Consider the following 41,562-nt stretch of genomic DNA (forward strand, 5'->3'; position numbering starts at 1 on the left):
GAAATATAAATATAAAAAGAATGAAAAATAAAAAAAGAATAAAAAATAAAAAAAAAAGGAAAAATCAAAAAAGAATAAAAAGAATAAAAAGAAAGATAAGTCTGAAAAGAAAGATAAGTCTGATAAGAAAGATAAGTCTGATAAGAAAGATAAGTCTGATAAGAAAGATAAGTCTGATAAGAAAGATAAGTCTGATAAGAAAGATAAGTCTGATAAGAAAGATAAGTCTGATAAGAAAGATAAGTCTGATAAGAAAGATAAGTCTGATAAGAAAAAACAAGCTAAAAAGAAGAATGAAAAATGAGTCTGAAGTCTGTGGAAAAGCTATTATTGTAATGTTTATTAGGTTCTTGGATGATAAAACCCTAAAGAGCTGGAAGCTAATGTAAAAGAAAACGGCAATAATACCGCTGACAATAAAGAAGAGTTACCAACGCATGATAGACCAATCAGAAATCTGATTATTAGCTTAACAAGTAAATATCATTGGGTTATCTATCCAATTCTAGACGTTAAAATTAAGCGTTTAGAGTTGGATTTTTTATTATCATTTTTTGGATATACCCTAAAAAACTTTGATTATTCCTATCATTTAGAATTATGACAATAAAAAAGTAGTGGGGGCATTTTATCTTAAAAAACCAACCTGATGAATACGTTAGGCTTTTATATGAATGAAATTGACCAAGCAGGTTAATGGACACGGCTTTTTAAACAAGGTAAGCACACCGATATTAGGTGTGCTTACCTCATCGGCAGCTGAGCTTGTTTTAGGCTTCTTTCTTTACGCTTTTCTTTAAACTCTTTTTCAAAAAATGGTCAAATATAAACGGGCCAAACGGTAAGAATGAGCCAAGGACGCCCGCTGGTATGGCCCAGAGAGGCATTTTTATTCTGATAGTAGCGCCCATAAGTACCACGATGTAGGCGATGAATAATATACCGTGTGCCATACCGATGTATTTCACCCCTTCTGGGATGCCCATCATGTATTTTAGGGGCATAGCGATGCCGATCAATAATAAAAAAGAAGTGCCTTCTAGATAACCCATGATCGTGAGGTTTTTTAACGTGGTGTTTTGTTCTTTTCTAAGATTGAGCACTTGCTTGATATGTGGCTGAGCTTGAGACACTGTATTTTCCTTTTATGGTATCAATAAATAATTTAATGTCGCTATGATACTGGCTCTGCTCAGTGCTTTGAAGCGTTAGTTTGTGTCAGCTGCTATTCTTAAAAAAGCCAGTCTATCGTATTCAAATTCTTGAAGACGATGAAAAACCGCCTCAATCCTCGTATATTTTTTTATTTAGCAGTAATCGTAGATAGCTACTTACCAACAATTCAAATACCTAGTTGACACAGTCAATCATCTTTTGTATAGTTGCTAGTGTCAACTAAATAAAGAGATTTCTATGCCGGATAATTTATTAAGTGAAACATTACACCAATTGATGCACCTCTATACCAATCTACTGCGTGAAGGTATCAGGCGCCAAGAACTTGAATTATCAGTCACCCACATTAGAACCTTAAAATGCGTCTGTCATGATTTACAAAGTACCGCACAGTCTATAGCTAAACGAATAGAGCGTGATAAAGCCCAAATTACCCGTGCGCTGAATGATCTTTTGGCAGCTGATTTAATCTTTAAGACAGATAATCCATTAGATGGTCGTAGCCAGTTGCTACAGCCGACCGCTAAAGGTAAGGGTGTGATGGTAAAGCTTGATGCAGCAGAAGATTGGGCTAGAAAGCAACTTACTCAGAATTTAACGACCGCCGAGCTGACATTGTTCTTTCGTGTCAGCCGTAACATGATCGACAATGTTAAGAATAGTCAAACCAGTGGAAAAAACATATGAATAACACCTCAATTAATATAATAAATCAAAAATCAGTACGAGAAGTAATGACGGTTACAGATAAGCAAACGCTTACCCCGCATTACATTCGCGTCTATCTCACAGGGCAGCCAGATACTATTACCAACATTGCCACTATGACCGTTGGCGCAAATAACAAACTACTCATACCTTTAGATAAAACCCAAACACTTGATCTAGATGACCAAGCTAATTTTACTAAACGTACTTATACGCACCGTGGTGTGGATATCGAAAAACAACACATCTGGATTGACTTTGTTGCCCATGGTGATGAGGCGCCTGCCTCCGGATGGGTAACACATGCTCAAGTTGGCGATGAGCTCGGTGTGCTTATGAACCCGAAAAAGAAACCACTTTATCCGGCAGCAGATCACTTTCTACTCGTTGGTGATGCTACCGCTATACCGGTACTTGGGTCAATACTGGAAAGTCTGCCTGACACTGCGACAGGGCAATGCGTCATCGAGGTTCACAGTAAAGAAGATGAACAGGATTTGCCAACCTCGGCCAATATTGAGATGACATGGCTACACAATTCACATCCTATGCAAGGCAGTCAATTAGCTGATACGCTCAAGTCTCTCACCCTACCAAGTGCTGAGCTAAGCCGATTTGCTTATGTCGCTGGCGAATTTTCGTCAGTTAAAGCCATCCGCCACTATCTGAAAGGCGAGAAAAAGTGGTCGAAAGATGAGTTATATGCTTTTTCCTATTGGAAAGCGGGTGTTGCTGAAGACAAATCTGCGAGTGATAGACTCGCAGAAAAAGAGGCAGAATAAAGAGTACGGCTTTACTGTTCTGTAAATAATAGAATAATCTTTTAAGATGATTGAATGTCCAATATCAGCTTATTTATAGGGATGCGCTATCTAGTATAGTCAGTTCAAAATAAAATATGTACGATTGTCATAACACTCTGCTGGTATAAATTTTTCTCGCTTGCTGTGCACTGCGCCAGACAAAGGCTTCAAAAAACTCATACCAGCAATACTGTATTCTTTTTAAAGTGAATCGACTATACACTGATTGCGAAACAATGAAATTGTTATAATTACTGTAATTGTCATGAGTCTCCAAGCGCCTAAATCTTGATAACCAGTCTCACTGAGGCGTTCTTTTTAATTAGAGTTTTCTAAAGAAGGATATAGTGAGTTAAGTAAAAGAAAGCTTGCTACTTTTATATTAATTCAGCCAAATCTGTAAGTTTAGCCAACACAATATCAGGTGCATATTTCTCAAGCTGGCCTTTAGTTTGCGCGCCGGTTAACACCCCGATACATAGACCACAGTTAGCATTCTTTCCTTCTTCAATATCAATACCGCTATCACCCGCTTTCAAAACTTGCTGTGGATTTGCAATGCCACACTTGTCCATTGCAAGGGTAATCATATCTGGCGCAGGACGGCCATTCTCCACATCATCTGCTGTAATCAACGCATCAATCTCGTGGCCTACTGACCACCCTAAGATAGTCAAAATCTTATTGGCAGTTTTAGAATCATAGCCGGTATTAAGGACGACTTTTCTGCCTGAATTTTTTAAATTGTCAAACAAATCCAGCATACCATCGAAGGTCTTCACCGTCTCTTGAGTATAGGCTGATGCTAAGGCTGCTTTAAATGTATAAAAAGCAGTATCTGTCCATTTTTCTATATCAACAGCAAGCGTATTATCATTTTTTAACCGCTCGTTAAGTATATCGCTAATCGCTTGCCGTTTTTCTTTGCCCGCCCCAAACTCTAGACACATAGCCAAATTGACTTGCTTATCAGTCTGCCCAGCCTCTTGTAATGTGTGATTAATGGCATCACGTACGGTTTTATAAACTAAATTATCTTCATTAACGGTAGTGCCTGCCATATCAAAGACACATAGCTTGATAGTGTCGAATTGCGCTTTAATATTATTGATATTTGTACCCATTATTTTGACTCCAATACTAAGTTGATTAACTCTTCACCAAAGGCGAATCCTGTCGATGCACCTGTGCCGCTAGTGATGCTACCGACGACGACGCCTTTTTCCGGAGAGGCTTTAAACACCACGTTTTCTGCACTAGGGTAAACCCCTGACCAATGTTGAATAATGTCTACCTCACCAACATTCATTATTTGATGAAATTCTTTGAGAATCAAATCGTCCTGATAACTATCTCTAAACGGCAACTCTTTGTCGCTATAGTCATGGCTGTCGCCAATGATGAGTGATCCATCCAGTGATTGGACGACGATTAAGTGCACGCCAGCTTTGCGTTCAGCTGGCTGGATATTATCTAACAAATGAATCAATCCTTTGGCTTCAGGTAATTGTGCAAAGCCATCATAACGAGCAAAACTTAAATCTGACATGACTGCAGCGTTTAATTTAAAGGAGGTTTTAGGCATGACGCGCATCATATTTAGGGTGCAGAGTGTGGCGTTGGCCTGCGCTAAGGTATCCGGATATAAGCTATGTAAATCAGACCCAGGACAGACGACGCAATACCTAGCATGCAGCGTACCGCGACTGGTATGAACCACGGGTAACTCAATAGAATGAACCGCTGTTTTATTATAAAAATCAACCCCCTGCGATTGTTTTAACCAGTTCGCTAATTTACCAATAGCGGTATTTGACTCGACTCTAAGCTCGTGAGGACTATACAGAACACCCAGACCCTCTTTGAGATAAGGAGCTTGTTGATTCATCTCAGCTTGACTCAATAGGTGACACGATTCGCCCATTTCCGTCTTTAAAAATACTTCAGCGACGCTCATGGCTTCAGGGCGCTGGATAAGCATATGCAGACCGCTATGCTCAATCTCGATACCTGCTTGTGGGGCAATCTCTGCCCAGATATTACGTGAGTGCATTGCTCGTTGCCAATGCTCGCCACGGCGCTGGCCACTGACGGTGACAAAGCCGAAGTTGCGAACGGATGCATCTTTATTCTGCGACTCACGCTCTACCAGCGCCACGCTCAGACCTTTTTTAACCGCCGCATAGGCACTGGCAAGACCAACAATACCGCCGCCGACCACGACCACATCATAGTGTTTGTCAGATAGTTCAGTCATTAATTTCATAATAATTATTCTTCTTCTTAAAAGTTATATTCGAAGTGTAAAATTTATTTAGAAAGTGCTTAAAAATGATATATCAATATAAGTAGATAGCTTACTTAAACAGTAGTTTCTACTAGCAGGTTCTAATAGCGGGTTCTACTGCCCAGCTTGCCCATGAAAGAACGCCCGATGCTTATCTAGTAGCTCAGCCGTTAGCGGTTCACTATAAATTTTGCTATTTTTAATTTGATTTTCAGGTGCGACTATTTCGCCCTCATAGACCACGTTTGGATATATTTTTAGCAGATTGGATCGCGCATTTTTAACGATAATTTTGGCCATTTTCATCGCATTTGGATTGGTATTAGCGCCTTTATCAATCACCGCGAGCGACTCAGTCAAAGTGTAGTTACCTTCACTAGGATCGACAAAATCAATGGGTAAGCCTTTATCTTGGTTGGCGATTGCTTGATGACGCAAACCGAAACCAATGGGTACTTCACCCGCCATGACTTTTTTGATTGGCCCTGACCCTGATAGCTCTAAGTTTGGCCCCGCGTTTTCGCGGATACGGTTCATGATTTGCTGCCCTTCAGCACCCATGCCATACGTAGCAGTAATGTCCTGAATAAATAACCAACCAGTTGATGAGCCATTTGGATCAACCATCGCAATTTTATTTTTATAGATAGGCTTTGCCAAATCTTTGGCACTGGTCGGTCTAGGCAGATTTTGCGCTGCCATCTCTTTAGTATTTAAGATGATGGCACCAGTGAAGCCTAATATTGGCGCATAGTAATTTGGGACCGCCACTTGCGGCTTTACTTCAAAGGTTAACTCTTTAAACATCGGCTGCTTAGCCTGAGCGCTTTCTAAATAAAACGAGCTCATAGTGACCATATCTGCTTCTATATTGTCGCCTTCAGCCAATAAACGACCACCCAGCTCGCCGGTACCAAACGATTGAAAGACATACTGACCTTCATATCCTGCTTCATTTAGAACGTCTTGAATGACCGCTACCGCCTCTTGGTCGGCATTACTATAAATGACCACTTCTTCTACATTACTGCTACTATTTCCCTCTATAGACGGCGAGCTACAACCAGCCAACATGATCCCGCAGGCAAGACTCACCATTAACGTCTTAAATAAAAACATCATTTATCCTATATATTTTGTTGAAATTTAAATTATTAGAAAGTTAGTTATTAAAAAACGGCTGATATAAAAGTTATCGCTAGATTAAGCAGCCGTTGCTGTAACAGTCGTTTCGGCGCTTATTTTCTTTATACCGTAGAACCGTTTGCTATGAATGTGACGGATAATGGCAAATAGAATCAGAGCGCAAATATTGGTCATTAATATCATGAGCGATAAGATAAAAATCTCATCGAAGCGTGCAAAATGCTGCAACTCGACAATCTTGGTGGTTAACACCATGGTTTTGGCACCAGAGATAAAGATGACGGCGCTAATAGTCACCATAGCGCTGATAAAGTAAAACGAAGCCACTTCAATCAAGGTAAAAAATGAATTGGGAATGACAATGCGGCGTAGTGACGTAAACCATGAATCACCCAATAAACCAGCGGTCGTCTCCCAGCCTAAGTTCATTTTTGACAGCGCGTTTTTACTCATAAGGTAAGGAGTAGAGAAATAGTGAATGATGTTACTTATCACGATAATAAAGATAGTGTTGGCGACCGCTGAGCCTGAAAATACCATGAGGTAGGCGATACCGACGACCATGCCAGGCACTGTATTGGTCACCAATGCTGAGCTCTCAATACTGAATTTGCCAAGTTTGAATAAGTTTGAGCGCTCGTATAATAAAGCCGAAAAGTAAGTAATTAAGGTACCAAAAACCGCTGTCAATACTGCCACAAGTAATGAGTTCTTATAGACTCGCATCAGATTGGCAGACTCTAAAACCTGGCTGACTATCTCAGTGCTAAACTCCATCTGATAAGGCCATGACTTAATCCATGGGATGATAAATATCACGGCAAATACCAATAATAGTGAAGCTAAAATAACACTGGATAACACCGCTAAAACTCGGTCTTTTATTTTTGAGCTAGGAAAATCAATATGTTCAACTGAATCGTAGCGGATATTAAAGCGCGCGACATACCACAATATGGCGATACTCAATACTGATGGAATAAGCATAAATAGCGCAATTACAGCCCCTTTTTCAAAGGAAGGAGACGCCCCGAGTATCTGGGTATAGAGCTCAGTAGCAATAACGTTATATTGACCGCCTATTGATGCCGGAATACCAAAGTCAGTAAAGGCTAAAAAGAAGCATTGAATCATCGCGGCCGCAAAGGTACCAATTAAAGGACGCAACACCGTCATATCAAATTGGCGAAGATGAGAATCCCCCATTAACTCTGAGACGATGACGAATTTTTTATCCAAATACTGAAAGGTATTATTGAGTAATAAAAAGGCAATGGGCAAGGTGTAGATGGTATAACCAAGCCACATCCCATAAAAACCGTATATTTCTTCAAACAGCTGAAAGCCAATAATCTGAGTGAGCAACCCTTGTTTACCAAAGGTGTAGATAATGGCAAAGCCGTAAGTCACCGTTGGCAGTAGCATAGGGAATAAAGCGGCAAGCTTAATGAACTGTTTAAAACCTTTGGGCAGGTTGGTCCAATGCACGGTATACGCCAAAATAAAAGCAAGTAGTGTGGCACTGAGCGCGCTAATCGTCGCGACAGAGAAGCTATTGAGCATGACCTGCTTAAAGCTATCCGTATTAACAATGCTGGTATAGTTCTCTAGTCCAAGCCCATCGCCGACATTAAAGGACAGTGCCAACATTTTGACTAATGGCACAAACATAAAGGCGATAAATAAAATACTAACAAATAGCCAAATTGCTTTTACGAGTGGTGGATTGCTAAGTTTCATAATTATCCAAGACGATCAAATGGTCAAAGGCTTTCATTCACGATGTTTTTAATTAGCATTAACTGATAGCGGCATCTTTTACTTTTTTCTTATTGCTGTCGCTGATAGCACTGGCATTAGCATTAGCATTGGCATAGCGATGACCCACAACGGCATCATCCTGACCGTAGTGCTGGCTTTGAGTGTATTTACTTAAAGGATCGACTTGCGTGGTATCGTCTGCAAATAAACTTAAGATATTTCGACGCTTAATATTGAGCTGATTAAGAATGAAATTTTTGACGAAGTCATTGGCAGGATTACGAATAATCTCAGTAGGTTTGGCGAATTGCGCCACTTTGCCATCCGATAGCAGTAGGATGCGATCAGACAGCGTCATAGCCTCTTCGGGATCGTGTGTGACGATTAATGTGGTCAGCTGATAGCGTATTGAAATCTCACGAATACGTTCTTTGATGGTTTCTTTAATGACGCCATCTAGGGCAGATAATGGTTCATCTAATAGTAGGATTTTAGGCTTCATAACCAAGGTGCGCGCGAGTGCTACTCGCTGTTTTTGACCGCCGGATAGCTGACTGATACGCTTATTGAGATGGGCTTTGATATCAAGTAAGTCGACCAGTTCATCGACTTCTTGTTGCGTGCTGACATTGGGGTTGTTACGTAAACCGTATTCGATGTTTTGTTTGACATTGAGATTTGGAAATAAAGCATAATCCTGAAAGACGATATTGAAGCCTCTTTGCCTCATCGGTACACGAGTAATATCCTCGCCGTTATAGGCCAGCCGACCGTCATTAATATCAGTTAAACCTAAGATAATATGTAATAAAGTCGTCTTACCGCATCCAGAAGGCCCTAGTATCGAGACGATCTCGCCCTTATTAATTTTGAGTGAAATATTTTCAAAGATAACTTTGCCATCATATTTTTTAGTCACACCTCTGAGCTCTAACATATCAACCAATCCAATCACTTATAATTAAAAATTTAATTACTTGTCTTGCATAGGTCAGTAGTGTAGCTAGCAATTATGACATTTTGATTAAGACAAGATGACAATACGATGACATGTCAGTCTGCTGTCGATACCAATATTGTCACGGAAGAGGGGACGCAAAGGACAGCTATGTACAAAGATTAAACCGAACTATTATCTCATCATGTATGACGTTAAAATGATTGGTTTTTATAAAAGCGTACTTCACGAGCTGTCACTGCGGGCACTACTGATGTTGGACTAGAAACCGAATACAAAGCGATTGAAGATTGGCACAAAATTTAATCACTGAGCTTTTATTAGCTGTCCGAATTTATTATGCCACTATAGTGCTATAAATCGCCAAGACAGATATGGTTTGTTTATTATCGTCAAGCTGCTTGAGTAAAACCTCCCAAGTTTGTTTGTACGGATTTGACGGTAGAAGTCAGTTGTCATGACTGGTTACTATTCTCTAAAAATTAGTTCAGTGCATGGCTAAAAAAAGGAGTATAAGTATTATCGTTACTCCTTTCATGGAATTAGGCTATGCATCCAGCCCTACCGTACCGGTTATTGAATAAGCTCACTATTTTTATTAGTCTAATCGGAGTCGGGGTTGCCCTAATCGATAGTGGCTTTACATTATCAACTTGGCTACAGCATATTTTTCACCTTTTCTACTTAACCATCATTTTACTAGGGTTTGTCGCCACGGTTTGGCGCTATGTGCGCGCAAAGACGCGGCTGTCTGTCAATAAAGTGGCCGTTTTTGATTTAGTAACCAGTGTGGCGATTTTGATTTTACTAGCAGTACATTTCACTGAATTAGCGCGTTCAGGGCTATCGATGCCGGTTGATGGTTTTATTGCCATTAAGATTGCCGTGTTTGTCACTTTCATTCGTGAAATATCCGACAATAACTTTAGTCTTAATCGTGCCTTTTTAAACCCCGGTCAGTTTTTTATCTTGAGTTTTTTATCAGTGGTATTGGTTGGGGCTTTACTATTGATGATGCCCAACGCGACCACTGAGCCTATATCCTTTGTTGATGCGCTATTTACTGCTACCAGTGCGGTCTGCGTCACCGGGCTAATTGTGGTAGATACGGCAACGCGTTTCACTACTTTTGGGCAAGTGATTATCATAGGGCTGATTCAAATTGGCGGGCTTGGCATTCTGACCTTTGTGACTTATTTTAGCTACTTTTTTAAAGGTGGCGTCAGTTATGAGACCCAGCTCAGTATCAGTGAAATGACTTTCTCACGGCGCTTAGGCGATATGGTCACGACCTTAAAGTCTATTTTATATGTCACCTTTGGCGTTGAGGCGCTGGCAGCCATTTTGATTTATATCAGCATTTATGATTTACCCGGTATGAACTTCTCTGAACGACTATTTTTTTCAGCCTTTCATGCCATCTCCGCCTTTTGTAATGCAGGCTTCTCTACCTTTAGTGCCGGCTTATATGATGATTCGCTACGCTTTAATTATCCGTTACAGCTGATTATCAGTACTACCTTCTTATTTGGTGGCATGGGTTTTATCATTGTCGTCAACCTACTGCGCTATTTACGTCATCGTGCCCAAAGGGCGCTCCATCCTCATGATCCGCGTTATGGCTATCAGCCGTGGCTGCTAAGTATTAATAGCCGTATCACGTTGATTACCTCCGGTGTTTTATTGCTGATCGGGCTGATTGGGGTGTTGATGTTTGAATATAACGGCATACTGGCTGAGCATAGCAGTTTTTATGGCAAGGTCATCACGGGGTTATTTACGGCTGCGACCCCGCGTACGGCAGGATTTAATATTGCGGATATGGACGCGCTGGCATTCCCGACCATTATGCTGACCATTTTTTTGATGTGGATTGGGGCGTCCCCGAACTCAACAGGCGGCGGCATCAAAACCAGCACCTTTGCTATTGCGGTCTTAAATACCTTGAGCTTAGCGCGCGGTCAGACCAAAGTTGAAGTATTCCAACGTGAGATCGCCGACATCTCTATTCGTCGGGCATTCTCGATTATGTGGTTGTCGTTATTGGTCATTGGACTGGGCGTGACGCTCATCAGTTACGATCAGCCCGAGCTTGATTTGATTAAAGTTATTTTTGAATGTTTTTCGGCATACAGCACCGTAGGTCTCAGCTTAAACTTAACCGCTGATTTATCAACCTTTAGCAAGCTTGTGGTCTCAGTGATTATGTTTGTTGGGCGCGTCGGTATGTTGACTATTTTTGTTGCCCTACTTAAAAACAGGCATCAACGTAACTATCGTTATCCAACTGAAGAGATTACTATTAACTAATCATGACGCATTGCCGCAATTGCTGCATTTACGATTGCATAAGTGACAAGGAATATTATGAAATATATCATCGCAGGTTTAGGAAGTTTTGGCTCCTCGCTCGGTATGGCGCTGACCAGCCAAGGTCATGAGGTCATTGCTATCGATAGCAGCATGCAAAAGGTCGAAGCTTATAAAGAGCTTATCACCCATACCATTTGCATGGATGCTACCGATGAGTATACGGTCAATGGTCTACCGATTATGGATACAGATATCGTCGTGGTGGCGATTGGTGAAGACCAAGGGGCAAATGTGATGGCGACGGCACTGTTTAAAACCTTGAAAGCCAAGCGTTTAATCAGTCGTAGTATCAACCCACTCCATGAAAAAGTACTACAAGCGATTGGGGTTGATGATATTTTTCATCCCGAAAAAGAATCAGCGATGCGCTGGGCAAAACGGCTATCGCTACGTTATTTCGTCGACTCGTTTAGTTTAACGGAACACTTTAGTATCGTTGAGATTAGTATCCCAGATATTCTAATCGGTAAAACCATTGCGGCTTTACAAATGGAACATAAATTTAATCTTAAGCTGCTGAGCACCATGCGCTACGAGCATTATGAAGACAGCTTTGGTCGCCCCCAACGCAAGCCCGATATTCAGGGTTTAGCAACGCCCGAGCAAGTGCTGGAAGCAGACGATGTGCTGGTGGTCTACGGCGCTAACAAACATATCAATCAGTTTTTGCGTAGTGTTGGGGTTAAAGTACACTAATCGATAGAGGATAACGTTATGAATAAGTGCCGCATATCCGTGCTATGTATTGCTGGCTTGCTACTGTTTAGCGGCTGTGATGAGTCTAAACAAGACCCAAATGTCATGTTTTCAGAGAAGCATCAAGACCCAATTAAAGAGCTTGAAAAAACCTCAAAAAATATTGATCATAGCCAATTTGGCTATAAACAAACTTTTTATGTGCCGATTTATTCAGATATTTATACCGATAGAGACAATCGAAAGGTCTTACTGTCAGCGACCTTGAGCGTGCGCAACACGACCTTAAAAAAATCGCTATATATTAATAAAATAGATTATTACGGTACTGATGGCGAGCTTGTAAAGTCATACTTAACAGAAACCATTGAGTTACCAGCGATGGCAACTTTAAATTATATTGTCGAAAAAGAAGAGGATAAAGGCGGCTCAGGCGCAAACTTTATCATCGAAGTCGAAGGTATAGATGAAACGGTCAGACCAGTTATTGAGGCCGTTATGATTGGTAATTTTAGTAACAAAGGTTTTGCATTTAGCACGGAAGGTACGCCGGTTGTGCATTAATAGATTTATACCAGTAGAACGCTATTTTTAGCGTACCGCTTTTATTTTGAACTGACTATCATTAACGGACTATTTAATGCATTTTATTGCGTCAGTTTCAATCTGACACAGGGACTCGAAAATAAACACAGAAAAGCCGGTTTAGAGTATTCCCATCGATGCGTATATTAGTATGCATAGTCCAGATTCAGGAGTTTAGCCATGTTAGCTTTTCATAAAAAACCGCCCTTACCAATTAATAAAACGGCAATAATCACCACTTTATTAATTGGTACTGCACAATTATTAACAGGCTGTGACTCACAACCTTCATCTTCAAATAATGACGCCATTGCGCAAACTGATGTTACAGATAAAGGTATGGCTAAGAAGGATGATAGGTCTGTAAATCCAGCGCCTATCAATGCTACCGATGCGGATAAAACAGAGGCTATCGAAGCAGTAAGTCTATTCGATGAGAAAACCGTAAGCCCGTCAGGTTACGAGAAGCTCAGCTTTGGGCAGATCATTACACCTGAGCTGTTAAGTGACCTAGGACTAACCAGAGCAGAGGGCGATAACGAATCATGCTATTACGTCATTAATCCAACACTGAGCTATGTAGATAAAGAATATGGTAAACGTGCCTCTATGCTATATCAGATTATAGATAATAAAGTTGCGCTGATCAGTATTCAGGATCCAAACATAGCGTTTTATAAAGGTATCAATGTCGGTGATTCAGCCACAGACGTTATGAAGGCGCATAATGACGCTCTTACTTACGAGGTCGATAAATATGCGGTCGATGGTGATTATTATAGTCTGCTTGCTAATGTTAATTTCAAGGTAATAAAAGATAGCCAACTCGGAGAGTCATTAACAGCCGAAAACATTGAGCTTGATAATAAAGAGGACAAATTGCCTCTACAAATTGAATATCATATCAAGGGTGGTCAAAAGCTGAGTGATTATAAAATTAAATCAACTGAGTGGACAGCAGAGAATAAGAGTCTGTTGAAAGGGGAGGTTGAAAGTATTGATATCGGTATACCAGCAGCGATTTATCTTGTCGAAGGCTGCTCTTAAGAAGTAACTATCAAGAACCCAGAATCTGACTGAGTTCTTGATAGTTTAGAAAGCTATTTTGCATAAGGTTGCTTTGTGACTCATGTTAACTCAATGAGCCATCGCACTTTCTAAAATAGCATATGCTGCTTTGACTCTATCGGCATTAGGATAGTTTTTATTTGCTAAGATGACAATGCCTGATTTTTTGGCAGGAATATAAGCGATATAGCCACCAAAACCATTGGTAGCACCGGTCTTGTTGACCCACACGTTATTTAAAATAGGGGTTGGTTGCTTGTTTACCTGAATGGTTTGAGGGTTAAGGACCACTTCCGTTGAATTTCCTTTAAGCAAGGTATCTAACTGAGTAGGGAGAGGATACATCTCCCACGCTAATCCTTGGGTAAAAGTGCTCGCTTGATAATAGCCCTTTCTATTATTAACTAACGCTTGTTGAAGGTCTTTATCCAACGGTATTAGACCCATATTTGCAGCCATAAAATGCGTCATATCAGCACTGGTTGATTTAATACCATAGGCTTCAGCGTCCAATATACCGGGATTGACTCTTATCGGCTCTCCAGCAGCGTTATAGCCAAACGCATAATCCGCCATTTTATCGCTAGGAACATTGACAAAGGTATTTGTCATGCTGAGTGATGGCAGTATTTTATTTTCCATTAACAATGTGTAATCAGAGTCCATACTCAGTGCAGATATATAACCAAACAGCCCTATACTGGCGTTGGAATACAGACGTTTTGAGTTTACTGGGAAGGCAGGCTGCCACGATTTATAATAGCGGAGCAACTCTTTATTGTTTTTAACCTCATCAGGCACTTGAAGCGGTAAACCACCAGCCGTATAAGTGGCTAGGTTTATCAGCTTGGTATTGCCGATGGGACTATCTGTGAGGTAAGGGATATATTTATCCACGCTATCATTTAGTGACAGCTGGCCATTGAGTTCCGCATAACTGGCAGCGGTTGCAGTGAAAGTTTTACTGATAGAGCCCAATTCAAAGATAGTGTTTTCTGACACAGGTTTGCGGGATTTTTTGTCAGCCAGACCATAATGATAAAAATACGATTTACCATCAACAATGACGCCAAAGGACATCCCTGGAATATTATGCTCATCCATTAAGAGTTTGGCTTGCTGATCAACTGCACTCTTTAGACGATCATGACTGTCTGCCGCTTGTACCGCTCCAGATGTCAATGACACTACCACTAAAGCGGTAAGTCCCACTCGATTTAACGTAGTTTGAACTGATTTTTTCATGATAGGGTTACTTATCCATTCTGATAGATGTCTTGATAATCGTTTAATGCTTCAATGAGTATTAGAATAGCTCTTTTCCCAATTTTAGGAATGGGGTTTCACTTTTTCATTAGCATATTCTCTCAGAATGTTAAGCCTCCGACAATCCCGGGGCGGTTCAGTATCGAGTTAAAGGCTTATCAGAACAGCACATTGACGTTTCTTATTATCATTATTAGACCACTGATTACCATTAGCATGAGCAGCATTATCCTAAACTGACTAATACTCATTCCCGCCAAAAAGCGTTTGCCAATGATGTTGCCAACAACGGCACCTAGTCCTAATACGAGCCCATAGACCCAAAGCTTGGCAGTGAGTAAGCCAAAAAAAGCGTAGCTAGCGATTTGTATAATACCCACAAAAAAAGAATTGGCGGTTTTGGTAGCAATAAGGTTTTCTTTTTCTAGTCCAGCATTCATGTAAAAAGGGTTCAGTATAGGACCGAGACCACCCACCAATGTGCTCATAAAAGCAATGACAAAGCCCAAAGGTATAAAGCCTACTTTGGGCATATCAAACGTTTTATTTACTTTGCCGAACTTATATTGAAAAATAGTAGACACTAAAAATACGCCAATCAATAACTGAATCCAGCCTGCATCTAAACGACTAAATATCAATGCTGCCAGCCATGCCCCTACGAGAGCACTTGGCACATAATATTTGGTCAATGACCAATCAATATGATTCCAGAATAGATACATCCGCGAGCCATTACTAATAAAAGTGGCCAAATTGATCACAGGGGCGGCAGCCGTTGCCCCGATCATCCAAGAAGTGACAGGTATCAGTAATATGGCACCGCCACCACCCGATATAATAGAGATGATAAAAGCGAGCATGCCAGCGACAAACAAGCCTATTAAGTGCCAATTCGGGATGGCTTGCAATAGGTCTAAAACAAGGGACACTATAAAATCCTATTCCATGAATGACATCAAGTGGTAGTGGTTAACTAATTTCGGACAACTGATAAAAGGTTTTATTAAAGTAGCGTTTTTCTTTATCTAGCAGTGTTAAATAATTGTTGAAAGTATGGGGTGTAACTATCCCCTAAAAAAACGGTGGTCATACATAGAGTACAACCACCGCAGGCAAAATATTTCGACAATAGAATAGCTAGAACCTAAACAGCAGGCTTAAATTTTCTGCGGTAGACACTACGTATCACAGGCATAAACACCATCAAAATAGCCAATAACCATAGCACTATCGTGATAGGGCTGCTCCACAAGATACTTAGCTCACCTTGAGAAATAGACAAGGCGCGTCTTAGGTTAGACTCCATTAGCTCACCCAATACATAGCCCAAAATAAGTGCTGACAATGGGAAGTTTAATTTACGTAGGAAATAACCGAAGACACCAAGCGCCACCATGAATACCAAGTCAAAGGTTGTGCTATGGATAGAATATACCCCGACGAAGCTGACGGCAGCAATACCTGGTATCAAGATATAATTTGGCACATCAAGCAGTTTAGCGAACAAACCAACCAAAGGAATGTTCATGATTAATAAAATAACGTTACAGATAAATAAAGAGGCGATCAAGCCCCAAACGATATCAGGCTGCTCAGTAAATAACTGCGGACCTGGAGTAATATTATACAAGGTCAATGCACCCATCATGACCGCTGTTGTACCAGAACCCGGCACGCCTAAGGTCAGCATTGGTACAAATGAACCACAAGCAGAAGCATTGTTTGCTGCCTCTGGTGACGCGACGCCGCGAAGATCGCCTTCACCGAAAGTACCGGTATCACCAGCAATTTTACGTTCACTAGCATAAGTCATTGCACTAGCAATGGTCGCGCCTGCACCTGGTAAGATACCAACCACGAAGCCCATTAGACCACTACGTATCATAGCGCCTAAAGTAAACGTAAACTCTTTAAAGTTTAATAAACTGCGCTTACCTTGTTCAATGACCTTGTGACCTGTGGTGGTTTTTTCGAGCAAGATTAAAATCTCACTCACACTAAAGAAACCAATAACGATGGTGGTAAATTGAATACCATCAGACAAGTTGACAGAATCAAAAGTAAAGCGGTAAATACCGGTAACGGCATCGACACCAACAGTTGCTAGACCAAGACCAATTAATGCGGCAATACCCGTTTTAACTGGTTGATCACCCACCAAACCGCTTAGGCAGGTAATAGCAAATACCATCAATACAAAGTATTCAGCGGGTCCAAATGAGATTGCCCACTTGGCTAATAAAGGGGCAAATAATACCACGCCGATTGTTGCAATAGTGGCCCCAACAAAAGAGCTGACGGCAGATAAAGACAATGCAATACCAGCCTTGCCTTGCTTCGCCAATGGATAGCCATCCAGAGTCGTCATAATGGCGCCGGCATCACCGGGTACGTTAATGAGAATGGCAGAAATACGACCACCATATTCACACCCAAGATAAACGGCTGCAAGCAGAATGAGGGCACTCTCTGGTGGTAAACCAAGCGCAAAAGCGAAAGGCAGTAATATCGCCACACCGTTGATCGGACCAAGACCCGGCAACATGCCCACAATCGTACCCAAAAAAGCCCCGATCAGCGCAATCAGTAAGTTTTTTGGTGTGGATGCGATAGCAAAGCCATGCATCAAAAAATCAAAAGTATCCATATTGGCTATCCTATTATCCCTGACAACAATCCGAGTGGTAATTTGACATCTAAAAATATGTCAAATAAGACATATAGGCCAATACTGATTAAAACTGAAAAGACCAAACTTTTTAGAGGGTTACCTGCAAACAGTAAACCTACGGCAAAAGACATTATGATAGTAGAAAGAATAAAGCCTAAGTCTTCAAAAATAAGACCATAGACTAATAAAGCGAGTGCACAAAGCACTAGATTTCTGATGATCGGCTTAGTAAGCCCTAGATCAATAGGTTTAGTAAAACGTGCTGGACGAAAAGCGACCACTAAAGCGCCAAATGCCAGCAATGAAAAGATTAAAATGGGGTAAGGACGAGGACCAATCGGATCATAAGCAATAGGGGCAACATAACCAATGGCTAAGTATATTAGGAATAAACTCACTAGCGCCATCAGCCCAGAAAATAGACGTTCCATTGTCATAAGGGGAACTCCTTGAATTTTGAGGAAAAAGGCTGACAGATAGATATCCTGCCAGCCTTTGAAAATACCAAAAATATTTAATCTTCAATGAATAATATTATTGAATCTCAACGTAACTATTTGGTTTCCACTGCAGCTTCAACAAGACCGTACTCAGCAGACAATTCACGTAGCTCACCAGTACGCTTATAAACGTAGGCTTGCAGCTCATCGCCAGTCATAGAGAATGGTAGCAATTCTTGCTGCTCCCGTATTTCAGCGAATTTCGGATCAACAAGCATTTTATCAAAGGCATCTTTCCACCAGTTATAAGCGCCAGGACTAACGTCTGGTCCCATATAAAAGCCACGAACAACCGGCCAAGTGACATCGTAGCCTTGCTCTTTTGCAGTAGGAATATCGGCCATAGAGCCACCCAGTCGCTCATCTGCAAACACTGCTAATACACGCAGCTTACCAGCAGAGGCTTGTGGCATAATTTCAGCAATACCAGCACTAACGGCTGTGATATGGTTGCCCATTACCGCTGTAATGGCCTCACCACCACCTTCCATTGCTACATAAGTCATATCACTAGGATTGACGCCAACTGCTTTTGCTAAGATAGCGGTTTGCATCCAATCTTGACCACCGACACTACCGCCAGCACCAAAGCTGATAGCTTTAGGATTTTTTTTGAGCTCGGCGACTAAGCCTGCTAGATCTTTGATCGGTGAATCAGCATTGACCGCTACAGCGCCATAATCAGTACCGACACCCGCCAGCCATTTCACATCTTTTTCAGTAAATTTACCGAATTTACCTTGCGATAAATTAAGGATAGAACCAGTAGAGAACGCAATAATTGCATCGTCGTTATCGCGATCATTAGCAACAATTTTGTTATAAGCAACAGCACCTACGCCACCTGGCATATAGGTAACTCGCATAGGATCTTTTAGGATGCCAGTATCTTTTAAGCCAGCTTGAGCAAGCTTACAAGTCAAGTCAAAGCCGCCACCCGGTTTTGCTGGAGCAATACATTCTGGACGTGAAGGTGCTGTTAGCTCACTTGAGCCATCTGTAGCGGCTGCGTCTGTACTTGCAGTTTCGCTTGCATTATTACAGGCAGTCAAAGATAGAATAGACAGGCCAAGAGCCAGATAAGATAGTTTTTTCACACGACACTCCTTGTGTGTATGTTTACACCAAAAATTCAATAGGGCACTGATCAAAATAACCAACTATTAACGCTTAAGGTTACGATCAGATTAACGAAGTTACTAGACTTCATCAAAATATATTTTTTTGTCACTGTGTAAAAGTAACAGAATATTTTGATAATAACAAGAAACATATGTATGTATGTATGAATTTTTATTGTACTATAAACGCGCAGAAATCTATTGATTGTCCTTTTTAGGAAAAAATCCTAATAGAATATGAAAAATTAATTTGATGGTTTTTCTTGCTTTATAAGCAGTTAAAATACGAATTGGATGATTAATATTGCTATTATTCCAACGCCAATATCTAAGGGCACCGCCTTGAATAATAGGGCATTAAAAAGCTTATTTTTTTCTATAACGACTTGAGAAGCGCCTAACATTAGGCTACCTCCTGATGAGAAAGGAGAAAGTGATGAGCTTTGCGCCCCCACAACAATACAGGTAAATAGTAATAAAGGGCTTATTCCAGAGGCAATGGCTAGGGGCAGTACCATAGGAAATAAAGTAGGGGCGACTACGCCGAGTGTACTAGCAAATATTGACATGATTGCGCTGATAACGAAGACTAAAATCGGTATCATCCAGATAGGTACATTGCTGCTTAGCCATTCTGTTAGCTCGTAAATGACACCTATCTCTACTCCGAGACGAATTAACATACCGACGCCACAAATCATAATGAGCGTATTCCAAGGTATGAGTGCAATCACTGCTTTTTCGTCACCCAACTTTAACAATAGGCTAATCAAAGCAAAAATAATGGCGATAAATCCAATATCAATTCGAGCATTTAAAAACTGAATCGCTGCTACCTGTGGCATGAGTAGATTTAAAATAGGCACAATAAGCACAATAGCCATCATAATAAAAATCAGCATAATAGATTGTTTTTGCTTACTGTCGAAGGGTTCTGGTACTGTCGTTTGAATCTCGATTTTGCTGTTTCTGGCATTGATAAAGCTATAACCGCCCAATAGAATCACAGGTATTACAAAAGTAGCAGCAAAAATTCCTAAAACATAAGTAAAGCTATTGTCGTTCGCAACGCCTGCACCGCGCATTAGCTCCCTAAAAATAACACCGCTTTGTGAGGTGATAAAGTTAGCGCCAGCGAGCGCACCATAATTAACGGATAAGGTAGCAATAACGATATTTAAATTAGTGCGTTTAGACAACAGCAGGATCATCGGTGCCATAGTGGCTAAGACCGTATAATAACCGGCGCCTAAACCTGCGACAATCGTGGCGACAAAGAAAATAACCAAAGGCAAGAATGCTGGAAAGTGACGACATTTATAGATTAGATGACTAGATAACTTTTCTAAAGCGCCGTTAGCGAGAGGAAAGTTATAAAAGAGCGTAACGGCAAAAATAACAAAGAAAATTTTGAGCGGCCATAGCTCAATAATCTCATAAGCTTTTAGTCCCATACCAAAAGAACCGATCAGGTATGAGAATGCGATAGCAAATAGACCAATATTGATTTTGGTGGTATAGCCCAAAATGATACATATCACTATAGCGGCTAGAATATAAAGCGTCACGACTGCTCCTTGGCCTTAACTGTATGAATTCTATAAAAAACCATAGCAGTTTTTACAGAGTAAAGAGCATTACGCTAATGTCGACAAATAGCTTTCAAGACTAGAAAATCGTATAAGTCTTAAAAGCGACTCTAGTTGAGTAGAATGATGCAAAAAAAGGGTACATTAATTAGAGAAGATTGACCATAAAAATCTAGCTAAGACTCAACATTAAAATGATCAGAGATACCTTGTTTTTTGAGGCAAGAACAACGCTTAAAAAGAAATCGGTTAATAAAAACTTTTCCATTACGGTGAAAAAATGATAGAAAATTTCAAGAACTTTAAAATGCCACGATATGAGCAGGTGCGTTGGCATATACAGACATTACTGACAGAGAGTAAATGGGATGAAAGTAGGCCTTTACCTACGGAACAGGAGTTCGCTGATAAATATCAGGTATCTGTAGGAACTGTTCGTAAAGCGGTTGAAAAGTTAGTAGAAGAGGGTGTGTTAATTAAGCAGCAAGGCAAAGGTACTTTTTTAAAGCGCCCAGATTTTGAAAGTTCATTATTAAGGTTTTTTAAGTTCCGTGATAAAGAATCTAGTTATGTAACGCCAACAGGCATAGTCAAAAAAATCATGGTAATAGAAGCTATCGATGATATTAATCAAAAACTAAACCTAGGTAAAAATAAAGCCTTAATTTATATAGAGCGTATTCGTATTGTCGATGACAAAGTCTTGCTGAGTGAAAGAATTTGGCTGCCTAAAAGCCGTTATCAAGCTTTTGTGACTTTAGCTCCTGAAGACTTTGAGAATCTTCTCTATCCGTTTTACTATAAAAAATGCGGTCAGTTTGTATCTTCTGCCGTAGAAACACTGTTTTTTATAACCGATCACAGCGATCCTTATTTGGATAATACTAAACAAGAAAACTTGGTGAAGGTATGTCGCATTGCTAGGAATTTAGAAGGTGATCCTATCGAGTATAGAGAATCATTTGGGCTAGCAGAGAAGTTCAGTTATGAAATTAATATTATTTAGCGGTCAGTAAAGGTAATGAGCTGAAAACTGATAAATGGAGAGTTTGGGACAGAAGTTATCATAGCTAATATTGGTATGCCTTATCTGAACTATCCTAAGCGACAATCATAATATACTGTTTTCTTTGTTGAACTTCTGCTGTAGCAACTAAACTGTCAGCTATAGTCCCAGTGTTTATAGACTTTCTCTATTTCGATTTTATGTTATACCAATAATGATACCAACAAGTGATTTGTAAGTTGCTTAAATTAGTAGCTTTATACAGATGGGCCGTACAGATAGATTCAAATATGTAAAGTAAGCTATCACTCGTAATAGTAATGATCTAAAATACGTGCTATTTTTGCAGACCCTTATTACACAACATGTATTACTTGATACATATCACACCAGCAGTAACTGACTGTCCGCTACACCAACGTAAGGTTAATCATAATGACCCCAGTAATTAGAGTCGCCATCGCCGGTTACGGCAACCTCGGCCGCGGCACCCAAGCCGCTATCAAGCAAAGTCCAGACATGCAATTAGTCTGTGTATTCAGCCGCCGAGATCCTGCCTCCGTTATTCTTATCGACCCAAGCGTGCCCGTATACGCCATGGACGATATTGCACAATACAAAGATAACATAGACGTGCTGATCTTATGTGGCGGCTCCAAGTCTGATTTGCCTGAGCAAGGTCCAGCGTTCGCTAGCTTATTTAATATCGTCGACAGCTTCGATACTCACGCTAAAATCCCTGAGTACTTTGCAGCGCTTGATGTACCTGCTAAGGAAGCGGGTAAAGTTGCCATGTTGTCCGTAGGTTGGGATCCCGGTCTGTTTTCCATCAACCGCTTATACGGTGAAGCCATTTTACCGGTCGGAGAAACCTATACCTTTTGGGGCAAAGGCTTAAGCCAAGGACACTCAGATGCAGTACGCCGCGTGGATGGCGTTAAGTCAGGCGTGCAATATACCATTCCCTCAGAACCTGCCATGGCACGGGTACGTAACGGTGAGCAGCCCACACTTAGCACTCGCGAGAAGCACACCCGCGAATGCTATATCGTGCTGGCAGATGGCGCCGATGCCGATATGGTACGTAACACCATAGTGACTATGCCGGATTATTTTGCCGACTACGACACCGCAGTACACTTTATCGATCAACAAACTTTTGAGCGTGAGCACCGCAAGATGCCCCACGGCGGCTTCGTTATTCGCAGCGGTGTCAGCGGCACTGAGCAAGACAGCAACAACCAAGTGTTGGAGTTTTCATTAAAGCTCGGCAGTAACCCTGAGTTCACCTCTAGCGTGCTCGTGGCCTACGCCCGCGCTACCTATAAGATGAACTTGGCAGGGGAGACCGGTGCGAAAACCGTACTTGACGTCGCACCTGGTTTATTATCGCCTAAGACACCGGCGCAGCTGCGTAAAGAACTGCTGTAAACACTAGCTCTGAATCAGAAACAAAAAAGCTCTGAGCTAAAGACAAAAAGCACCAAGCCATGAAGGCTCGGTGCTTTTTTTGTATTCTAATCTTTGGCGCCGCTACTTTAGTTTGTGCAACAACCTCTACCATGTCAAAGTAGGTCGACCAAATATCGTAATATGACGTTATCTTATATGTATTGATTCTATTAGCTTATAGCTATTCTACAATTAAAAAATGGCAAAGTAAATTTGGATAGTGGTTAACAGTCAGAGCAATTCAAACTGATAACAATCTTACAAAAATCCTTTAATATTTAATCAAGTAGTATTTTGACCTCCAGGTCGTAAACTTATCGTAGCTGCTTTATAGATCAGAGAAACAGATGCTTGGTTTAGAGAAAGAGCCACTGTGATTGCGCTGCTTGAAGCTGTGATGTTAGTATGAAGAGGGGATTTCTAAAGCACACTTACAAATACTGGTCTAAACAAGATCTCAAAATATAAGGATACCGTTATGGGTAGTTTTTCCATTACACATTGGCTAATTTTATTGGTGGTAGTGGTAATCGTATTTGGTACCGCTAAGCTTAAAAATGCTGGCAAAGACTTAGGTGGTGCAGTAAAGGGTTTTAAAGAAGCAGTGAAAGATGAAGAAACTGAGCATGCTTACAAGAAACGTGTGCTTAGCCATGAAAATGATACACAAGCAGGCAGTCAGGTTGATGATATGGAAGTCAGCCCCGTCACCACTTATGATAAGCACAAAGTATGAAGCGCGCCGTTTATAAATAGCGGCACTAAGTAGTCTATTAATATGTGTGACTGTTATGTTTGATATTGGTTTTTCCGAACTACTCTTGTTTAGCGTCATTGCTTTAATCGTATTGGGCCCAGAAAAGCTGCCACAGGCCGCCCGTACAGCTGGGCAATGGTATGCCAAAATGCGTCGTATAGTATCAACACTACAGTCTGAAATAGAGGCTGAGCTTGATCTAGCTGAAACGCGTCAACAAATGCAAAATGAACTTGCGAAAATCCGTCAGACTGAGTCGGATATGAAGCGTGAAATAGCAGAAATGCGCGGCAGTATGCAAAAATTTGAGCATTCACAGAACCAAAGCTTAGACGCTTCACATCAGCCAATTACCTCTTATGATAAAGACCATCAACCGGATACTTCCTCCTCGCTAATTAAACAGGAGGCGGATCAGTGAGCCTATTTAAACGGCAAAAAAGTCGACAAGAAAAGATAGCAGATTTAGGGTTTGAGGCGACAACAGATACAACACAGAATAATGAGTCTGGAGATACGTTAGGTACTCTTGGCGATATGCCTATCACTGAACATTTAATCGAGCTGCGCACGCACTTAATAAAAATATGCGTTGCCGTTTTAATTATATTTTTAGCATTGGTAGGGTTTTCACGCGAGCTTTATAATCTGTTATCAGATCCATTGGTAGCGCAGTTGCCCATCAATTCGACTATGATTGCCACCGACATAACGTCAAACTTTATGGCACCCATTCGCTTAACGGGCTTTGTCGCCGCATTTTTAACCATGCCTTATATCCTGTATCAAATTTGGTCATTTGTGGCTTCCGGCTTATATGAAAACGAGAAAAAAATTGCTATTCCCTTACTACTGTCTTCGATATTTCTATTTTATGCTGGTGTTGCTTTCGCCTACTTTATCGTACTCAAAGGTGTATTGAAATTTTTTATCATGTTCGCTCCACAGAACGTTATACCAATGACCGATATTGACAGTTACCTGAGCTTTTCCCTCAAGCTATTTATGGTGTTTGGACTGACTTTTGAGATTCCAGTGGCCACCTTATTATTGGTAATGGTCGGAATCGTTTCTACTAAAAGTTTAGAAGATAAGCGTCGTTATATCATTGTCGGCTGTTTTGGGGTCGCCGCGGTAGTGACACCGCCTGATGGCGTGTCAATGCTGTTACTAGCGATTCCTATGTGGCTCTTGTTTGAGTTGGGTTTGTTTTTAGCAAAAATATTAATTAGAGATGAAGGAACTACCGTTTTAGCCTCAGGGAATGAAACATTAGAAAGTAGCTAGCAATAGAAAGTACCTAGCAATACCTTAAACACGCCAAATACCTCTCTTTGATAGCTAACTCACTGGCTAAGATAAGCAAATAAAATGGACGACACCAAACTTACTATTCTTTAGATGCTTACTCTAAACTTTCAGTAGATTATGCAAGTTTACTAAAAACACTTGTTTAATGGACACTCGCTGGTAGTGGGGCTTAGATTTTATTATCTAGTTCTCTGATTCAAATAAATTGGTCTCTGATATCTCCCGAGAATTTAAATCTTAATAAGTCGAGACGGGTTCTTCTGTTTCACCACTATTTAACACTTCAGAATCATTACTACGGTTGATACCCACCTCGTCATTTGACATATCTTCGCTGACTATCGCACCATCCTCGGAAACTGCCCCAGTATTCTCAGGCATATCGTTACTTGGCAGAATAGCACTTTCCTCTCGGTTACTATGCATGGGCTCACTGGCCATAGCTATCTCAGCTGCTGCTTCTTGCTCTGATGTTTGTGAGTCAACCTCTAGAGCTGAACCTTCCATCGTTGATTCGTCTTTTTTATCACAAGCACTTAATGTTAATGCCGATGTTGCTAGTATGACAAATAGCCATTTTTTACGGGTGGTGTTTGATTGCTTATTGTCAGGGGATAGTTGGATTATGGTAGCAGTTTTTAGATTTTTATTTATCATATTCATAATGCTCTCAGCTCTCTAGCCTAATTAGTTGTTAATAATTTTTAAAGTTATGCCGTTAGATAAAATGCTAATCAATAAAGTTTAATTAATATCATATAACTATACTAACAATTAAGGGTAGCTACCTTATTAGTTACAGCACAATTATGTTAAAAATTCGTAACTACCTGTCAATGAGCCATGTCTTATGGTTGGTTGAATATAAGTAAGCGCTGATTACCTAAAATAAATAAAGTAATAGCGTAAATGATGATTTATTGATTAGGCTTCCGCACTTAACGCACTCTGAAGTCTTAACCTACTGCTTCATAAGAAGATGCTTACATGCAAACATTCCGCATAAATGCTGGCTTGAAGTCATTATTAGTCTCGATAAACCGGCATAAATTTGGCTAAGAGTTGAGACGTAAATATCAAAAATAAATCATTAATGTTAGAATGGTTTTAAGCTCTACTTCAATCAGTCTACTTTAAATTTTAGGTCACTCTTAATGATGACCGAAGCCGATCAAATAAGGTCAGATATATGCTAATCACAGAGCTGGGATATTTTGCTTTGCTGGTAGCCTTTGTGCTCGCCATATTGCAAGTGATATTACCTACATGGGGTATTTTAAAACACAATGCTGCTATGCAACGGTTAGCGCCGAGTCTAGCTTGGGCACAGTTTTCTATGATGATGCTGTCATTCGTGGGATTGATGGCAGGATTTTATTACAATGACTTCAGTCTAGAATATGTGACCCAGCACTCTAATAGCTTGCTACCGTGGTATTACCGAGTATCAGCGACTTGGGGTGGTCACGAAGGCTCGTTATTGTTATGGATGACTATTCTGGCGACTTGGGCAGCATTAGTCTCCTTATTCAGTCGCGGTTTGCCATTATCTATGCGTGCGCGGGTGTTGGTTATTATGGCTGGCGTGCAGACGATGATGTTAGCGATGCTTATTTTCACCTCATCGCCGTTTAATCGCACCTTGCCTTATCTAATGGTCGATGGTGTAGATCTAAATCCAGTACTACAAGATCCTGGCTTAATCATTCACCCGCCAATGCTATATATGGGTTATGTTGGCATGGTCGTGCCTTTTGCTTTTTGTATGGCGGCATTGTGGGCAGGGAGGCTGGATGCAGTATGGGCACGCTGGTCGCGGCCTTGGACTCAAGCGGCTTGGGGGTTTTTAACGCTAGGCATCGCTCTGGGCTCTTGGTGGGCTTATTATGAGCTTGGCTGGGGTGGCTGGTGGTTTTGGGATCCAGTGGAGAATGCTTCTTTGATGCCATGGCTAGCGGGTACGGCATTATTACATTCATTGGCTGTCACTGAGAAGCGCGGCGTCTTTAAGGCATGGACCATTATGCTGGCCATCTTTACCTTTGCACTGAGTTTGCTAGGTACCTTCCTTGTGCGTTCTGGCGTTATTACTTCTGTGCATTCATTTGCAGCTGATCCAACCCGAGGCCTCGTTATTTTAGTTATTTTAGCGATAGTCATCGGCGGTGGATTAATTATGTTTGCCCTGCGTGGCTGGCAGTTGACTGTTGAAAGTCAATATCGTGCGATCTCTCGTGAGTCTTTTTTAGTCATCAATAACGCTATTATCTTAATAGCGACTTTAGTCGTCCTGCTTGGTACCTTGTATCCTATCATTGCTGATGCCTTTAATTTAGGGCAAGTCTCCGTTGGCGCGCCTTATTTTAATGCTTTATTTGTACCGCTAACGTGGTTAGTAATGCTCGCGATGGGCATGGGCTCGAATATTCGTTGGAAGAAGGACAGTCGACCTTTACTTGGACCGGCATTGATTATCGGTATTAGCAGTGCCGTTTTGGGTGCAATTATCAGCTATTTCGTCTATCCAGTAGCAATGTTTAATATCGCGGTGACTGTCGCGTTGAGTCTATGGGTATTGGCATGGATGTTCGTCGATATTAAAGATAAGACCAAAAATGCTAAAACTCGACTGGCTGGTATTAAACGTCTGAAAAGTAGTTATTGGGGCATGCAGACCGCCCACGTAGGCGTATTAATCGCCGCGATAGGTGTGGCATTTACCTCTAGTATGAGTATTGAAACTGATGTGGCTATGGGTGTCGGCGACAGTGTTCATGTTCAAGGTTATGATTTTGAGGTTAAAGGTTTTACAGAGGTCAAAGGCAGTAACTATGATGCGACCGAAGCCGAAGTCTTCGTCAGTAAAGATGGTCAATCGGTTACAACATTGCGGCCACAAAAACGTACTTACGTGGTGAGTATGATGCCGATGACCGAAGCTGCAATTGATGACCGGCTAAGCCGAGATCTGTATGTCGCGTTAGGTGAACCTATCGCTGAAGACAGTAATCAGTGGGCAATCCGCATCTATGTCAAACCACTTATCCGTTGGATTTGGCTGGGTTCTATTATAATGGTACTTGGTGTAGTGATATCGATGTTAGATCCTCGTTATCGCATCAAACCTAGGAAGCGTTCCAAAATTCTAGAAGATGATCTTGACTATGGTATCTATGAAGACAGGCCTATAGATATAAAGGCTGAGTACATAAAGTCTGAGGTCAAATCAGTCAATAGTTCAGTTACTCAATCAGTAGAGGAGCGCTAAGGTTATGGAAAGTAAACAACTTAAACTGTGGTTTTTGATTCCGCTTATCGTGTTTATTGGTTTCATTATTATGCTTTTTTTTAGACTGGGTAAGCCGACGGAGATCGTGACCAATACAGCACTCGAGCGTCCAGTACCAACTTTTGAGTTGCCACTATTGTCTGATACCAGTCTCATGGTGACAGACTCACAAATGCCAACATCTCCTTATTTAATCAATATTTGGGGTTCATGGTGTCCGACTTGTGTGTATGAGCATCCTTTCTTTTTAGAATTAAAGAAGCGTGGTGTCCATACGGTCGGTGTGAACTATAAAGACGAGATTGGTGATGCGCTTAATTACCTTAATGAGCTTGGCGATCCGTATTTGATGTCTGTGCAAGACTATTCTGGTCAGTTCGCCTTGGATTTAGGTTTGACTGGTGCCCCTGAGACTTTCGTTGTCGATAGCAAGGGCATTATTCGTCAGCATATCGTTGGTGAAGTAAACGAAGAAAATTGGCAAAGTCGGATTAATCCTTGTTTAAAACTTCTACAACAAGAGGCTACTGGTGAAAAGATAGCATCTACCCAAGTTGAAGAGGTGTGCCAATGAACGCTAACAACTCATTATTTTACAGACTAATATTAATCCCAGTTTTTGTGCTTTTTACCTTATTAATAGGAGCGACAAACCTGAGCCATGCGGCTATCGAAGTTTACGACTTTGATTCAAAACGGCAAGAAGCGCAGTACCGCGGCCTAATTGATGAGTTTCGTTGCCCGAAATGCCAAAATCAAAATCTGGCAGGTTCTGATGCACCTATCGCCCAAGATTTAAAGCAAAAAACTTATGATATGGTAAAAGATGGTCGCTCGGACGCTGAGATTCGTCAGTATATGCAAGAGCGCTATGGCGATTTTATTAGTTATAGTCCACCAGTACGTCCATCTACATGGATACTTTGGTTCTTTCCACCACTATTATTAATCTTAATACTGGGCGGCTGGTTTTGGCGCAATCATACTCGTAGTAAAGCTCCTAATAAACGCCCTATTATGCCGAATACAGATATAAGTAGTTCACTAACAGTTAAAGAGCAAGCAGCGTTAGATAGGCTGTTAGCAAGTCGGGAAGAATCAGGTAAGACAACGACAGAGGCAACGATAGACGAAGTTAACCTAACTGAGACTGAGACTGAGACTGAGACTAAGCCCTCTAATCTTAAAACGACGAAACCCAAATCTAATGGGCAAACACGCGATAAAGGAGATTCCTTATGACTGTGTTTTCTACTCTTGTCATATTCATTATTTTTAGCCTATTGGTTGCGCTATTAGCCGCATTGATAGTCATCGTACCGTGGTTGCGCTCAAGCAGAGATGCGCCTGATCCTGTAGACAATCGGCTCATTGATCTCAATGTCGATGTATACAAGTCCAGGTTGCGTGAGCTTGCTGCTGATAAAGCAATAGGTACTATAGATGATGTTCAATATATCGCTCAAAAAATAGAACTTGAGCGCCAGTTATTAGATGCTGAACAAATCGCAACGCCTATGCAGTTGCCTAGTCTAAAAGGACAGTTGGCACTGATAGTCTGTGTGCCAGTATTGGCGATATGTGCTTATGTGCTTTTCAGCGATCGTAGTGATGTGTTTGACTTATGGCGCGCGCAGGATAGAGTGGGTGACGTGTCAGAGGAGCTGCTTTCCGGTAAGATTGACGTGCTACCAGAGTGGGCTTTTGAAGATGGTGCAGGACTTTTCTCGACCATTCAGACCAATGTCCATCGTAATGCTGATGATTCTTACCGTTGGATGGTATTGTCGGAAATATTCTTATCTTTTGAAGAGCCAGAATCGGCTTTAGAAGCACTTTCGAGAGCTTATAGACTGTCCCCTGATGATAAAAATATTGCAGCAGAGTATGCACAGTTAAGCTTTTTAGCGAATGGAGGTAGTCTTGATATCGAGACTCGCCGAGTCTTGGAGGACATCCTGAAAGGTGATCCTGATAATGAGTCAGCACAGATGTTAATGGCAAGGGGCGAGGCGAAAGCAGGTAACTATGAGCAGGCACAAGGCTGGATAGCTAAAATACGTCAGCGTATGGAAAAAAATCCGAGCGATGATAGGCATGCGCTTACTGGCTTGGATGAGTTAACGGTCGATATTGTCAGGCAACAGGCGCAAGCTACTGAAGGTGTAGATATATCTGTCACTGTGAATGCTAAATTACTACCGTTAATAACCGCTGACGATGTATTATTTGTTGCTATTCGCGCCGCTGAAGGTGGGCCTCCCTATGCGGCAAAACGAATACCGATTAGCAGTTTAAAGCAGGGCAATATCAGTTTAAGCCTAAGCAATCTAGACGCAATGATGGCTGATAGAACGCTACAACCTGCACGCGCATCAGGTGAGCAGCTGGTTGTGACCGCGCGCATTAGCCATTCTGGTAATGCTATTTCCGTATCTGGTGATTTATCCTCTAATCCAGTCGTGCTAAAAAGTGACCAGCAACAAGTAAATATTGAAATCAATCAGCAGGTGCCTTAAATGTTAGTCGGAAGTGTTAGATGAAAAATGTTCAAGGTTCAATGTTCAATGTTATATGAGTTTTAATAACAAGATTTTAACGACAGAGCTATTCATTAATTAGAGAGTAGTTAGTATAAAAGCCTAGATCAGAAGCGCCTCGATAATTTCGGGGCGTTTCTTTATAAAAATGAGCAGTTTCAATAGCGTATAGCCATAGATCTCATCCTGCCTTATGCGGCTTGTTTTACGCTACTTAAATGAGCACTCAATTCATAAGTTTTAGGATGTAATGTTGCAGATTAGTTACAGAATATTAAGTATCCATGTTATCATTACAGTTAGTAAGGTATTAAGTTATTTAGCGTTTTATAAAATCTAAACTAAACAATATCCAACTTAAAATAAACTAAACAATAAAAATATAACGACCATTCAAAACAGAGATAAAAATACAAGAAATCGTTTATTTAGCATTCTTATTTGAAATAAAAGCTTTAAATATTACTGTTTTACTACTTGTTAGCCAGCGTGAATATATTTAGAGGTGAACTATGCAACCTGAACAGCAACTAAAAAACCAGCAGCAACCAGTCAGACGCGAATGGCTCAGTGCCTTAGTCATGGCTTTTATTGCCTTACCATTTATAGCGCTGTTATTCATTTGTGCTTATGGTTTCATCATTTGGTTCGGTCAAATGTGGTTCTGGGGACCACCTTCTTAACCTGTTAACTAGCGTCCCGTCAGTAGCTGATATTGTCCAATCGCTAATCTCTAATATTTTCACGCAAAAAATGGACAAATAACCGCCCAAATTGTATGAAATTCAAATGGCTATGAAATACAGTAAGGAATCATCATGAAAGCAATCATGAGTGCAATCAAAAATCTATTTAACTGGCTGCGTCGTCTTCTGTTTAAACCTTCCGCAAAGATCGGACTTGGAATACTTATCATCATCGGCTTTGCGGGTGGAGTTTGGTTCTGGGCAGGGTTTAATGCTGGCATGCAAGCAACAAATACCGAAGAGTTCTGTACTTCTTGTCATACGATGGGTGACAACATGCTACCCGAGCTCAAGAAAACCGTACATTTCAAAAACCGTACTGGCGTTAGGGCAGAGTGTTCAGATTGTCACGTACCCCATGACTTTACGGCGAAAGTTGCGCGTAAAATGCAAGCCTCACGTGAGGTACTGTCACAGTTGATGGGTGATATTGGTACTCGAGAAAAATTTCTTGATCATCGTGTGGTATTAGCGCAACGTGAGTGGGGCCGTTTTAAAGCCAACGATTCTAAAGAGTGTCGCACTTGCCATGATTACGACAGCATGGATTTTGATAAAATGCGCGTCACCTCACAAATGATTATGCGTAGCGCGGCTGAACGTGATGCCAGCTGTCTTGATTGCCACAAAGGGATTGCGCACGAGTTACCAAATACTGAAGGTATGCACAATCCAGCATTTGATTCGCTATTGTCTGAAGCCAGAAGTACCAAAATTAAAGATGGTCAAAACTATTACAACATTGTACCGCAAGATTTATATACCTCAGATGATAGAAAGACTAAAGCAGGTAGTATAGAAATTGCTGCACCTGTTAAAGTGTTGGCGCACAAAGATGGTGGGGTACAAATTGAGCTCGATATGTGGCGCAAAAACAAAGGCTTCGGTCGTGTATGGTATACCAACTTTGGTTTAAATATTCCTGATGCCATTATCGAAAAAGACTTAGCTAGTGATAAGAGTCTCATCACAGCAGGCGAAGCTAAAGAAGATCCGCTGACTGGTCTTGAATGGCAAAAAGTGAAGGCTCAGTTCTGGGTTGCCGAAGGAGGCCTCATGGAGAGTATCGAGCCAGCTTGGGACATTGCTAGCCAGACGTATAGTGATAGCTGTAGTACTTGTCACCGTCAACCAGACCCAAGTGGACACGATGCCAACCAATGGCCAGGCTTATTTAGTGGCATGGTAGGGTTCACTAACTTAGACAATGATAGTGCAGCTATGGTCTTAAAATATCTACAACTGCATTCATCAGATTTTAGAAAGAACCCTCAAGGTAGTGGGTCGCCTGAAAACACGTTCCAAGGTGCTAGACCGTAACTAGAGAAAACAATTAGAGAGATAACTTATGAAAAACATCAATCGCAGACACTTTCTCAAGTCACTAGCTGCTTTAACGGGTACCGCGTTGTTACCGACATCACTACTTGCCGATAACAGTATCGTTACTAGTAAGACTGGGAAAAAACCTGATTTGAGTGGCTGGAAAATGTCCGGTGCACACTGGGGTGCCTTCCGTGCCAATGTTCAGGGTGACAAGCTCGTTGAAGTGCAACCTTTTGAGTTTGATCAGTTCCCGACCGATATTTTGCAGGGTGTGCCTGGCATTATTTATAGCCCATCACGGGTACGTTATCCTATGATTCGGGTTGATTGGTATAAAAACCGTCATAAAAGTGACACGACACAGCGCGGTGATAACCGTTTCGTACGCGTCGGCTGGGATGCTGCTCTAGACATGGTCTATGAAGAGCTTGAGCGTATCCAAAAAGATTACGGTCCTTGGGCGTTGCATACGGCTAACGTTGGCTGGCGGTCAGTAGGACAGATCCACAGTTGTGGTAACCATATGCTACGCGCCGTGGCGATGCATGGACGGAGTGTTGGTACAGCAGGGGATTATTCAACCGGTGCTGGTCAAGTCATTATGCCTTACGTGTTAGGTTCGACTGAGGTGTATTCACAGGGTACATCATGGCCGTTGATTTTAGAAAATTCAAAAGTCATCGTTATGTGGGCGAATGACCCTGTCAAAAACTTACAAGTTGGCTGGAATACAGAAACGCACGAATCTTATGAGTACTTAGAGCAATTACGTACTAAAGTTCGAAATAAAGAGATTGAGGTCATCTGTATTGATCCGGTCAAAAGTAAAACCCAGAACTACCTAGAGTGTGATCATCAATATGTTAACCCACATACTGATGTGGCGTTTATGCTGGCTATTGCGCATACGCTATATACCGAAAAGCTTTATGATGAAAAATTCATTGATGTCTATACTCTCGGCTTCGAAGCGTTTATTCCTTATGTGATGGGTAAAACTGAAGATAAAATCGAGAGAACCCCAGAGTGGGCAGAAAAGATTTGTGGTATCAAAGCGGACCGTATCCGTGAGCTTACCCGCAAAATGGCGAAGAATCGTACCCAGCTTATTTTCGGCTGGGCGATTCAGCGTCAACAGCATGGTGAGCAACCTTATTGGATGGGAGCGATTATCGCTGCTATGCTTGGTCAGTTTGGTCAGCCGGGTGGGGGCATTAGTTATTCGCATCACTATAGCTCATCGGGTGTACCAGCTTCAGGTGCTTCTATGCCGGGTGCGTTCCCGCTAAATCTTGATACTGGTCGTAAGCCTAAGCACGATAACGAAGACTTTAATGGGTATAGCTCTGTTATACCAGTTGCTCGCGCTATTGATTGCTTACTTGAGCCGGGTAAAGTGATTGACTTTAATGGTCACAAAGTTACCCTTCCGCCTTATAAAATGGGTATTTTTTCAGGCTGTAACCAATGGCATCGCCATCAGCAGCGCAACCGTATGAAAGAGGCGTACCGCAAAGTTGAGACAGTCGTTGCGGTCGACTATAACTGGACGGCAACCTGTCGTTTTGCTGACATTGTACTGCCAGCATGTACGCCTTATGAGCGTAATGATATTGATGCTTACGGTACCTATAGTAACCGTGGCGTTATTGCCATGCACAAGCTGATTGACCCGCTTTATCATTCTAAATCAGACTTTGATATTTGGTATGAATTAACTAAGCGCATGAATCGTGAAATCGAATATAGCCGTAATATGAATGAGATGCAGTGGATCGAGCAAATCTACGAAGAGTGCCGTGCTGATAACTTGAAAAAAGAATTTTTCATGCCTGAATTTGCTGAATTCTGGAAAAAAGGCTACGTGCTATTCCCAGAGGGTAAAAACTGGACAAGACATGCTGATTTCCTTGAAGATCCTGAAGTCAACGCCCTTGGCACACCATCAGGCTTTATTGAGATAAGTAGCCGCAAAATTGCCAGTTATGGTTATGATGACTGTAAAGGCCATCCTACCTGGATGGAGAAAATTGAGCGCTCACATGGTGGTCCTGGTTCAGATAAGCATCCACTATGGCTACAATCAGTGCATCCAGATACCCGTCTGCACTCACAAACTTGTGAGTCTGAAGAGCGCCGTGCAACCTATACGGTACAAGGTCGTGAGCCTTGTTACATGGGTCCTGAGGATGCAAAAGCTCGTGGTATCAAAGATGGTGACATTGTGCGTGTCTTTAATGATCGTGGTCAGTTATTGGCTGGTGCAGTTATCTCTGATAACTTTCCACCGGGTATCATTCGTATCCAAGAGGGTGCATGGTATGGACCTACTGGCCCTGAAATCGGTGCGCTAGATACCTATGGTGACCCTAATACGTTAACCATTGATATCGGTACCTCAAGTCTTGCACAAGCGCCTAGTGCCAATACTTGTATCGTCGAGATGGAGAAATTCGTTGGTAAAGCACCAGCAGTGACTTCGTTCGGTGGTCCAAAGTATGTCAATCCAGATGGTAGCTCTGCTGTATCATCCCAAATGGGTTAATATCATTTAGGACAGTAAGTGATAAAAAATGCCTTTGTAAGCCGTATGCGACGTAAATAGCATGTGTGATTTACAAAGGCATTTATTTATATAGACGATCTGTTCTAATGTAGTACTCAATGCCAGTATTTAATAAAAATAAAACCGCTATTTAATAAATGTGTTACTTAATAAATGTGTTACTTAATAAAAGTAGCCACCAATAACACATAAAAGACAGCTTAAATTGGATTTAAAATGAACATAACTGAAGATAAAATCAATATTAATGAAGAATGGCAAGCTGCTAATCCGGCACGTTCTGCACTTTATCGTTGGTTTGCAGATGTTTTCGCGCGTGAGCTTACCTCAACGACCTTAGATGAGTGGCAACAGAATCAAGCTTACGATAGTATTCACGAGGTATTTGTTAGTCTCGGACTTGAGCAATACAGTAATCGCGTGAAAGTCGCCATTGATAATTTGCAGCAATTCCCTAAAGAGCATCGTGCCATTGAGCTTGCCGCAGATTTTGCGCAGATTTTTTTACTGAGTGGTGATGATAGTGCACCGCCTTACGCTTCTTATTATCTGAGCAGTGATAAACATCTTTATGGCAAACCTGCGGCGCATATGATGCGTTTTCTTGATAGCCAGCAGCTAAGCTTACATCCTGAGTTTCGTGAGCCAAATGACCATTTAAGTGTATATTTTATCGTTATGAGCTTATGGATTAATAAAAGTATTGAGCAACAGCTTGATATGGTCAACACGGCACAAGAACAAATCGACTTTCTTGATAGTGCTTTACTCAATTGGCTACCGCAGTTCACTAAATACTGTCAAAAAATCAACGTAAAAACAGATATTTATCCTGCACTTGCTGCTTTGGTAGAGCAGTTTGTCATAGAAGACAGAGCAGCATTAGAAAGCATAGTGAGCTAATGGCTGACTAGCTCGCTCATAGATATTGAGAATCTTAAATACGTTAAGTGGCTATTTTAAGCTCAGTAACGCTAATTTTGCATAGCATTAAGTATCAGTAAGTATAAAGCCATTGATTACTCTTGAGCAACTTCAGCGGTTTATAACCCAGCGTATTCAATGACCTATGTTGTCAAATCCGTAGACATTAACTTGGGAGATTTTATTTACGCAGCCAGACGATAATAATCAAACTACATCTGCCTTGGCGTTTTATAGCCTAAACCCTTTTGAATCTTAGTGCCACTGCGAGCACAGCTCTTGTCTTGCGTCGCTACAAGGCAGTACTTTGCTAATCGCTTCTCATTGTATTCAAGCTCAATGTATTGAGTGATGTCGTTGATGGCTTTGAATCTTGTTTTGTAGTCTTGGTGATATACCAGCTCATTCTTCAATTAAAGATTTTCCGCTACAGCCCATATTTTACGGACAAAAAAAGCCCCAGTCGTTAGACTAGGGCTTTCTAAATATTTGGTAGGCATAAGCAGACTCGAACTGCTGACCTCTACCATGTCAAGGTAGCGCTCTAACCAACTGAGCTATACGCCTATTTAGGTTGAGCATTTTAGCAAATTCTGAGGACTTTGCAAGTCTTTTCTATAACAATATTAACTTATTATTATTATATTGAGTGTTAATCTTGATATCGAGTGATATGGAATATTTTTTGTGTAGTTTTGCTAAATAGTAAGTAAAATTTGTTTATGTTTTATTGTCAGTAAAACAACAAAGCCTAATGGCTAAGTAATATATAACTGCTATCATAATTCTAAAAATAGAGTGGGTATTGCGATAATAATTTCATAGTATTCGTGCTTCGCAAAAACTATATCAAAATAAAATATTGAGGAGGGTGATATGGGTCTATTGGTCGACGGGCAATGGCAGGATAAATGGTATGATACAGAATCGAGCGGTGGACGCTTTGAGCGTGAAGATGCAGGTTTTAGGAACTGGGTAACAGCAGATGGTAGGGCAGGTCCCTCCGGTCATGGCGGCTTCAAAGCAGAAGCCGACCGTTATCATTTATATGTATCTTTGGCGTGTCCTTGGGCACACCGCACCATGATTTACCGCAAGTTAAAAGGCTTGGAAGACATCATTTCGATATCTGTGGTTCATCCATTTATGGGTGATAAAGGTTGGACGTTTGCAGAGGGTGCAGGCGTTATTGCTGATCCTATTGTAAATGCGAGTTATCTATATGAGGTTTATACTGCAGCCAAATCAGACTATACAGGACGGGTGACAGTACCAATATTATGGGATAAAAAAACCAATAGCATCGTCAGCAATGAATCCTCTGAGATTATTCGGATGTTTAACTCAGCTTTTGATAAGGTTGGAGCAGCAGTAGGTGGTTTTTTACCTGCAGAATCCATAGCAGAAATCGATGCGATCAATGCATTTGTTTATGATGCGGTCAATAACGGAGTTTATAAAGCTGGTTTTGCCACTACGGAAGCGGCGTATAAAGAAGCGGTAGTCAAACTATTCGATGCGTTAGATACGCTTGAGGCGCGTTTGGCAGACCAACGTTACCTAATAGATAGCACGATAACTGAGGCGGATTGGCGTTTATTTACGACTTTAGTGCGCTTTGATGCGGTTTATGTCGGACACTTTAAATGTAATATACGTCGTATCGTTGACTATCCGAATCTTTGGGGTTATCTACGTGACTTATATCAAGTACCGGTCGTTAAAGACACGATAAATATGGATCATATTAAAGCGCATTATTACATCAGCCATGCCAATATTAATCCCACTCGTATTGTGCCTGTTGGTCCGGTTATTGACTTTAATGAACCGCATGACCGCAAGCGTTTATAGATTTACTTATTACAATATAAAAAAATCACGACAGCTGATTCATAGCAGCTGGCGTGATAGGTTTGCAGTATAAGCCACAATATGAATAAGCAAAAACATAAATTAGCTAAAATTAAGCATTATTCAACTGTCTTGCTGCTTCTAGAGCAAAATAAGTCAAAATACCATCTGCACCAGCACGGCGGAAGCCAATCAATGATTCTAAAATCACCGCATCTGTTAGCCAACCGTTTTGAATAGCCGCCATATGCATGGCATATTCGCCAGACACTTGATAGGCAAAGGTCGGTACCCCAAAGGTATTTTTAACTTCTCTAATCAAATCTAAGTAGGGTTGACCGGGTTTAATCATGACCATATCAGCGCCTTCATTGATGTCCATGGCCACTTCATGTAGCGCTTCAGCACGGTTACCAAAGTCCATCTGATACTGCTTCTTATGACCACCTTTTAAGTTGCCAGCACTACCGACCGCATCACGGAATGGCCCGTAATAAGCAGAGGCATATTTTGCCGAGTAGGCCATGATAGCGGTATTGACAAAACCTTCTGCCTCAAATGCATCTCGCATGGCTTTGATACGACCATCCATCATGTCGCTAGGGGAGATGATGTCGGCACCGGCGCGGGCGTGTACCAATGCCTGCTTGACCAGTACTTCAACCGTTGCATCGTTAACGACATAGCCACTGTCATCGAGTAAGCCGTCTTGACCGTGTGAGGTATAAGGATCTAATGCCACATCAGTCATCACCACCATCTCTGGAATAGCATCTTTGACAGCTTTGACCGCGCGTGCGCTCAAGCCATTTTCGTCATAAGCCGATTTACCGTCAGGCGTTTTTAGTGAGTTATCAATCACTGGGAAGATGTCGATAGTTGTGACACCTTCTGCTAATAACTCTTTGGCATGTTTAATGAGCAGGTCAATCGATAAGCGCTCAACGCCCGGCATACTCGCGATTGATTGGCGTTGGTTACTACCTTCTAACACAAAAACGGGCGCGATAAAGTGCTTAGGATGCAGCTCAACTTCACGAATCATGGCGCGTACATTGTCGTTATAACGCAGACGACGCAGGCGAGTTTCAGGGAATTGGCGGTTAAAAGTATAAGTCATAATGCTTCCTTTTTTTAGTATCAACAACTTTTGTTTTGGTATTAATATAATACGACTACTATAACCAATAGTAGCTGACGAAAGCAAAAAGCCCTACCAAGTCGGTAGGGCTTTTTGTACTTATCGACTATCAACGTGAGGATAAAGCACCTTCACGAGATTATAGCGCTTTGATCACTTAAGGTTCAACAATCTGCGTGACAGGTACTTGCTCAACGCTGGTTTCTTTCAGAGTAGCCTCTTCAGTTAAGATGCCTACAGCAGCATCGGTTTTACCGTCATTATTGACGTCAACCACAGCAGTAGGTTTAAAGGTGGCTTTTTCTACTGGTTGCGCTTGCTTAATCGCTTGAGCTTCTTGGACAGAAGCAACACGCGCTGAGCTAGCGGCATCGATAGCATTGACCGCTTTTGCTTTATTGCCACCTACGTTAGCCACTTGCACTAAGTTTCTATGTTGCGGCGTAGGAATCACTGTTGGCACATCTAGGTTGGCACCACCACCAAGCGCTTGGTAAAGCTCGACTTGGCTAACGATTTTTTGTAGCTCTAAATCTAAAATACCTTGCTGCGTTGAGAACAGTGAACGCTGTGCATCAAGAACGTCTAGATAGTTAGCAATACCCGCTTTAAAGCGCGCATCTGCAATCTGATACGTTTGTTCAAAGTTGTCTTGCAAACGGTATTGGGCTTCGAGCTGCTCGCCTAAGGTAGCACGCGTTGCCAAGACATCAGAGACCTCGCGGAAAGCGGTTTGAATTGAGCGCTCATAGCCAGCAAGTGTCTGTTCACGTTCAATTTTAGCGACATCGTAGTTGGCATCTAAGCGACCTGCATCAAAGATAGGCACGCTAATGCTTGGACCAAATGACCAGCCAACGGCACCACTTTTGAATAAGTCGTCCAAACTACCACTACTGACGCCAATGCTACTTGCGAGGCTTATAGAAGGATAATAAGACGCGCGTGCTACTTCGATATTAGCACCAGCGGCTTTTAGGTTGTATTCCGCTTGCAACACATCTGGGCGATAGCGCAGCAACTCACTAGGCAAGCCAGCACTAAATATCTTTTGGCTAGTGATATTACTGACAGCTGGGGTTGGAATCAGATTGGTTGGAATCGGTCCACCGACCAAAAACTGCAATGCATTACGTGATTTTAAAATACTGCTTTGCGCACGTAAGACGGCAAGTCTCGCATTTTCAAGTGAGGCACTAGACTGTAATGAAGGCAACTTAGGATCAATACCGGCTTCAAAACGTTTATCAGCGATAAACAGTGATTTCTCACGACTCTCAACCGTTGCTTCCGCCAGTTTCAACTGCGCTAAACTGTAGCTTAAATTGGCATAGCTTTGGGCAATGTTACTAATTAAGCTAATTTGGGTAGCGTCTTTTGCAGCCGTGGTGGCTAAGAAATTCTGCAACGCTTGGTCTTTTAAACTAGAGATCTTACCCCAAAAGTCGAGCTCATAATTGGCAAGACCTAAATTTACGCTATAAGCACCACTAGAGTTTTTATCGCGGCTATTTTGTGCTGAGCGACTGTAGCCACCGCTACCATCGATACTTGGCAAGTCGCGAATATCACTAATTTGATATTGAGCACGTGCTTTTTCAATGGCTAAGCGCGCACTTTCAAAGTCTTTGTTATTTTCAAGACCTAAAGCAATCAGACCTTTTAAACGCTCGTCGCTATAGAAGTTCTGCCAGCGTTGATTGGCAATGCTTGGTTGCTCAGCCGTACTGACGGTTTCCTTATCGAACGCCCCATAGGTTTGTCCGATAGGAATATTAGGCTCAGCAAGGACAGGACGCATATCCGCTTTTGGAATGGTATTACAAGCAGCCATGCTGATCGCTAATGCCGTTAAGCCTATTAAACGACCGCTATTTTGGCTAACGAGGCCCGTCACCGCGCCTGCCTTAGTTGCTGAGGTTGGGGTAACGAAATACCT

The 41,562-nt window shown here is 41.5% G+C and carries 36 protein-coding genes, 1 tRNA gene and 1 pseudogene; 21 read left to right on the plus strand and 17 right to left on the minus strand.

All coding sequences use genetic code 11. The annotated features are described in order from the left end of the window. Window positions 1-389: hypothetical protein (locus CAN34_RS14165; protein ID WP_165767587.1), on the plus strand; the 389-nt coding region annotated here is incomplete at its 5' end. Between the two features lie 381 nt (window positions 390-770). Here the strand turns inward: CAN34_RS14165 and CAN34_RS00090 are convergent. Next, window positions 771-1,133 carry a DUF3817 domain-containing protein gene (locus CAN34_RS00090; protein WP_089553918.1) on the minus strand — a complete coding sequence of 121 codons (363 nt, stop codon included), beginning with the start codon at window positions 1,131-1,133 and terminating at the stop codon, window positions 771-773. Window positions 1,134-1,413: 280 nt separating this feature from the next. Between CAN34_RS00090 and CAN34_RS00095 the strand changes: the two genes are divergently transcribed. Then, window positions 1,414-1,863, plus strand: a complete 450-nt coding sequence (locus CAN34_RS00095) for a MarR family winged helix-turn-helix transcriptional regulator (RefSeq protein WP_217320599.1) — start codon at window positions 1,414-1,416, stop codon at window positions 1,861-1,863. Beyond that, the gene (locus CAN34_RS00100; protein ID WP_089553919.1) at window positions 1,860-2,666 is read left to right on the plus strand and encodes a siderophore-interacting protein; all 807 of its coding nucleotides are present in this window, start codon (window positions 1,860-1,862) and stop codon (window positions 2,664-2,666) included. The genes CAN34_RS00095 and CAN34_RS00100 overlap by 4 nt, the downstream gene beginning before the upstream one ends. Window positions 2,667-3,064: 398 nt before the next feature. Here CAN34_RS00100 and CAN34_RS00105 read toward each other — a convergent pair whose 3' ends face one another. From CAN34_RS00105 to CAN34_RS00125, 5 genes are all read right to left on the minus strand, one after another. After that, window positions 3,065-3,811 carry an HAD family hydrolase gene (locus CAN34_RS00105; RefSeq protein WP_089553920.1) on the minus strand — a complete coding sequence of 249 codons (747 nt, stop codon included), beginning with the start codon at window positions 3,809-3,811 and terminating at the stop codon, window positions 3,065-3,067. Next, window positions 3,811-4,953: a TIGR03364 family FAD-dependent oxidoreductase gene (locus tag CAN34_RS00110; RefSeq protein ID WP_089553921.1), complete on the minus strand. Its 1,143-nt coding sequence runs from the start codon at window positions 4,951-4,953 to the stop codon at window positions 3,811-3,813. Before CAN34_RS00110 ends, CAN34_RS00105 begins: the two co-directional genes overlap by 1 nt. Before the next feature lie 135 nt (window positions 4,954-5,088). Further along, a complete protein-coding gene (locus CAN34_RS00115) occupies window positions 5,089-6,093 on the minus strand; it encodes an ABC transporter substrate-binding protein (protein ID WP_089553922.1) in 1,005 nt (334 codons plus the stop codon). 84 nt (window positions 6,094-6,177) lie between these two features. Continuing rightward, entirely contained in the window at window positions 6,178-7,860 is a 1,683-nt protein-coding gene (locus CAN34_RS00120) for an ABC transporter permease subunit (RefSeq protein ID WP_089553923.1), read from the minus strand. A 58-nt stretch (window positions 7,861-7,918) separates the two neighbouring features. Beyond that, complete coding sequence (locus CAN34_RS00125) at window positions 7,919-8,818, minus strand: ABC transporter ATP-binding protein (protein ID WP_254423025.1); 900 nt, start codon at window positions 8,816-8,818, stop codon at window positions 7,919-7,921. 570 nt (window positions 8,819-9,388) lie between these two features. Between CAN34_RS00125 and CAN34_RS00130 the strand changes: the two genes are divergently transcribed. The 4 genes from CAN34_RS00130 (at window position 9,389) to CAN34_RS00145 (ending at window position 13,540) form a co-directional block, all read left to right on the plus strand. Then, on the plus strand, window positions 9,389-11,149 hold the full coding sequence (locus CAN34_RS00130) for a TrkH family potassium uptake protein (protein WP_079692314.1): 1,761 nt from the start codon (window positions 9,389-9,391) through the stop codon (window positions 11,147-11,149). 57 nt (window positions 11,150-11,206) lie between these two features. Continuing rightward, window positions 11,207-11,908 (plus strand): TrkA family potassium uptake protein, encoded by a 702-nt coding sequence (locus CAN34_RS00135; protein ID WP_079692313.1) that lies wholly within the window; start codon window positions 11,207-11,209, stop codon window positions 11,906-11,908. 18 nt (window positions 11,909-11,926) lie between these two features. Continuing rightward, window positions 11,927-12,472 carry a DUF3124 domain-containing protein gene (locus tag CAN34_RS00140; RefSeq protein WP_089553924.1) on the plus strand — a complete coding sequence of 182 codons (546 nt, stop codon included), beginning with the start codon at window positions 11,927-11,929 and terminating at the stop codon, window positions 12,470-12,472. 201 nt (window positions 12,473-12,673) lie between these two features. Then, complete coding sequence (locus CAN34_RS00145; protein ID WP_089553925.1) at window positions 12,674-13,540, plus strand: hypothetical protein; 867 nt, start codon at window positions 12,674-12,676, stop codon at window positions 13,538-13,540. 90 nt (window positions 13,541-13,630) lie between these two features. Here the strand turns inward: CAN34_RS00145 and ampC are convergent, their stop codons facing one another. The 6 genes from ampC to CAN34_RS00175 all read right to left on the minus strand — a co-directional run bounded on the left by ampC (window position 13,631) and on the right by CAN34_RS00175 (window position 20,690). Then, entirely contained in the window at window positions 13,631-14,806 is a 1,176-nt protein-coding gene (ampC, locus tag CAN34_RS00150; RefSeq protein WP_089553926.1) for a class C beta-lactamase, read from the minus strand. Window positions 14,807-14,985: 179 nt separating this feature from the next. Next, a complete protein-coding gene (locus tag CAN34_RS00155; protein ID WP_254423026.1) occupies window positions 14,986-15,759 on the minus strand; it encodes a sulfite exporter TauE/SafE family protein in 774 nt (257 codons plus the stop codon). A 215-nt stretch (window positions 15,760-15,974) separates the two neighbouring features. Continuing rightward, window positions 15,975-17,477 (minus strand): tripartite tricarboxylate transporter permease, encoded by a 1,503-nt coding sequence (locus tag CAN34_RS00160; protein ID WP_089553927.1) that lies wholly within the window; start codon window positions 17,475-17,477, stop codon window positions 15,975-15,977. A 5-nt stretch (window positions 17,478-17,482) separates the two neighbouring features. Beyond that, window positions 17,483-17,938, minus strand: coding sequence for a tripartite tricarboxylate transporter TctB family protein (locus CAN34_RS00165; protein WP_089553928.1), 456 nt, complete (start codon window positions 17,936-17,938; stop codon window positions 17,483-17,485). A 116-nt stretch (window positions 17,939-18,054) separates the two neighbouring features. Beyond that, window positions 18,055-19,098 (minus strand): tripartite tricarboxylate transporter substrate binding protein, encoded by a 1,044-nt coding sequence (locus tag CAN34_RS00170; protein ID WP_089553929.1) that lies wholly within the window; start codon window positions 19,096-19,098, stop codon window positions 18,055-18,057. Between the two features lie 302 nt (window positions 19,099-19,400). Continuing rightward, window positions 19,401-20,690, minus strand: coding sequence for an SLC13 family permease (locus CAN34_RS00175; protein ID WP_089553930.1), 1,290 nt, complete (start codon window positions 20,688-20,690; stop codon window positions 19,401-19,403). A gap of 301 nt (window positions 20,691-20,991) precedes the next feature. Between CAN34_RS00175 and CAN34_RS00180 the strand changes: the two genes are divergently transcribed. The 5 genes from CAN34_RS00180 (at window position 20,992) to tatC (ending at window position 25,213) form a co-directional block, all read left to right on the plus strand. Further along, window positions 20,992-21,717, plus strand: coding sequence for a GntR family transcriptional regulator (locus CAN34_RS00180; RefSeq protein ID WP_089553931.1), 726 nt, complete (start codon window positions 20,992-20,994; stop codon window positions 21,715-21,717). Between the two features lie 435 nt (window positions 21,718-22,152). Beyond that, a complete protein-coding gene (locus CAN34_RS00185) occupies window positions 22,153-23,148 on the plus strand; it encodes a diaminopimelate dehydrogenase (protein ID WP_089553932.1) in 996 nt (331 codons plus the stop codon). Between the two features lie 499 nt (window positions 23,149-23,647). Next, on the plus strand, window positions 23,648-23,905 hold the full coding sequence (gene tatA, locus CAN34_RS00190; protein WP_089553933.1) for a Sec-independent protein translocase subunit TatA: 258 nt from the start codon (window positions 23,648-23,650) through the stop codon (window positions 23,903-23,905). A 55-nt stretch (window positions 23,906-23,960) separates the two neighbouring features. Next, complete coding sequence (gene tatB, locus CAN34_RS00195) at window positions 23,961-24,347, plus strand: Sec-independent protein translocase protein TatB (RefSeq protein WP_089553934.1); 387 nt, start codon at window positions 23,961-23,963, stop codon at window positions 24,345-24,347. Then, a complete protein-coding gene (gene tatC, locus CAN34_RS00200; RefSeq protein ID WP_089553935.1) occupies window positions 24,344-25,213 on the plus strand; it encodes a twin-arginine translocase subunit TatC in 870 nt (289 codons plus the stop codon). Before tatB ends, tatC begins: the two co-directional genes overlap by 4 nt. Window positions 25,214-25,474: 261 nt before the next feature. Here tatC and CAN34_RS00205 read toward each other — a convergent pair whose 3' ends face one another. After that, window positions 25,475-25,900 carry a hypothetical protein gene (locus CAN34_RS00205; RefSeq protein WP_089553936.1) on the minus strand — a complete coding sequence of 142 codons (426 nt, stop codon included), beginning with the start codon at window positions 25,898-25,900 and terminating at the stop codon, window positions 25,475-25,477. Between the two features lie 526 nt (window positions 25,901-26,426). Here CAN34_RS00205 and CAN34_RS00210 point away from each other — a divergent pair. From CAN34_RS00210 to torD, 8 genes are all read left to right on the plus strand, one after another. Then, on the plus strand, window positions 26,427-28,505 hold the full coding sequence (locus tag CAN34_RS00210) for a heme lyase CcmF/NrfE family subunit (RefSeq protein ID WP_089553937.1): 2,079 nt from the start codon (window positions 26,427-26,429) through the stop codon (window positions 28,503-28,505). A 4-nt stretch (window positions 28,506-28,509) separates the two neighbouring features. Next, window positions 28,510-29,100, plus strand: a complete 591-nt coding sequence (locus CAN34_RS00215; protein WP_089553938.1) for a DsbE family thiol:disulfide interchange protein — start codon at window positions 28,510-28,512, stop codon at window positions 29,098-29,100. Next, window positions 29,097-29,768: a cytochrome c-type biogenesis protein gene (locus CAN34_RS00220; protein ID WP_089553939.1), complete on the plus strand. Its 672-nt coding sequence runs from the start codon at window positions 29,097-29,099 to the stop codon at window positions 29,766-29,768. Before CAN34_RS00215 ends, CAN34_RS00220 begins: the two co-directional genes overlap by 4 nt. Beyond that, window positions 29,765-31,045, plus strand: a complete 1,281-nt coding sequence (gene ccmI / locus CAN34_RS00225) for a c-type cytochrome biogenesis protein CcmI (RefSeq protein ID WP_089553940.1) — start codon at window positions 29,765-29,767, stop codon at window positions 31,043-31,045. The genes CAN34_RS00220 and ccmI overlap by 4 nt, the downstream gene beginning before the upstream one ends. Before the next feature lie 533 nt (window positions 31,046-31,578). After that, window positions 31,579-31,749, plus strand: a complete 171-nt coding sequence (locus tag CAN34_RS14020; protein ID WP_121509207.1) for a periplasmic nitrate reductase, NapE protein — start codon at window positions 31,579-31,581, stop codon at window positions 31,747-31,749. Between the two features lie 135 nt (window positions 31,750-31,884). Next, on the plus strand, window positions 31,885-33,132 hold the full coding sequence (gene torC, locus CAN34_RS00230; RefSeq protein ID WP_254423027.1) for a pentaheme c-type cytochrome TorC: 1,248 nt from the start codon (window positions 31,885-31,887) through the stop codon (window positions 33,130-33,132). A gap of 28 nt (window positions 33,133-33,160) precedes the next feature. Then, entirely contained in the window at window positions 33,161-35,683 is a 2,523-nt protein-coding gene (gene torA, locus CAN34_RS00235; RefSeq protein WP_089553941.1) for a trimethylamine-N-oxide reductase TorA, read from the plus strand. A gap of 237 nt (window positions 35,684-35,920) precedes the next feature. Next, a complete protein-coding gene (gene torD, locus CAN34_RS00240) occupies window positions 35,921-36,607 on the plus strand; it encodes a molecular chaperone TorD (RefSeq protein ID WP_254423028.1) in 687 nt (228 codons plus the stop codon). 233 nt (window positions 36,608-36,840) lie between these two features. Here torD and CAN34_RS00245 read toward each other — a convergent pair. Next, window positions 36,841-37,041 (minus strand): annotated as a pseudogene (locus CAN34_RS00245) (IS3 family transposase); the annotation flags it as partial. A 77-nt stretch (window positions 37,042-37,118) separates the two neighbouring features. Beyond that, a tRNA-Val gene (locus tag CAN34_RS00250) sits at window positions 37,119-37,195 on the minus strand. Between the two features lie 309 nt (window positions 37,196-37,504). On the opposite strand from CAN34_RS00250, the gene CAN34_RS00255 reads away from it, so the two are divergent. Next, entirely contained in the window at window positions 37,505-38,482 is a 978-nt protein-coding gene (locus tag CAN34_RS00255; RefSeq protein WP_089553942.1) for a glutathione S-transferase family protein, read from the plus strand. A 112-nt stretch (window positions 38,483-38,594) separates the two neighbouring features. Here the strand turns inward: CAN34_RS00255 and hemB are convergent, their stop codons facing one another. Then, window positions 38,595-39,602: a porphobilinogen synthase gene (hemB, locus tag CAN34_RS00260; protein ID WP_079692289.1), complete on the minus strand. Its 1,008-nt coding sequence runs from the start codon at window positions 39,600-39,602 to the stop codon at window positions 38,595-38,597. A gap of 178 nt (window positions 39,603-39,780) precedes the next feature. Continuing rightward, window positions 39,781-41,562 (minus strand): efflux transporter outer membrane subunit (locus CAN34_RS00265; protein WP_121509208.1); only part of this gene is annotated, 1,782 nt, incomplete at its 5' end.

This window comes from Psychrobacter sp. DAB_AL32B (genome assembly GCF_002224105.1).
Classification (GTDB): Bacteria; Pseudomonadota; Gammaproteobacteria; order Pseudomonadales; family Moraxellaceae; genus Psychrobacter.

What these genes read in the sequence shown, in the direction of transcription:
- CAN34_RS00095 (WP_217320599.1), top strand. Translation starts at nt 1,414, where the DNA reads ATGCCGGATAATTTATTAAGTGAAACATTACACCAATTGATGCACCTC.
- CAN34_RS00100 (WP_089553919.1), top strand. Translation starts at nt 1,860, where the DNA reads ATGAATAACACCTCAATTAATATAATAAATCAAAAATCAGTACGAGAA.
- CAN34_RS00105 (WP_089553920.1), bottom strand. Translation starts at nt 3,811, where the DNA reads ATGGGTACAAATATCAATAATATTAAAGCGCAATTCGACACTATCAAG.
- CAN34_RS00110 (WP_089553921.1), bottom strand. Translation starts at nt 4,953, where the DNA reads ATGAAATTAATGACTGAACTATCTGACAAACACTATGATGTGGTCGTG.
- CAN34_RS00115 (WP_089553922.1), bottom strand. Translation starts at nt 6,093, where the DNA reads ATGTTTTTATTTAAGACGTTAATGGTGAGTCTTGCCTGCGGGATCATG.
- CAN34_RS00120 (WP_089553923.1), bottom strand. Translation starts at nt 7,860, where the DNA reads ATGAAACTTAGCAATCCACCACTCGTAAAAGCAATTTGGCTATTTGTT.
- CAN34_RS00125 (WP_254423025.1), bottom strand. Translation starts at nt 8,818, where the DNA reads ATGTTAGAGCTCAGAGGTGTGACTAAAAAATATGATGGCAAAGTTATC.
- CAN34_RS00130 (WP_079692314.1), top strand. Translation starts at nt 9,389, where the DNA reads ATGCATCCAGCCCTACCGTACCGGTTATTGAATAAGCTCACTATTTTT.
- CAN34_RS00135 (WP_079692313.1), top strand. Translation starts at nt 11,207, where the DNA reads ATGAAATATATCATCGCAGGTTTAGGAAGTTTTGGCTCCTCGCTCGGT.
- CAN34_RS00140 (WP_089553924.1), top strand. Translation starts at nt 11,927, where the DNA reads ATGAATAAGTGCCGCATATCCGTGCTATGTATTGCTGGCTTGCTACTG.
- CAN34_RS00145 (WP_089553925.1), top strand. Translation starts at nt 12,674, where the DNA reads ATGTTAGCTTTTCATAAAAAACCGCCCTTACCAATTAATAAAACGGCA.
- ampC (WP_089553926.1), bottom strand. Translation starts at nt 14,806, where the DNA reads ATGAAAAAATCAGTTCAAACTACGTTAAATCGAGTGGGACTTACCGCT.
- CAN34_RS00160 (WP_089553927.1), bottom strand. Translation starts at nt 17,477, where the DNA reads ATGGATACTTTTGATTTTTTGATGCATGGCTTTGCTATCGCATCCACA.
- CAN34_RS00165 (WP_089553928.1), bottom strand. Translation starts at nt 17,938, where the DNA reads ATGACAATGGAACGTCTATTTTCTGGGCTGATGGCGCTAGTGAGTTTA.
- CAN34_RS00180 (WP_089553931.1), top strand. Translation starts at nt 20,992, where the DNA reads ATGATAGAAAATTTCAAGAACTTTAAAATGCCACGATATGAGCAGGTG.
- CAN34_RS00185 (WP_089553932.1), top strand. Translation starts at nt 22,153, where the DNA reads ATGACCCCAGTAATTAGAGTCGCCATCGCCGGTTACGGCAACCTCGGC.
- tatA (WP_089553933.1), top strand. Translation starts at nt 23,648, where the DNA reads ATGGGTAGTTTTTCCATTACACATTGGCTAATTTTATTGGTGGTAGTG.
- tatB (WP_089553934.1), top strand. Translation starts at nt 23,961, where the DNA reads ATGTTTGATATTGGTTTTTCCGAACTACTCTTGTTTAGCGTCATTGCT.
- CAN34_RS00205 (WP_089553936.1), bottom strand. Translation starts at nt 25,900, where the DNA reads ATGAATATGATAAATAAAAATCTAAAAACTGCTACCATAATCCAACTA.
- CAN34_RS00210 (WP_089553937.1), top strand. Translation starts at nt 26,427, where the DNA reads ATGCTAATCACAGAGCTGGGATATTTTGCTTTGCTGGTAGCCTTTGTG.
- CAN34_RS00215 (WP_089553938.1), top strand. Translation starts at nt 28,510, where the DNA reads ATGGAAAGTAAACAACTTAAACTGTGGTTTTTGATTCCGCTTATCGTG.
- CAN34_RS00220 (WP_089553939.1), top strand. Translation starts at nt 29,097, where the DNA reads ATGAACGCTAACAACTCATTATTTTACAGACTAATATTAATCCCAGTT.
- ccmI (WP_089553940.1), top strand. Translation starts at nt 29,765, where the DNA reads ATGACTGTGTTTTCTACTCTTGTCATATTCATTATTTTTAGCCTATTG.
- CAN34_RS14020 (WP_121509207.1), top strand. Translation starts at nt 31,579, where the DNA reads ATGCAACCTGAACAGCAACTAAAAAACCAGCAGCAACCAGTCAGACGC.
- torC (WP_254423027.1), top strand. Translation starts at nt 31,885, where the DNA reads ATGAAAGCAATCATGAGTGCAATCAAAAATCTATTTAACTGGCTGCGT.
- torA (WP_089553941.1), top strand. Translation starts at nt 33,161, where the DNA reads ATGAAAAACATCAATCGCAGACACTTTCTCAAGTCACTAGCTGCTTTA.
- torD (WP_254423028.1), top strand. Translation starts at nt 35,921, where the DNA reads ATGAACATAACTGAAGATAAAATCAATATTAATGAAGAATGGCAAGCT.
- CAN34_RS00255 (WP_089553942.1), top strand. Translation starts at nt 37,505, where the DNA reads ATGGGTCTATTGGTCGACGGGCAATGGCAGGATAAATGGTATGATACA.
- hemB (WP_079692289.1), bottom strand. Translation starts at nt 39,602, where the DNA reads ATGACTTATACTTTTAACCGCCAATTCCCTGAAACTCGCCTGCGTCGT.